This window comes from Burkholderia sp. Ap-955 (assembly GCF_011753045.1).
GTDB lineage: Bacteria > Pseudomonadota > Gammaproteobacteria > Burkholderiales > Burkholderiaceae > Burkholderia > Burkholderia lata_D.
The window spans coordinates 1-56,446 of sequence record NZ_VWWH01000031.1; the positions used below are offsets into that span (position 1 = coordinate 1).

The window sequence follows — 56,446 nt, forward strand, 5'->3', positions numbered from 1 at the left end:
CGTGTACTCGTTCAACGAGTCGAAGCTGGTGACGGTGTGGTCGGGCTTCTCGCTGAAGTGGTACTCGGCGCTGCTGGACGACGACGAGCTGCTGACCGCCGCGTGGCTGTCGCTGAAGATCGGCCTGCTGACCGCGACCGCGTCGGTCGTGATCGGCACGTGGGCGGGCTTCGTGCTCGCGCGCTTCGGCCGCTTCAAGGGCTTCACGCTGTACACGGGGATGATCAATGCGCCGCTGGTGATCCCGGAAGTGATCCAGGGCATCTCGCTGCTGTTGCTGTTCGTTGCGCTGGAGCAGATGTTCGGCTGGCCGAAGGGGCGCGGGATGGTGACGATCTGGATCGGCCACGTGATGCTGTGCGTGTCGTACGTGGCGATCATCGTGCAGTCGCGCGTGAAGGAGATGAACAAGTCGCTGGAAGAGGCGGCGCTCGATCTCGGTGCGACGCCGCTGAAGGTGTTCTTCGTGGTGACGCTGCCGCTGATCTCGCAGGCGCTGCTGTCGGGGTGGCTGCTGTCGTTCACGCTGTCGATCGACGACCTGGTGCTGTCGGCGTTCCTGTCCGGGCCGGGCTCGACGACGCTGCCGCTGGTGGTGTTCTCGCGCGTGCGGCTGGGGCTGAACCCGGAGATGAACGCCCTGGCGACGCTGTTCATCACGGCGGTGACGATCGGCGTGATCGTCGTGAACCGAATGATGATCGCGCGCGAGCGGCGCCGCATCGCCGACATGAAGGCGGCGTTCGCGGTAGCGTGAGGGCGGGCATCGGGCACGGGCATGAACGCGGCCGGCCACGTGGTGCGTGACGACGGGTGACGAAGGTGGCGGGTGAGCCAGCACGGCATGCCCGCCGGCGCGCTATAGTCGTACGATTCCCGCTCCGGGGTGTTACATGCCCGGCGGTATCTCTCTTCGTCCGAACCCGCCCCATGACCACGCAACCCGACGTTTCCATCCGCCTCACGGACACCGAGCAGCCGGCCGCACACGATCTCATCAGCCGCAAACTCGGCGAATTCAATCACGCGATGACCGGGCGCGCCGACGCGGCCACGCTCGACGTGTACGTCACCGATCCCGCGACCGGCGAGATCCTGGGCGGCCTCACGGGGCGCACGTCGCTCGGCCTCTTCTTCATCGATCTGTTCTACCTGCCCGAATCGCTGCGTGGCGGCGGGTTCGGCAGCCGGCTGCTGCGCGAGGCCGAGGCGGAAGCGAAACGGCGCGGCTGTGCGCGTGCGGTGCTCTACACGATCTCGTTCCAGGCACCGGATTTCTACCGGAAACAGGGCTACGAAGCGTTCGGCGAAGTGCCGTGCGAGCCGGAAGGGGCGTCGCGCGTGTTCATGGTGAAGGTGCTTTGAACCGCGGCGGGCGGCTCGCGTCGCGCCGCAAGCACGCTGGCGTAGCGCGAATGCCGGCAACCGGGCGCGGGCGACGTCGCTGAATACCTGCCCCGCGCCCGCCGGCTTCGCCCCGTGCGAACCGCCACGGGGCGCATGCCACGCGGGTCAGCAATGCTCCAGCGCGTACGACAGGTCGGCGATCAGGTCGTCCGGATGCTCGAGCCCGACCGACACGCGAATCAATCCTTCCGACACCCCCGCCGCCGCGCGCGCGTCGGCCGGCACGCCCGAATGCGTGGTTGACGCCGGATGGCAGATCAGCGACTCCGTGCCGCCGAGGCTGACCGCGGACTTGAAGAGCGTCAGGTGGTTGATGAACCTGAACGCCTGCTCGCGGCCGCCGTCGAGGATGAACGCGAACGTCGAGCCGGGCCCGGTGCACTGGCGCTGATAGACGGCCTGATAGGCCGGATCGTCGATGAGCTCGGGGTGCAGCACGCGCACCGGCCGATGCGGATTGCCGGCGAGCCAGCGGGCGACGGCGCTGCCGCTGCGGGCCGCCTGCTGCATGCGCAGCACGAGCGTTTCCATCGAGCGCGTGATCATCCACGACGAATGCGGGTCGAGCTGCGAGCCGAGCGTGCTGCGGACCGAGCGGATCTTCGTGATCAGCGCGCGAGCGCCCGTGACGCCGCCGGCGACGAGGTCGCTATGCCCGCCGATGTATTTCGTCAACGAGTACACGCTCAGGTCGATGCCCTGCCGCGACGGCTTCTGGTACAGCGGCCCGAGCAGCGTGTTGTCGCAGACCGACAGCGGGCGATAGCCGTGGCGCGCTTCGAACGCGTCGATCTCGCTGCGCAGCCCGTCGAGGTCGAACAGCGCGTTGGTCGGGTTGGCGGGCGTCTCGATGTAGCACATCCGCACGTTGCCCTTTTGCGCGGCCGCTTCGAGCGCGGCGCGGATCGCGTGGGTGGACAGCCCGTCGGCGATCACTTCGGAGCGAATGCCCCACTCGGGCAGGAACTTCGAGATCAGCGTTTCGGTGCCGCCGTAAAGCGGCACGGACTGGACGACGCAGTCGCCCGGCCGCAGGAAGGTCAGCAGGATCGCGGCGATCGCCGACATGCCGCTCGACGTCACGACGGCGGCTTCGGAATCGTCGAGCAGTGCGAGGCGATCCTCGACGATTTCCAGGTTCGGGTGATTGAAGCGGCTGTAGACGAGGCCCGCGCCTTCGCCTTCGGGTGAAGGCTTGCGCCCGGCCACGACGTCGAAGAATTCGGCGCCGTCCTCGGCCGTGCGGAACGCGAACGTCGACGTGAGGAACACGGGCGGCTTCACCGATCCTTCCGACAGGAACGGATCGTAGCCGTACGACATCATCTGGGTTTCGGGATGGAGTTCCCGGTCTGCAATCTTGCGCTTGTGGTAGTTGCGATAGGCCATGCAGTGCTCCGTGCAGGGGTGGTGAGGAACGGCCGTTGCAGCGGTGGCATGACGTGCGCGGCGCCGGGTAGGCACCGGTCGTCGCGACCGCGTGTGGCGATACTACCCCGAAGGCGCTGCTTCGTGACGCACCCCTGACACTATCGTCAGGGTGTCGCCTGTTCGACGATCATGTCGTACAACGCACGGGCGGCCGGCGACAGTTGCGCGCGCTTGCGCGTGACGAGCACGAGCGTGCGCGACACCGCCGGCTCGACGAGCTCGATCGTGCGGATCATCGGATACGCGTTCTTCTGGATCGCGAGCCTCGGCACCACGGCCGCGCCGAGCCCTTCCGCGACGAGCCCGAGCGCCGTCGAGCTGCGCTGCACCTCGTAGAACGAATGCAGCGACACGCCGCTCGTCTTCAGCGCGCCGTCGAGCAGCCCGCGATTGCCGCTCACTTCACCGGCGAAGATCAGCGGATGCGGCTGCAGCGCCGCCCAGCGAATGCGCCGCCGCTTCGCGAGCGGATGATCGTCGCGGCACACCAGCACGTACGGATCGCTCGTCAGCGGCACGTTGACCAGCTCCGGATGCTGGTCGCCCGCGATGCCGATGCCGAACTCGGCCTCGCGATGCAGCACGGCCTGCAGCACGGACGCCGACGCATGATCGAGGATCTTCACGCGATCGTGCGGCCGGTGCGCGGAGAAGGCGCGCAGGATGCGCGGCAGGTATTGCACGCCGACCGTCGGCACGCACGCGATCGTGACGTCGCCGCGCTGGCTCAGGCCGGTTTCGCGGATTTCGGTGAGTGCATCGGACAGTTCGTTCAGCAGTCGGCGCGCTTGCGGCAGGAAACGCCGGCCGATTTCGGTGAGCGTGGTGCGGCGCGTGGTGCGCTCGACGAGCGCGACGCCGAGGAAGCTTTCGAGCTTGCGCAGCCGCTGCGTGATGGCCGTCTGCGTGACGTGCAGCGTGTCGGCTGCCTGCCGGAAGCTGCCGCCGTCGGCGATTGCGACGAAGGCCTGGACACCGAGCGTATCGATTTTCATCAGAGATTTGAATCAATCACGATATTAAATTCATTTTACTGAACTCCGTGACGATCGCAGAATGCGGTGCATCGACGGCCACCGGCATCCCACGCGCAGGGAAGGCCACGCCGTCCACGCCGACCAGGAGAAACGACATGACGACCCCACTCGATCGATACGCCGCCCAGTACGTGCAATTCGAGGACGAACGCACGCGGCCGATCCGCGATCTGCTGGCCGCCGTGCCGAACACGCCGATCCATACCGCGATCGACATCGGCTGCGGGCCCGGCAATTCGACCGAGGCGCTGATCGCACGGGCACCGGACGCGACAGTCCACGGGATCGATGCATCGGCGGACATGATCGACGCCGCGCGCACGCGCCTGCCGGACCTGCGTTTCGATGTCGTGGATATCTCCACCTGGGACGATCCGGGCGGCTATGACCTGATTCTCGCGAATGCGGTGCTGCAATGGGTGCCCGCGCACGACACGCTGTTTCCGTCGCTTGTCGGCCGGCTCGCGCCGGGCGGTCATCTTGCGGTGCAGATGCCGGACAACCTCGACGAACCCGCGCACCGGCTGATGCGCGAGGTCGCCGCGGCCGGGCCGTGGGCGGACAAGCTGAAGGGGGCAGCGCGCACCGAGCGGTTCGACGCGCGTTACTACCACGCGCTGCTGTCGCCGTTGTGCTCGCGAGTGGACGTGTGGCGCACGACTTACTACCACCCGCTGCGCGGCGGTGCCGACGCGGTCGTGGAGTGGTTCAAGGGCAGCGCGCTGCGGCCGTTCCTCGCGGCGCTCGACGACGGCGAGCGCGCGGCGTTTCTCGCGCAGTATCGCGATGCGGTCGCCGGCCCGGGCGGCTATCCGGCGCTCGCCGACGGCACCGTGCTGCTGCCGTTCCCGCGCCTGTTCATCGTGGCGACGCGGACGTAAAGCGACAACGATTCGGCCATGAAGCACGGGCGGCCGTGCGTCAGCGCACCGGCCGCACCGATTCCGGGTCGACCGTGCGGATTCGCGCGGTCTGCCCGTCACGCAGGTCCTTGTACCAGAACAGCGCGACTTCGCCGTCGTTCTCGTCGTCCGCGTACAGCAGATGATCGTGTCCGCCCAGCACGAAGCCCGAGCGCGCATACGTGCTGCACGCGGCGATGTTGTTCGACTGCGTTTCCAGCCGCATGAAGCCGAACCCGTGGCCGCGCGCCCACGATTCGGCGGTTGCCAGCAGCAACTGCCCGATGCCTTGCCGCCGGCACTGGCGGTCGACGGCCAGCTCCGCGATCTCCGCCATCCCGTTCCAGCTCTGGCCGATGGCCACGAACCCCGCGAGCCGGCCGCCGGCCGTCGCGCGAAAGAGCGCCGTCTTGCCGGACGCGTCGTCCGCCCAGCCGGCCGGATCGAAGCCGTAGTTCTTGCGCCGCGTCGGTAGCGCACGAAGATCGAGCAGGTCCTGATACGGCGCGTTCAATTCCCAGGCGATGTCGAACGAGAAGTCGCATCGGTCCAGCTCGTCGGCGGGCAGCCCGCTCGTCTGTTCGATGCTGATGTGCTCGGCTCGGTCCATGTGTCGGTGTCCTGTCTTCTGCGGGATGCGTGGTGGTGTCCGTGATGCAATTGCTGGCGCCATGATATGCGCCGCATGGAGTGTGTTCTCGCTTCGATTTCTTGCACCTGCACAATTCGCCGCGCGCGAGACCGGCACAGACCGGCTGCGTCCGTGGCGGTGGAACGCGGTCAGGCGCTGAACGGGACGGTCGCGCAAACGTGTGCGGGGTTCACGCGCCGGCTGAGGCGCTCGTTCAACCGTCCGATTATGCTGGATTTCGGCGCTGGCTCCCTGCTCGGATCGGTGCGGCAACGCCTGCCGAGTGTCGTGTCTTCGATCCGCGAGGCCGTCGGCCGCTTGTGGATGAAAGACGACAGGAACCCGAATAATTGTTTACGGTTGCGTGACAACTCGATATATTCCGAAAAATATATCGAAGGTCGTGGTGTCGTCAGGCGCCACGTCGTCCACGCGCTCCACGAAAGCCGGAAGAGATGCTGACCTGCATCGTCGGAGCAACGCGTCGTCGCGGCATGCGCAACCGGTGCGCACGCTGGTCGACGCTGCAACACGAGCGGCCGCTCCGCGGCATGCCGCTTCCGCAAGCCCACACTGGCATCGAAACGGAACATCGTGCACGCGCATGAGGTGTGGGTGTGTGCGGCGATCCGGTGGCTTGCGTTCGTTCATCAACCGGTTCTTCGCCAACACGCCGCGCGTCATGCTGCGACGCAGGCGCGCGCGTCAACAACAAAAAGGAAGTGAGCATGAAAAAGACCATCGTGGCCGCGGCCGCACTCGGGATGTTCGGCACCGCCGCGCACGCACAAAGCAGCGTCACGCTCTACGGGTTGATCGATGCGGGTATCACGTATTCGAACAAGGTCGCGACCTCAGGCGGCCACGGCAAGCTCGTCAAGTACGGGGACGGCGTCGCGTCGGGCAGCCGCTGGGGCATCCGCGGCACCGAGGATCTCGGCGGCGGGCTGAAGGCGCTGTTCGTGCTGGAGAACGGCTTCAGCAGCGGCGACGGTTCGATCGGCCAGGGCGGCGCGATCTTCGGTCGGCAGGCATTCGTCGGCCTGTCGAAGAACGGGATCGGTTCGCTGACGTTCGGCCGCCAGTACTCGTTCTCGACCGACTACATCGGCGCGAACTATTCGATGGGCAGCCAGACGCCCGCCGGCAACTACGCGTATCACATCAACGATCTCGATCAGCTGACGTCGAGCCGCATCAACAACGCGGTGAAGTTCCAGAGCGCGAATTTCGCGGGCCTCACGTTCGGTGCGATGTACGGCTTCTCGAACTCGACGCAGTTCGCGGGCACGCCGACCACGACCGGCGCGAACGGTTCGCAGGGTTCGTCGAGCGCGTACAGCTTCGGCGCGAACTACGCGCAAGGGCCGTTCGGCATCGGCGCCGCGTACACGAACATCCGCTTCCCGAACGGTGCGCAGCCCGCGTTCGGCGTGAGCATCGCGAACATCAACACGCAAGGGTTGCGCGACCTCGAGACGGTCGGCGTCGGCGCGCGCTATGCGATCGCGGCGGCCCTCGTGTGGGCGAACTGGACGCATACGAAGTTCGTGCCGCTGTCGGGCGAAACGTCGAAGCTGAACAACTACGAAATCGGCGGCCGCTATGCGTTCACGCCGGCCCTGAGCGGCGGTCTCGGCTATACGTTCTCGAAGCTCGACGGCCGCTTTGACGGCAAGTGGCACCAGGTCAACGCCGCGGTCGACTATGCGCTGTCGAAGCGCACGGACGTCTATGTGAGCGCGGCCTACCAGAAGGCGTCGGGCAGCAACACGATCAACGGCCGCGTGGTGCCGGTGCAGGCCGAGATCGGCTCGTCGGGGTCGTTCATCGGCAACGCGGGCGCGAACACGCAGTTCGTCACGCGGATCGGCCTGCGTCACAAGTTCTGACATCCGACGCGGCCGTTCGGCGCGTTCCACGAGGATCTGCTCGTCTAGCGCGTGCCGCGTGGCTGGAAAAGCATCCGGGCGCGACGGGGTAAGTCGCGCCCGAATGCCTGTCGGCCCCGTGCGGGCGGCCGACACCGGCTGGTCATACCGTCAGATGCTGATCGTGACGGGGCCCGCGAGCGGCGTGTAGCCGTCGTCGAACAGGTACCACGCATCGTACTGCCCCGACGCCAGCGAGCTGTTGGCCGTGGACGAGAACAGCAGCGAGCCGCAGTTCTTCGGCAGGTACGCCCACGACTTGTAGCTGCCCTTGGTCGGCTGCGCGCCATGCGCGAAGATGCCCACCCAGTTCTTCGGGCTGTGGCTCCACGGCGGCGCGACGTAGTCGAACCGCAGCGTGCCGAACGTCGAGCCCTGCGACGCGAGCGACGCGACGAACTTCTTGCTGGTATTGCCGATCGCCGAATCCGTGAGCAGCGTGCCGGATTGCGTCTGCACGCAGCCGGCCACCCGGCGCAGGAAGCTCGGATCGTTCGCGTCGCGGATACTGGCGTCGTACCAGCCGCCGTCGCCGTACCACGTGACGGCTTGCGTCGCACCGGCGGCGACGGTGTACGACTGCCTCGTGTTCATCCCGTACGCGTTGTCCGTGAGCTGGAACGTCGTCGCGCTGGACCCCGCCGAGTTGTCGAGCGTGATCTGCACGTTGCCGTTCGCCACGTCGTAGCACAGGCTGATCTCGGCGGTCGATCCCGTGTTGCCGGACGAACCGATGCTGCCGCGGAACGTCTGCAGGAAACCGTTCGGCCCGTAGACCGAATAGTCGTAGCCGCCGCCGCTGTTCAGCGCGAGCGAATCGGACAGGGTCGCGCACGAGCTCGCGCCGGCCGCGATCGTGTAATGGCGGGGGATCGTGCTCGTGCCGTCGACCCACGCCTGCAGGTGCACGCCCGCGGTGCCGGTGTTGGTCATCGTCAGCGCGAGCGCACGGCCGGCGCGGTTGACCTTGCCTTGCACGAAGAACTCGTAGGGCAGGCGGCAGGCCGTGCTGCGGCCGGCCGCCTGTGCCGGCACCGCGGTGGTGGTCGGATAGGGGATCAGGACGGCCGGGCCGTTCGGGTTCATGTTGCTCACCGGCGGCTGGATCGCGGGCACCGCCTGGTCGGCGTTCGAGAAATCGAAAGCCGACGTCAGGTCGCCGCACACCGTGCGCCGCCACGGCGTGATGTTGGTTTCCTGCAGCCCGAAGCGCGCTTCCAGAAAGCGGGCCACCGAGGTGTGATCGAACACCTGCGAGTTGACCTTGCCGCCTTTCGACCACGGCGAGATCACGAACATCGGCACGCGCGGGCCGAGCCCGATCGGCACGTCGCCGCTGGCCGAGCCGTCCGACGCGGCGCCGCTGCTGGAGACGAATTCGGCGGCCGTCGAGACCGTCGACTGACCGGTGCCGGCAGCGGCGCTGGCCGGGACGGCCGGCGGCATGTGATCGAACAGGCCATCGTTCTCGTCGTACATGACGAGCAGCACCGTGCTGGCCCACACCGCCGGATTCGACGTCAGCGCATTGAGGACGTTGCTCACGTACCATTCGCCGCCGCTCGCGGCCCACGACGGATGTTCGCTGTAGGCGTAGGGCGCGGCGATCCACGATACCTGCGGCAGCGTGCCGTTGGCGACATCGGCCCGCAACTGGCTGAAGAGGTTCGTGTCGTATTCCTTGCCGCCGCCCGACGGGTCGATCTGCGTGCCGTTGAGCGCCGGCGCGAGCGGATCGCTTGCGCCGAGGTTCTGGTACTGCTTGAAGTTCAGGATGACGTTGTCGCCGTAATTGCCGTTCCACCAGAGATCGCTTTTCGAGCCGTTGTATTCGCCGTAGCCATGGCCGGCATCCAGGCCGTTGCCCTTGTCCTGGTAGAACTTCCACGTGACGCCGGCCGTGTTCAGGCGCTCCGGCATCGTGGTCCAGCCGGTGCCCGTCATCGTGTTGGTCGTGTACGGCGAATAGCCGGTGACGTTGCCGCAGCACCCGGTCCACAGATACAGGCGATTCGGGTCCGTCGGGCCGAGCATTGAGCAGTGGTATGCGTCGCACACCGTGAATGCGCTCGCCAGCGCGTAGTAGAACGGAATGTCGTTCTGCGTGAAGTAGTACATCGTGCCGCTGGTCTTCGCGGCGGTCCAGTTGTCATAGCGGCCGTTGTTCCAGGCGCTGTGCGTGGTGCCCCAGTCGTGAGGGAGGTCGCCGTAGTAGGTGTCGCCGTTCGCCGTACCGGAGGGCGAGGACGGGTTGAACGGGAACACGTAGGACAGCATCCAGGGCTGGCGCCACACCGGATACCCGCTCGAAATCACGACCGGCCGCGGATCGCCGAAGCCTCGCGCACCGCCCAGCGTGCCGAGGTAATGGTCGAACGAGCGGTTTTCCTGCATCAGGATCACGACGTGCTTCACGTCCTGGATCGTGCCGGTCACGGTGGCGGCCGGAATGGCCTGCGCGCGTGCGATGCTTTCGGGCAGCATGCCCGTGATCGCGGTGGCGCCGGCGAGCTTCAGCGCATCGGCGATGAATTGACGTCGTGTTGTGGGTTTGTTTTGCATGATCGCTCTCTGTCTTGGATGGCTGGCCCGGGGGCCGGCGTCGGTCAGTGGCACGCGCTCGCGCAGTGCAGGACGGGCGTGGACGCCGAGCCCGGTGCGGCCGCGCGCGCGGCCGCCATGCTGGCCGCCGTACCCGAGTCGCCGTCGCCGCAAGCGGCCAGCGTGCACAGGAGTGCGATCATGAAAACGCCGCGCCAGTGCGGAAAACGGCTTTCCGACTGACGCGAGTTGACGACAGGCTTTCGATCCGATTCGAGTCGGATTCCTGAATGATCGAGACTGTTGCTGCATGCTCCGTATTTCATTACCCCTCCAGACATGAAAAATGGACAGCAGAGAATAGCGCCCGAATCAGAACAACTTCATGACAGGCCACCCGCGCGTGCCTGCCACGTGCAACAGCTTCGAGTCGGGATTGGTGGCGACCGGATGCGTGACGTAGTCCAGCAGCGGCACGTCGTTAATCGAATCGCTGTAGAAGTAGGTGCGCTCGAAATCGGACGGCGCGTAGCCGAGTGATGCCAGCCACGCGGTGGTGCGCACGATCTTTCCTTCGCGGAAGCTCGGCACGCCCGTGCTGCGCCCCGTGAACGCGCCATCCGGTGTGCCGTCGTCGGTATCGAGCTCGATGCCGAGCAGGTGCTCTATACCGAATTCCGCCGCGATCGGCCGCGTGACGAACACGTTGGTCGCCGTCACGATGCAGCAGAGATCGCCGTTCTCGCGATGGCGGTCGACCAGCTCGCGCGCCTGCGGCGTGATCGCCGGACGGATCACTTCGTCCATGAACCGTGCATGCCAGCGCTCGAGCACCTTGCGCGGATAGCGGGTGAGCGGCGCGAGCGTCACGGCGAGATACGCGTCCATGTCGAGCGTGCCGGCCGCATAGTGACCGTAGTGCTCGTCGATCAGCGCCACGTGCGCGTCGTCTTCCCGCCAGCCGACCCGCGTGATGAAGCGGCTCCAGGCCTGGTCGCTGTCGAGCGGCAGCAGCGTGTGGTCGAGGTCGAACAGCGCGAGATGCTTGTGCATGGGTGGTTCCTTGTGTTGCGTGCTCATGTGCCGATGCGCTTCTCGATCGCGTCCTTCGCGTTCTTGCCGTCGATGGTCGTGACACCATCGAGCCACTTTGACAGCACACCGGGGTTCTTCTTCGCCCATTCCTTTGCCACGGCGACCGGATCGGCGTGATTCATGATCGGCACCATCAGCTGGTTCTCTTCGTCGGTCGTGAATTTCAGGTTGGTCAGCAGCCGGCCGACGTTCGGGCAGCGTTCGAGATAGCCGGGCGTGACGAGCGTATAGACCTTCGCCGAGCCGTAGTTCGGGCCGAACACGCTGTCGCCGCCGTCGAGATAGGCGATCTTGTAGGTGATGTTCATCGGATGCGGCTCCCACGCCAGGAACACGATCATCCGGTGCTCCTGCACCGCGCGCGTCACTTGCACGAGCATCCCGGCCTCGCTCGATTCGACCAGCTTGAAGCCGCTGAGCCCGAACTCGTTCTTGTCGATCATCCGCTGGATCAGCGCGTTGCCGTTGTTGCCGGCGCCGATCCCGTAGATCTTGCCGTCGAGCTGGTCGCGGAACTTGGCAATGTCGGCAAAACTCTTGAGGCCCTTGTCCGACGCGTATTGCGGCACGGCCAGCGTGTAGCGCGCGCCGATCAGGTTCGGCTGAGGCAGCTGGTGGACGGCGCCGGCATCGACGAACGGCTTGACCGTCGGGGTCATGCTCGGATCCCAGTAGCCGAGGAACGCGTCGATCTGTGCCTTCTTCACGCCTGCCAGCACGATCGGCGGCGACGCGATCGTCTTGGTCGCCTCATAGCCGAGCCCGTCGAGCAGCATCATCGCGACGCCGGTGGTGGCGGCGATGTCGCTCCAGCCGACATCGCCGAGCGTCACCTTCTTGCAGACGTCGCCTTCCGACGCGTGACCGGGGGCCGTCGCCAGCGCCGCCAGCAGTGTTGCGGCCAGCATCCATGCCTTCTTCATCATGTGGGTCTCCTAAGCAAGTGTTCCGGATCGTGTTGCCTGAATGGTCTGACGATTGATCGTGCTGATCGGATGAAACAAACGAACTTGGGTCTGGCTTTGTAGTTTTGCGTACCGTATATTAGAACGCACAAAATCGCAAGAACGCACAAAAATACAACCATCCGGTTGCCGAGGTTGGCAACGGGCGGGCGAGGGCAGGAAGAATCGGGCGACGGCCCCGGTGGGCCGTGCTTCATCAGGTAGACCAGGCAAAGCAAGGAGACTTCGCATGATCAGTCAGCTGGAAATCGTGTCCCGCCTGTTGCTGGCGGCATTGCTCGGCAGCATCGTCGGCATCGAGCGCGAGCGCCTGTCGTGGGCGGCGGGATTGCGCACGCACATGCTGGTGGCCGTGGGCGCCGCGCTCGTGATGGTCGTGTCGGCGTTCGGCTTCGCGGATATCCAGAACGCGAAGAACGTGTCGCTGGACCCGTCGCGCGTCGCCGCGCAGGTGGTGTCGGGCATCGGCTTCCTCGGCGCCGGTTCGATCATGCTGCGCGGCGAGATCATCCGCGGCCTGACGACCGCGGCGAGCCTGTGGGTCGTGGCGGCGGTCGGGCTGGCCGTGGGCGGCGGCATGTATGTCGCCGCGATCGCCGCGACGGCGATCGTGCTCGCGATCCTGGCCGGCCTGAAGCCGATCGAGAAGCGCTTCTTCGCCGCACGGCAGCGCTGGGGCGTGCGCATCCTCGCGCGCCGCGGCGCGGTGAAGCTGACGTCGCTGCAGGCGATGCCCGGCATCGACCAGGCGCGCATCGTCCAGTTCATCATCGAGCAGGACGACGCCGCGCCGGACGACGACCGCATCCACGTGGTGTTTTCGAAGATGACGAGCCGCGAGTTCCAGGCGGTCCGTCAATCCCTGCAGACCCTCGTCGGCATCAAAAAGATGGAGGAGAGCGCTGCGTAGTCCGCCGTTCGAATAACATTGGCGTTCATTCCGAGGACATTCCATGTGGCAAGAAGAGCGATACCAGAGGATCCGGCTTCTGTTATCGAAGATGCAGCGCGTTTCCACCGACCGGATCATGGCCGACCTGAACGTGTCGCGGGAAACCGTGCGGCGCGATCTCGTCGACCTCGAGGCGCTCGGTGAACTGAAGCGCGTACACGGCGGTGCGGTGCAGGTGGGCGACGAAGCGCCGATCGCCGAACGCGCGCAGACGCACGTGAAGGCGAAGCTGGCGATCGCCCGCGCGGCGGCCAGGCTGGTCACGGGCTCGCAGACGCTGTTCATCGACGCGGGCACGACCACGACGCTGCTGGCCGAGGAACTGGCGAAGCTGTCGGGCCTCACGATCGTCACGAATTCGATCGACGTCGCGCTGAAGATGCGGTCGAGCGACCCGGCGCAGGCGAACAACGAAACGATCCTGCTCGGCGGGATGATCGGCAGTCGCGCGGCCGCGACCGTCGGCGACGGCACGGTTGCCGAAATCTTCCGCTACCGCGCCGATCTCGCGCTGCTGTCGCCGGTGGGCGTCGATGCCGTGCGTGGCGCGACCAACTACGACCGGATGGAAACCGAAGTGGCGCGCGCGATGGTCAGCAATGCGGCGGACGTCGCGATCCTCGCCGATTTCAGCAAGCTCGGCACGAACAGCCGGATCAGCTTCTGCGAGCCGGCGCGGATCGGCACACTGGTGACGGACCCGAAGGCGGAATCGGTCGACAGCTTCAAGAGCCTCAAGAAGGCCATCAAGCACATCGTGCTGGCGTAGCGCCACGCAGAGCCGGGCACGATCGGCCGCCGTTATGCCGCTCATGTGGCGCACATTCTGTCGTCCGGCTTTTTAGCGGCGTAATATATCCGCCGATACAACGCAGGCCTGTCCACCGACGGGCCGTCATGGAGGCGGGCGATGGAGATGGCAGGGACGGCGGCGCCTTCGGCGCATCAGGCGGCGGCGGGCTCGATCGCGCTGACGGGCGCATTCGAGCGGCCGATGACGGTGACGCTCGACGACCTGCGCCGGCACGCGAGCGCGACGGTTGAGCCGTTCGACCTGCGCTGCTTCACGACGAACCGCTTCATCCGTTCGGTCGCGCCCTATCGCGGTGCGCGGCTGAAAGACCTGCTCGACGCGGCCGGGCTACGCAACGACGCGCCGGGCGACTTCAAGCGCATGGTGTTCATCGCGCATGCGCACGACGGCTACGCGGTCACGTTCTCCTGGCACGAACTGTTCAACACGCCCGTCGGTGAACACGTGATCGTCGCGTTCGAATGCGGCGATGCGCCGCTGTCGATCGACGACGGCGCGCCGCTGCTGTTCTCGGGCGCCGACCTGCTGCCCGCGCCGCGCCACGTGAAGCGGCTGGCCGGCGTCGTCGCGCGCGTGCTCGAGGTCTGAACCGGCGCGCGCCGCACCGGCCATCGTGTATGCTTGCCCGCATCGTTCAAAGGGCGGGACAACATGAAGACACCGGCACACCCCAAGCCTGAGGTGCGGTTCAGGATGCGTATCCAGCAAGCCGACACGATCGCGCTCGGGCCGGGCAAGGTCGCGCTGCTCGAAGCCGTGCGCGAGCACGGTTCCATTTCGGCGGCGGCACGCAGCCTGAAGATGTCGTACCGGCGTGCGTGGTTGCTGATGGACGAACTGAACCGCTCGCTGAAATCGCCGGCGACGGTGTCCGAACATGGCGGGCAGAGCGGCGGCGGCAGCGTGCTCACGCCGGTCGGCGAGGAGATCATCCGGCTCTATCGCGGGATCGAGGAGCGCGCTTACGCGGCTTGCGCCGACGACATCGCCGCGCTCACGAAAATGGTCCGGCGCTGAAGGTGCGCTTACGCTGACAACGGGCTTTCATCGGCCCGCTGAAGGGCCGCGTGCAACGTATGCGGCGAAACGAATCAGGGCGCTAGCCGTGCCGCAGGCAGAAGCGCGACGCGTCGCCCGTGGCGGTATCCGGTGCCATCACATCGCGCGACTGCGCATCGAGCCGCCCGATCAGCTCGACGAAACTGGCAACGCTCGCCGTCCGCAGCGGGTAGTACGCGATGTGGTGGCGTTCGCAGATGCGCTTGAGCAGGTTCATCGAATCGTGGTCGATACAGTCGACCGGGAACACGACCATCCGCGCGCCCGGTAGCGCCGCGGCCAGCAGGCCCTTGCGATCCTCGATGCCGCCGTCGTGCAGCGTCACCTCGCCACCCGCCGTTTCGACGATCCGCTTGATCGCGCGGTTCGAGCCCGGACGCCCGCCGACATACACCAGACGCGTACCCCGAAGGATCGACAGCGGATCGGCTGCGCATTCGGCCGGATCGTTCGCGGACGCCTGCACCGCCTGTTCGATCGCGCTCGCTTCGGCGCGCAGCGTCTTCACCATCGCCATCAGGTCGTCGAGCCGCGCGCGCATCGCGCGGGCGCTCGCCTGTTCCGCGGCGATCCGCTGCTCGGCCGCCTCGCGGCGGCTCGTGTGCAGCGCGAGCCGTTCGTCACGCGCGGCCAGCGCTTCGCGCAGTTCGTGCACTTCGTCGCGCAGGACGCTTTCCGCCGCCAGCGGCTGCGCGTTCTGGCGCGCGGCGAGGGCATCGCGTTCCTGCAGCGCCGCGTCGCGCTGCGCGCTCATTTCGTGCAGGCGCACCTGCTGCCGCTCGACCTTCGCGTGCAGCGCCGCATTCTCTTCCTCCAGCGCGACCAGCCGCCGGATATCGGCGCGATTGGCCGCGCCGACCAGGTGCGACAGCATGTGCAGGTCGCCGAACGCGGCCTGGCGTACGCCCATCGTCGTGCGCGGATGCGTCATCAGCGCCCAGTACGCGGGCGGAACGTCGCCGCTCTTCAGCGCTTCCTTCCAGCGCGCGAGGAGTTCATCCGCATCCTTCGCGCTGTCGAACGCGCGAATCGCACCGGCGTAGCGCTCGTCGAGCGCCTTGTGCAAGGCCTTGGCGCCGGCCGTGCCGTCGATGGCGAGTTCGACGGCCGCGTGATGGATCTCGAGGTCGGTCGCGCGCTGGCGGTCGAGGTCGGTGAACTTCGGCACGAGCCTGCGCAGTTCGTGCGTTGTCAGGCAGGTGCCGATGATCGAGCAGTGCAGGTTCGCATCGAGCTCGGACAGGCGCGCGCGGCGCTTCAGCTCGGTCAGTTGCGCGCGCGACGGCGCGCAGCAAGCGTCGATCCGCGTGCCGGTTGCCGCGGGCAGGTTACCGCCGGGCGACGAAAGATCCGCCGTGCGGGCAAGGCGAAAGGGCGGAGCGTGCATGTTGACCTCTGTCCGGCATGGTCGGGCCGGAGACGGATGCGCGAAAGATTCGCGAAATATACCACGGAATATAACGCTATCAATTCCGGGGAAATCACGGAGCAACGCGGTGTGGCACGGTCAGCAGAGCGCAGTTGAATGGTCGGCGAGCGATCGATCGGACGGGGCCTCGGGCGAAACGGGGAGCGATGCCGGCGCATGACGCGCCATCACGTACTCGACGCACAGCCCGACGAACAGCAGGTCGACGCGCTCCAGCGCGGCGACCGCGTCGCGCATCGCGGCCGGGTCGTTGCTGAATGAATCGGAGAACACGTCGTCGCGTGTGCGTTCGAGGCGGCGCGCGTGGCCGATCGCCCGTTCGAGTTCGGGCAGGCGCGTGAAGCGGGCGGCGCGGGCGTCGTCTTCGAGCGTCGACAGCAGTTCACGAAAGCCCATCGCGGACAGCGCATCGTCCGGCGTGTCGTCGGCATGCGCGGCCGAGAACATCCGGATGAAGCGCACGACGCTGCCGCGTAGACGCCGGAACGCGTCGACGACATCCGTGACCTGCTGCGCGCGTGCATCGCTCGACAGCGGCCTGAGCGCGCGGATCTTGCGCGCGAGCGGCTGTTCCCGTGCGGCGCGCTGCGAGACGCGATCCGTCGGCGTGCGGGGCATGGCGAGTCTCCGGAAGTGCAGGTATCGATATATTCTACGGAATATATCGAATGCGCAGAAAAAGGCGGAACGTGGAGGAGACACGGTGCCGTCAGCGGCCGGGGCAGCCGACCGGTCAGTCGATGTCGCTCACGGCCGTTCCGAACGCGGCCATGAAGCGGAGGTGCGCGGTGGCCGCGCACATCCGGCCCGCGTGTGTGAACGCGCGTGCGCCTGATGCTGCCGCGTGACCGCCGCCGGCAGCACGGTGGTCCGGGCGCCGGCCGTTTCGTCCATCGTCGGCCGACCGGCTGGATCCGTGCGCCGGCAGGGTTTTCATCAGGACCTCCGGAGCGCTGCACGATTCATCATGACGAAACCACCGTCGCAGCCAACCGCAGGAGGGCGCACCGTGACGTCCGATTCCATTCCCTCGACCGCCTTCGTGTTCGCCGGCGGCGGCAGTCTGGGTGCGATCGAGGTCGGCATGCTCCGCGAGCTGGTCACGAGCGGCGAACGGCCCGATTGCGTGATCGGCGCGTCGGCGGGCGCGATCAACGCCGCCTATTTCGCCGGCCGGCCGGATATGGACGGCGTCGCGATGCTTGAAGCGCTGTGGTGCAGAATCCGCCGCCAGGACGTGATGCCGTTCTCGATGCGCAGCCTCTTCGCGATGCTGCTGCGCAACCGGCCGCATCTGGTCGAGGCCGACGCGCTGCGCCTGCTGCTGCAAAAGAACCTGCCGTACAGCCGGATCGAGCAGGCCGCGTTGCCGCTCCACATCGTCGCGACCGACGTGCTGAGCGGCCGCGAAGTCGTGCTGTCGGCCGGCCCGGTCGTGGATGCGGTGCAGGCCAGCGCGGCGATTCCCGGCGTGTTTCCGTCGGTCAGCATCGACGGCGTGGAGCTCGTCGACGGCGGCGTCGCGAACAATACGCCGATCTCGGTCGCGATCGCGCTCGGCGCCAAGCGGATCGTCGTGCTGCCGGCCGGGTTCGCCTGCGCGTTGCGCGTCCCGCCGCGCAGCCCGATCGCGCATGCGACGCACGCGCTGACGCTCGTGATCGCACGGCAACTGGTGCGCGATCTGGAGCTATACGGGGCCCGCGCGCAAATTCATGTCGTGCCGCCGCTCTGTCCGCTCGAGGTGTCGTCCTATGACTATTCGCAGTGCGCACAACTGATCGACAAGGCCGCGGAACGCACACGCGTGTGGATCGAGGCGGGCGGGCTCGCGGCGTGTGCGATTCCTGGCCAGTTGCGCGAGCACGATCATGCTGCGGCGCATTCGCATTGATCGTTGCTCACGCACCGTGCAAGCGCATGACCGACGAGCGCCGGTTGCCGTGCCGCCCGGGCCTCTTTCCGGAAATCGGTAAAAAAAACGGCACCGTGCCACGAGACACGGTGCCGCCAACGGCCTGGAAGGCCCCACTGATCAGTCGATCGCGCGCATCGCGTGGCGCAGTTCCTGATAGCTGCGCAGCCCCGCCACGCCGAGTTCGCGCCCGATCCCGCTGAGCCCGAACCCGCCCCAGCACACGTGCGGGTAGATGAGCTGCGGCGCGTTGATCCACACGAGCCCCGCACGCACGCGCTGCTGGAATTGCTTGGCGATGGCCGCATCGCGCGTCACGACGGTCGCGACGAGCCCGTAGCGCGTGTCGTTCGCGAGCGCGATCGCTTCGTCGTCGGTGCGGAACGATTTCACGCACGCGACGGGGCCGAACACTTCGTCGGTCCACAGCGGGTTGTCGGCGGCCGGCTCGGCGATCACGACGGGCGCCATGAAGAAGCCGTCGCCGCCGGCATCCGCCACCCGGCCGCTGAAGGCGACGCGTGCGCCCGCATCGATGCCTTGCTGGAGCATCGCTTCGACGCGCGTGCGCTGTGCGGCCGAGATCAGCGGCCCCATCGCGACCTGTTCCGCGGCCGGCGGCGCGACGACGAGCGCGCGCACGGCGGTCTCGAACGCGGCCATGAAGCTGCGGTACACGCTGTCGTGCACGAGGATGCGCGCGGTGGCCGAGCACATCTGGCCCGCGTTCGTGAAGGCGCCCGCGACCGCGAGCGACACGGCGACGTCGAGGTCGGCGTCGTCGCGCACGATCAGCGACGACTTGCCGCCGAGTTCGAGCGTCACGCGCTTCATGTCGACGGCCGCGGCCTGCATGACCTTGCGGCCGGCCGCGGTGCTGCCGGTAAACGAGATCTTGTCGATCAGCGGATGCGCGGTCAGCGCCGCGCCGACCTCGGCGCCGCCGTTCACGACGTTGACGACGCCGGCCGGCACACCGGCTTCGGCGACGATGTCGAGCAGCGCGTGCTCGGTGGGCGAGGTGAGTTCGGACGGCTTCAGCACGACCGCGCAGCCGGCCGCGAGCGCGGGCGCGAGCTTCCATGCGGTCGTGACCATCGGGAAGTTCCACGGCATGACGAGCGCCGCGACGCCGACGGAGTCGTAGAAGCGCTCGGCCGTGACGGCGTCGCTCGGCAGTGCGACCGGTTCGGCGGCGAACAGCGCTGGGTCCTCGCACAGCTTCGCGTAGTACGCGAACGTCGCGGCGACGTCGCCGACATCGGCGTCGGCTTCGAACGGCGGCTTGCCGCTCACCTGCATCTGCAGCGCCGCCAGGCGATCGCGCGATGCTTCGACGCGCTCGGCGATCCTGACGAGCATCCGGCCGCGCTCGGCGGGCGGCGTATCGCGCCAGCCGGCGAACGCGTCGCGCGCGGCGCGCACCGCGGCGTCGACGTGCGCGGCCGTCGCGAATTCCTGCCAGCCGATCGCGGCACCGGTCGACGCGTCGAAGATCGGCGCGCCGGGCGCGTCGGCAGGCGTGCGCACGGGCTGGCCGGCAATGTGCGCCGCGGGCAGCACGAACGTGGCGGTGGAACGGGAAAGCTCGGCGGTGGACATGAGGGGCATCCTGTCGGTCGGGTTAGCGGTAGGCGACGCCCGGCATCACGCAGAGCATCTCGAACGCGAGGTTCGCGCCGGTGAGCGCGGTGGTGCCGGTCGGATCGTACGGCGGCGCGACTTCGACGAGGTCCGCGCCGACGATGTTCAGGCCCTTCATTCCGCGCACGATCTCGAGGCCCTGCTGCACGGTGAGGCCGCCGATTTCGGGCGTGCCGGTGCCGGGTGCGAACGACGGATCGAGGCCGTCGATGTCGAAGCTCAGGTAGACCGGCGTGTCGCCGACGCGTTCGCGCACCTGCGCCATCAGCGGCGCGAGCGACTGGTTCCAGCATTCCTCGGCCTGCACGACGGTGAAGCCCTGCTGGCGGCACCAGTCGAAATCGTCCGCGTGGTAGCCGGTGCCGCGCAGGCCGATCTGCGTGACCTTGTCGCATTGCAGCAGGCCGTCTTCCACCGCGCGGCGGAATGGCGTGCCGTGCGCGATCTTCTCGCCGAACATCGTGTCGTTCACGTCCGCGTGCGCGTCGACGTGCACGACCGCGACCTTGCCGTACTTTTTATGCAGCGCGCGCAGGATCGGCCACGCGATCGTGTGGTCGCCGCCGAGCGTGATCGGCCGGCAGCCGTTCGCGACGATCTCGTCGTACGCCTCCTCGATGCGGCGCACCGAGTCCTTCAGGTCGTACGGGTTGGTCGCGACGTCGCCGATGTCGGCCACCTGCAGCGAATCGAACGGCGCCGCGCGCGTGGCCATGTTGTACGGGCGCAGCAGCACGGATTCGGTGCGGATCTGGCGCGGGCCGAAGCGCGAGCCCGAGCGGTTCGACGTGCCGAGGTCGAGCGGCACGCCGACGAAGCACACGTCGAGGCCGTCGGTCGTGGCGGCTTGCGGCAGCCGCATCATCGTGGCGATGCCGCCAAAACGCGGCATGTCGTTGCCGCCCATCGGTTGATTCAGTTCGCGGGACATGGGCCGTCTCCTTTTTTTGAGGTCAAGCGATCGGCCGATGGTAGAGGAGAACGCCCGCGCGAAGATTTTGAAGTCGCAACGTTTACATCGACGGGCTTCGATGCAAGTGGCGCCGCCGCATCGACGCGGCGCAACCGAACGGGGCCGCACAGTGCGGCCGGGTGTGTCAGCGTGGGATGTCCGGCGGCGCGGTGCTGTCGTGCGATCCGGCGGGCGGGAACGCGGTGGTGGCCGAACCCCACGCGGCGAGCTCGCGCTTCGTGCGCACGCCGAGCTTCGCGAACGCGCGCTTCACGTACGACTCGGCCGACGCGACGCGCACGCCGAGGATCCCGGCCGTCTCCGGCACGGTCTTGCCGGAGAGCAGGTGCTTGCAGGTTTCGTATTCGCGCTTCGACAGCTTCACGCCGTCGGCCGCGATCCGCACATCGAATTGCGCGAGCGGATGGACGTCGGGCGTCGGGTGCGCGACGCGCCGCGCGGCCGTGGTCGACGCATGCAGTTCGAGCAGCGGGAACAGCACGTCGCTGATGCTGCGAAAGCGGTTCATCTCGGCGAGCGTGAACGGCGGCCGGTCGCGGCCGCGCTCCAGCGCGATCGAATGCTGCGAATAGCGTGTGCCGCGGGCGAGCACGCATTCGTGCCCGATATGCACGTCGTCGAAGAGCCGCTGGCGGAATTCGCCGGGCGGGATCGCCGCGATGTCGCGCACCACGAGCATCGTGCCCGTCTTGCCGCGCAGCCCCGCGAACAGCGGGTCGCTGTCGAGAAAGCGCTCGTAGTAGAGCGTCATCACGTCGGAGATTTCGGTGGATTCGGTATCGATGCCGCTGCTGCCGATCCATTCGCATCGATAGCCTGTGGGCATCGAGCCGTCGACGCGCGAACGTTCGACGTGCGCGACGTCGAGCGGCACGACTTCGTTGAGCAGTTGCGTGAGGCGCGGCACGAAGTGCGGCGTGCCGACCGTTTCGATCAGCTCGCCCAGCGCCTTGAACGACACGTTGAAGCGGTCGTTGTCGCGGTGGAAGGGGTTCACGTTGAGCAGCATGCGGTTCCCCGGGTGAAAAGCGGCGCGATTGTAGCGGTCACAACGAAAAACGTCTTTAGGGGGAAACACCGTCGGTTGTCCTGCCGACCCGTTCGCCCCGGAAAACACCGCTTGTCCCCCCCGGAGGGGGGCATACCGGGGCAGTGTAAATGAGTAACTTTGTCTCTGCTTTTTTCAATCAAGAGACGAAAGATTCACATGACCAAACTGATCAAGGACATCCTGCCGCTCGGCGCAGGCATCGGCGAATTCACGAAGCTCGACTTCGGCATGGATGAAAGCGACTGGCGCGCGGCGGAAGGCAAGAGCGGCAACTACATCATCGGCTGGTGGGAAGGGAAAGCCGGCTCGGTGGAGTTTCCGGAAACCGCGGCTGACGAAGCCGTGTGGCTCGTCGAGGGCCGGATCGCGCTGACCGACGTCGAAGGCAACCGCAAGGAATTCACGCCGGGCCAGGGCTACCTCCTGCCGGCCGGCTTCGCGGGCCGCTGGGAGACGATCGAGGACGCGAAGAAGTTCTACGTGCTGCTCGAGAAGTCGTGATGTCCGAAGCCGCCGCCGGGCGCGTCGTCCGTGTGACGCGCGCCCGGCGGCGGTTTCGCTTTTCGCGTGTGATGGCTGGGATCATGGAAATGGAAGTCAAGACAAGAGAGACTGCACCGGAGCAGGCGCACGCAATGCGTGGCGCGCCGGTCGCACTGGGCGTCGAGGCGGCGCTCGCGAATACGAAGCTGTTCCCGTACTGGCTCGACAACCCGGCGGCGCCGGCGACCGAGCCGGAACTCGTCGGCGACGTGACGGCCGACCTGCTGATCGTCGGCGGCGGCTTCACGGGGCTGTGGGCGGCCGTGCAGGCGAAGGAACAGATGCCGCACCTGAACGTGGTGCTGATCGAGGCCGGCAAAGTGGCGCACGGCGCATCGGGCCGCGCGGGCGGGATCATCTCGACGTCGGTGATGCACGGGCTGCCGAACGCGGTGCGCGTGTTCCCGAACGACATCGCGCAGCTCGAGGCATTCGGCCATCACAACCTCGACGGCTTCGAGGACACGCTGAAGCGCTACGACATCGACGCCGATATCGAGTGGAACGGCGAGATGACGGTCGCGGTCGATCCCGAGCACATCGCGCACCTGAAGGGCGACTACGACCTGCATCGCGAATACGGCCACAACGTCGTGCTGCTGAACCGCGAGGAAACGCTCGAACAACTGAATTCGCCGCTGTTCGCGGGCGCATTGTGGTCGCGCAACCGCAGCGGCATCGTGCATCCGGCGAAGCTCGCGTGGGGGCTGAAGCGCGCGGCGCTGAAGCTCGGTGTGAAGCTGTACGAGCACACGCCGCTCGTGACGGTGACCGACGAAGGCAGCACCGTATTCGTGAAGACACCGAAGGGCAGCGTGCGCGCACCGCGCGTGGTGTTCGGCAGCGGCACCGCGAAGGTCGGGATTCCCGACATTAATCGTCGCGTGATGCAGGTGCGCGACCACGTGCTCGCGACCGAGCCGCTCACCGACGAACAGCTCGCGCGGATCGGCTGGAAGAACCGCCAGGGCGTGTACGACACGCGCACGCAGCTCAACTATTTCCGGCTGACGAAGCACAACAACATCATCTTCGGCGGGCTGGTGAGCTATCACTTCGACGGCGACCCGGAACCGCACCAGGACGGCCAGCGCGAAACGTATTACCGGCTAGCGGAAGCGTTCTACCGCACGTTCCCGCAACTGTGCGACGTGCGCTTCTCGCATGCGTGGGGCGGCCCGATCGACTACTGCTCGCGCGGCTCGGTGTTCGCGAAGCGCTACCTCGGCGACAAGGCCGTGTTCGTCGCCGGCTATACGGGCTTCGGCGTCGCGGCGAGCCGGTTCGGCGCGTTCATGGGGCTGAACATCCTGTTCGATCGAGACAGCCCCGAGCGCAAGCTCGACATCGCGAACCAGAGCCCGAGCTACATCCCGCCCGAGCCGATGCGCTGGGTCGCCGCGAAGATCACGTTCCATGCGTTCGACGGCGCGGATGCGGAAGGCGGCTGGAAGCGCGCATGGATCAGCGGCATCAAGGCGATGGGCTTCCCGATGTAAGCGACGCGAGGGCGGCCCCGCGCCGGGCCGCCCCGTCATGGCGACACAACAAAAGACGATCCCCAGAGGAGACAGTCCGCACCGCGGACACGGAGAGAGACACCAGATGAATGTAGTCAACCTGCAGGATGAAGCGCGACAGGAAAGCGCGCTGTTCGTCGTCGTGATGCTGCTGCTCGGCATGCTCGGGCCGACGGTCTTCCTCGGCCTGCCCGCAATCGTCGGGCAGGTCGAACGTCATTGGGGCTTCGGCGAAGCGGCGCTCGGGCTGTCGAGCTTCATCGAGGTGCTCGGCGAATCGACGGGCACGTTGCTCGTCGCGTTCGTGCTCGGCCGCCAGCCGGTGCGGTGGGTGCTCGCGGGCGCGGTGACGCTCGCGGCCGGCGCGAACCTCGGCACGCTCGCGACGCACGGGCTGGTGGCGTATTCGGCGTTGCAGTTCATCGCGGGCGTCGGCTCGGGCGGGCTGAACGGCATCGCGCTGCGCTACCTGTCGTATTCGCGCGCGCCGGAACGCAATCTCGGGATCATGCTGATGGGGCAGGTGACGTGGAGCATGGTGCTGCTCGCCTATATCTTCCCGATGCTGAGCGACACCTGGGGCGCGCACGGCGTGTTCGGCTTCGTCGCGTGCGTGCTCGGCATGTTCGTGCTCGCGACGCCGCTGTTTCGCCGCGGCGAGACGATGGCCGCGCCGACGCCGGCCGGTGTCGCCGGCCGCATCGACCGCACGGGCGCGATGCTCGTGCTGTGCGCGCAGCTCGCGCTGTACGGCGGCGTCGGCGTCGTGTGGACCTTCCTCGAGAAGATCGGCACCGCGGCGGGCCTGAGCGACAAGTCGGTGTCGCTCGTGCTCGGCGCCGCGAACATCGCGAGCCTCGTGATCTGCGCGGCGATGCCGAAGCTCGGCGCGGGCGCGGGCCTGCGCCGCTGGGCGCTCGTGAACCTCGGCGGCTGCGCGGTCGCGGCCGTGCTGCTCGCGCTGCCGGCCTCGGCCGCGACGTTCACGCTCGGTGCGATCGTCTTCATCGGCTGCTGGACCGGCGGCGCGTTGCTGATCTACGCGACGATTCCGCAGTACGACCTGGTCGGCAAGTCGGCCGCGTTGTCGCCGGGTTGCGTCGCGCTCGGCTACGGCGTCGGCTCGGTCGCGGGCGGGTCGCTGATCGAGCGCGCAGGCACGCAGTCGGCGCTGATCGCGGCGATCGTGCTGTGCGCGGTGGCGTTCCTCTGCTACCGGCGGCTGCGGCCGGCCGTGTTCGACATGGAACGCGCGCTCGCGGTGGCATCTGAATGACGGTGGCGACGCGCACCGCTGCCGATGGCGGCGCGCGTCCGGTTCGGTTCATCGGCGCAGGCGGCGAGCGTGGCGTGCGAGGCGCGTCGGGCTGGCCGGCAGGGTAACGCGCACACGCGCAGCGACTTGAAGCATGTTCTCGAATACCTCCGATCTCGATCTCCGGCTCATCCGGGTCTTTCTGGCCGTCGTCGACGCACGCGGCATCACGGCCGCCGAGGCGTCGCTCGGCGTGCGGCAGTCGACCATCAGCACGCAGCTGTCGGCGCTCGAAGCGCGCGTCGGCTTCAAGCTGTGCGATCGCGGGCGCGGCGGCTTTCGCCTGACGTCGAAGGGCGAACGCTTCGCGGCCACCGCGCGCACGCTCGTCGCGGCAACCTCCGAATTCGTCGCGCGGGTGCGCGACATCGACCGCAAGCTGGTCGGCACGCTGTCGATCGGCCTGATCGGCCAGGCGCCGCTCGTCGAGAACGCGCGCGTGGCCGATGCGATCGGCGCATTCCGCAAGCGCGACCAGGCCGTCACGTTCGCGATGAAGGTCGCGTCGCCGCAGGAGCTCGAGGAAAGCCTCGTCAACAACCAGCTCGATCTCGCGATCGGCTATTTCTGGCATCGCGTGCCCGGGCTGCTCTACACGCCGCTCTTCACCGAGCAGCAGGTGATCTACTGCGGGCGCGGGCATCCGCTGTTCCATGCGTCGCGGCCCGTGACGGCGGACGATTTGCAGCTTCACGACTGGGTCTGGCGCACCTATCCGGTGCCGGAGGAGCAGTATCCGCTGCCCGAGCGGCGCGTGACCGCGAGCGCGGACAGCATCGAGGCCGCGACGATCCTGATCCTGTCGGGCGGCCATCTCGGCTACCTGCCCGCGCATTACGCGGAGCCGTTCGAGCAGCGCGGGCTCGTGAAGGCCGTCGGCCGCGCGACGTTCAGCTTCGACGTGCCGCTGCATCTCGCGATGAAGCGCAGCGCGAGCGACAAGCCGATCGTCGACGCGTTCTGCGAGGACCTGCTGCGCGCTTTCAACATCAAGGCGGCCGCGCTGGCCGCGTAAGCCGGCGGCGCGCGTTCAGCAGTCCACCAGCACCCAGTCGAACAGCTCGCGGCGCGTGCGCACGCCGAGCTTCGCGAACGCGCGCTTCACGTACGACTCGGCCGTCGACAGCTTCACGTCGAGCTGCTGCGCGGCCTCGGGCACCGAGCGCCCGCACAGCATCAGCCTGCAGATCTCGTGCTCGCGGCGCGACAGCTGCACGTGCTGCCGTTCGAGGCGCGCGTCGAAGCCCGCCTGCGACGCGGCATTCACCGATACCGACGCCACGCGCCGCGCCGCGCAGGTGCGCGCATGCAGCTCGAACATCGGGAACAGCAGGTCGACCATCTGCCGGAAGTGGAACAGCTCGTCCATCGTGAACGCGGCACGCCCGACGGTGCGTGCGAGCCCGAGCGCGTATTGCAGGTGCGCGTTGCCGTGCACGAGCAGGCATTCCTGCTCGATGCCGGGTTCGTCGAAGATCCGGCGGCGGAATTCGCCGTGCGCGATGCCGTCGACATGGCGCTGCACGAGCAGCGTGCCGGCCTTGCCGCGCAGCGGCGCGACCAGCGGATCGGCCTGGCAGTAGTCCTGGTAATAGACATCCATCACGCGCAGCGTATCGGCCGCGAAGCGCAGGCTGCCGCTGCCGAGCCACTCGACGACGAAGCCCGACGTGCTGCCCGTATCCGCGCGCCAGCGTTCGAGGTGCACGGCGTCGGCGTCGATGCTGTCGTTGACGAACTCCGTGACCGCGCCGACGAAATCCGGCGTGCCGACCGCGCGCAACGTCGCGCCGAGCGTGTCGGGGCGCACACCGATCAGGTAGTGGCCGCGGGCGGCCGGGTCGGGCTGGAGAAGTCGCATGGTCGGGCGTGGGCAGTCAGGGGACAGCGCGACGTTACGCGAACGCCGCACACGCGTCAGCCGGGAATTCACCGGATCAACCCGACGAATTTCACGCGTTGTCCCCAAAACGATGACAAGACCGTGCCCGAGGCGGCCGGAATTCGTCAAAGCCCCGGCAGCGGGGGGGCATACCGCCACGAATCGTCTGCCTATAGTGAAAGCACTTCGAAAACCTGATCAACAGAAAGGACAGGCCATGCAGATGCAACCGACGCCCGCCGCGAAGGATTCGACACCGGCGGATTTCGTTCTCACCAACGCGAAGGTCTATACCGTCGATCCGCACAAGCCGTGGGCACAGGCGGTCGCCGTGCGCGACGGCCGGATCGTCCACGTCGGCGACACGGCGGCCGTGCAGGCGTACGTCGGCGCGGATACGAAGGTCGTCGACGCGGCCGGCCGGCTCGTGCTGCCGGGCTTCGTCGAATCGCACTGGCACTTCGAGACGACCGCGTTCGCGTTCCAGGCGTTCGTGAACTACGAGGATCCGCAGCAGGTGCTCGCCGCGCTGCGCGCGTACGTCGAGTCGCATCCGGACGAGCCGGCGATCACCGGGATGGGCTGGGTGCAGGCGACCATTCCGCCGGCGCTGCTGCGCAAGGAGACGCTCGATGCGATCTGCGCGGATCGCCCCGTGTGCCTGCTGTCGACCGATTTCCATTCGATGTGGGTGAACTCGAAGGCGCTGGAGATCGCCGGCATCGACGCATCGACGCCGCCCGTGCAGGAAGGCGCGAGCTGGTTCGAGAAGGACGCGGTGACCGGCGAGCCGACCGGCCTGATCGTCGACGGCGCCGCGTATTCGATGCTGATGCAGCGGATCAGCGCGGCCGGCCTGCTGCCGACCGGCATCGACCTGTACCTGAAATCGATCCCGCCATGGCAGAAGAAGCTGTGCGCGGCCGGCGTGACGACCGTGTTCGACGCGGGCTTCTTCGATCCGAGCGGCGACCAGTCGCTGCTGTACGAGACGCTGCAGACGATGGAGCGCGCGGGCGACCTGAAGCTGCGCGTGGTGGGCAGCGTCGCCGTGATCGGCGAGATCGACGATCCGGTCGGCACGCTCGTCAAATACCGCGAGCAGTACGATTCGCCGCTCGTGAAGGCGCGCGCGCTGAAGCTGTTCCTCGACGGCACCGAAGCGAACCACACCGCGTACCTGCTCGAACCGTACGCGGATCGCCCCGATACCTGCGGCGCGCCGACGATGCCGACCGACACGTTCAACCACTACCTGGTCGAAGCCGATCGCGTGAACGCGAACGTGATGGTCCATTGCGTCGGCGATGCGGCCGTGCGGATGGCGCTCGACGGCTTCGACAAGGTCAACCGCACGAACCCGCCGCGCGACCGCCGCCACGTGATCACGCACGCGTTCCTCACGCATCCGGACGACATCCCGCGTTTCCGCCGCGCGGGCGTGATGGCGAACACGCAGCTTCAATGGGGCGTGGTCGACGCGTACACCGAGCAGCTGCGCGACCACTACGGCCATGAGCGCTGGAGCAACATGTACAAGTTCCGCACGTTCCTCGACGAAGGCGTGACGGTGTCGATCGGCATGGACGGCCTCGCGTGCCAGTGCCGCTGCCAGCACAAGCCGCTCGAGCACATCGAGTCGGGCCACACGCGCCAGCTCGCGGGCGAGCCCAATGCGCCGGTGTTTCCGGACATTGCCGAGCGCCTGAGCCTTCCGCAGCTGATCGCTGCGTACACGATCCACGGCGCGTACCAGCTCGGGATGGAGCATGAGGTCGGGTCGCTCACGCCCGGCAAGCGCGCGGATCTCGTCGTGCTGGAAAACGACCTGTTCGAGGTCGGCCAGTACGACATCGGCCGCATCGACGTCGCGCTGACGATGATGGACGGCCGCATCACGCACGTGGGCGAGGACTTCGGCGTGCGCACGGGCGTGCAGGCATCCTGAGCGGTTTTCGGTTGGCATGACGAAGTGGCGAAGGAAGCTTTCGATTCGCCTACGTGCCGTGCCGATCGGGGTATCCGCGCGGAACCGGATGCCCCGATTGTGCCGCGTGTCCCCCTAACGGCAGGGCAGACCGGCCAATTTCCTCTGGCTACATTTTTCCGGACCGAAGCACACACCGTTCATCGCGAGCGGATCATGATATCGACGGAGGAAACCATGGCAGGGGATTGGAGCAAGCATCTGGGAACGGCATGCGCGGCGCTCGCGCTGGGCGGCGTCCTGTGGGCCGGCGCGCCGGCGGCGCACGCGGCGGACGTCGTCAACGTGTACAACTGGGGCAACTCGATCGGCAAGGCGACGATCGCGAACTTCGAGAAGGCGACCGGCATCAAGGTGGTCTACCAGGAGTTCGATTCGAACGAGACGCTGCAGGCGAAGCTGCTGTCGGGCACATCGGGCTACGACGTCGTCGTGCCGTCCGACATCTTCTGGGCGCGGCAGCTGCAGGCCGGCATCTACCGCAAGATCGACAAGAGCCAGGTGCCGAACTACGGGCTGCTCGATCCGGAAATCATGAAGGTGCTCGCGAAGGACGATCCCGGCAACCAGTTCGGCATTCCATGGACGTGGGGCACCGACGGGCTCGGGATGAACGTCGAGAAGGTCAAGGCCGCGCTCGGCAACGACGCGCCGCTCGACAGCTGGGCGCTGCTGTTCGACCCGAAGTACGCGCAGAAGCTGAAGCACTGCGGCATCTCGGTGCTCGATTCGCCGGTCGATGCGTTCGGGATGGCGTTCGTGTACCTGAAGAAGGACCCGAACACGACGAACCCGGCCGACTACCAGGCCGCGTACGAGCTGCTGAAGACGGTGCGGCCGTACATCACGCAGTTCAATTCGAGCAGCTACATCAACGACCTCGCGGGCGGCGACATCTGCCTCGCGCTCGGCTGGTCGGGCGACGTGAACTCCGCGCGGATTGCGGCCGCTTCCGCGAAGAAGCCATATCACATCAAGTACGTGATCCCGACGGAGGGCAGCGCGATGTGGTTCGACATGATGGCGGTGCCGAAGGATGCGCCGCATCCGGACGCCGCGCTGAAGTTCGTCAATTTCGTGCTGTCGGAGAAGGAGAGCGCGAACCTGACCAACGACACGTCGTACCCGTCGGCCGTGTCGTCGTCGAAGCATCTGGTGCGCGCCGACGTGACGAGCGATCCGGCCGTGTTCCCGCCCGCCGACGTGATCCGCAAGCTGAGCCTCAGCAAGCCGGTTCCGCCTGAGCTGATGCGTCTGCAAAACCGTCTCTGGACGAAGCTGAAGACCGAGTAAGCCGGCCTCAGCTCTCCCCACTCCCGCACACCTTTCGCGCGCCCCGCCGCTCATCGCGGCGGGCGGGGGCGCGCGCGTCCCGACGACCACCCAAAACATGAAAATCACACACATGACGGCGCTGTGCCTGCTGGCGTTCGAAGCCGCCTCGGCATTTGCGCACACGCCGCAGGCGACCGACGCGAGCAGGATGAAGGCGCTGCAGGCGCAGGTCACCGCGCTGCAGCAGCAGGTGAACGAGCTGCGCGCGAGCATGCTGGCGGCGAAGCCGGCCGGCGCGGCAACGACCGCTACTGCCGCCTCGGGCGGCGCGAAGATCGGCTCGATCAACACGGCGGCGGCCGCTGCACCGGCCACGGATGCGGCGCCGGCGTTCACGAACGACGACCTGCAGCAGATGCGCGAGCAGATCGCGAACGCGTCGCTGAAAGTCGACTCGCTGCAGGAAGCGGCGACCACCGGCCCGCTCGCGGGCCTGAGCATCACCGGTTACGTCGATCCCGTGTACCTGTTCAACCGCGCGCAGCACACGTCCGGCTTCCAGTTCCTGAACCACGACCCGGGCGCGTACGACTACTTCAACAGCACGATCGGCGACGTCTACCTCGACATCAAGAAGACCTTCGGCGTCGGCCCGATGGCGCCGGCGGCGGAGGTCGTGATCCAGCCGAACCGTGGCTTCGGCAACGTGTTCAGCAATTCGCACGGCGGCATCGGCAACAACATCGTCACGCAGGCGGTGGTCACCGTGCCGCTCAGCACGACCCGCACCTTCGAGATCGGGATGATGCCGAGCCTCGCCGGCTACGAGGTGCAGCCGTCGAACCAGATGCTGACGCTCACGCACGGGCTGCTGTACGACTTCAGCGAGCCGGGCAACCTGATCGGCGTCGGGCTGAAGGGCTCCAACGCGGCGATGACGCGCTTCTGGCAGGTCGTGATCGGCAACGAGGTGCTGCGCACCGCCGGCGCGATCGCGAACGCGGCGAACAACACGACGAAGACCAACTGGACGCCGACGATCACCGCGCGCTTCGACAATGCGACGTCGACGGCCTTCGACTTCGGCCTCTCCGGGATGCTCGGCCGGCAGTCGCTGTTCTCGCCGTGCGCGCAGGCGGGCGGCTATGGCTACCAGTGCAACGGTTCGTCGCCGACGGGCCTCTACAAGTACGTGGAAGCCGACGTGACCTATACGCACGACAAGACGCAGGTCAACGCGCAGGTGGACTACGGCGAGCTGCAGAAGGGCGCGTGGAACGGCGGCACCGCGCGCTGGTACGGGATGTCGCTGCTCGGCCACACGAAGTGGACGACGTCGTGGGTCGGCCGCATGGGCGCGACGCTGCGCTTCGATTACCTGAACAACACGTCGAACGGCGGCGGCGGCACGAACATCCAGTACGGGCTCGCGGGCGGCAATCCGTCGGTGAACGGGTCGAGCGGCTTCGGCATCGATCCGGCGTGCTTCCAGGATTCGTCGACGAACGGCACCGAGTGCAAGGGCGCGCAGCGTTATGCGATCACGGCCGACCTGTTGTTCTATCCGACGCAGCAGATCACCGTGAAGCTCGAATACCGCCACGACGCGGCGAACCATCCGGTGTTCCTGAAGAGCAACGGCACGTATGCGCGCAGCAACGACCTGGCCGGGATGCAGTTCATCTACTCGTTCTGATTGTTCTCGCCGTTCCGACCGGCGCGCGTGCCGGTCGAGCGGCTGCACGATGCATCACGCTCCGGGCCGCGCGGGCCCGGAACGCATTCAACCCAGGAGATTTGATCTTGAAGCTGCACACCTTCGTGACCGACGTCACCGATCCGCGCGAGCGCGGCCGCCTGATCGGCGAGCGCTTCGCGCCGGCGATCCGCGAGACGGTCGCGCTGTATCTCGCGTTCTTCCCGAAGCTCGGCATCGCGCCGCAGCGCGCACGGGAGATCGGCGAAGGGAGTCTCGCCACGCTCGGCGCGTGGTGCCCGCGCCTCGCCGTCGAAGTCGAGGCGATCGCCGACGGCGTCGACCTGCCGCGCTGGCAACTCGCCTGCCTGAATGCGCGCACCGAGATTCTCGCCACTGCGCCCGCGTCGGCCGAAGGCGAGTGTTCGACGACCGTCTACGCGCCGGCCGGCCCGCACGCGCCGCGCACGCTGCAGACGTGGGACTGGCACGACAGCCTCGCGCCGCAGGGGCTGCTGATGCAGTTCGCGACACCGCACGGCCGTACCGTCAAGCTGTTCTCCGAATTCGGGATGCTGGCGAAGCTCGGCGTGAACAGCGCGGGGCTCGGGCTGCACTTCAACATCCTGCATCACGCGAGCGACAACGACAGCGCCGGCGTGCCCGTGCACGCGATCGCACGGCGCCTGCTCGAAGACGCGACGACGGTGCAGGAAGCGATCGACATCGCGCGCACCGCACGCGTGAGCGCGTCGACGGTGCTGACCGTGTTCACGCGGCACGACGCGAACCCGCGTGCGGCGAGCATCGAGCTGAGCCCGTCAGGTGTGGGCGTGGTGGTGCCGCGTCCGGACGGCTGGCTGCTGCATACGAACCACTTCCTCGATCGCGCGTTGAGCGGCGGCGAGTGCATGCCCGACAGCTCGACCACGCGCGAGCGCTTCGCGCACCTGAATGAAGTCGTGAACGGGATGACGAGTACCGATGTGCGCGAACGCGCGGCGGCGATGTGTGGGGCGGCCGGCGACCAGGCCGTCGTGTGCTTCCATCCGGACCTGTCGATGCCCGACACCGAGCGCTGGGAAACGCTGCTGACCGTCGGCATCGATACCGATGCGTGCGCGCTCGATTATGTGGCGGGCAATCCGCACGACCTCGCGCGCGACGGGTTTCAGCGGTTCTGACGCGACGCGCGTTCAGCGGTAGCAGTAGCAGGGCGGCGTGCGCGGGCCGCCCGTGCGTTGCCGACGCTTACGCGTCGATGCGCTCGACCTTGCCGACGAGCAACCCGTACGACAGGCTGCCTGCAAGCGCCATCGCGGCAATGTAGGTGATCGCGCGCGAGAAGTCGGCCCCGTCCACCAGCAGCCCGATCACGATCGGCGTCGCGATCGCGGACAGGTTGCCGATCAGGTTGAACACGCCGCCCGTGAGGCCGATCAGCCGCGCGGGCGCGAGCCCCGACACCAGCGACCACGTGATCGACGCGAAGCCGTTGCCGAAGAACGCGATCGTCATGAACGCGATCACCCAGCCCGTCGACGTCACGTAGTTCGCGCCGATGATGCAGGTCGAGATCAGCAGCCCCGAGATGATCGGCAGCTTGCGCGCGAAACCCTGCGATGCGCCTCGGCGCATCAGCCAGTCCGACAGCACGCCCGAGCACAGCACGCCGACGAATGCGGCGAGGAACGGCAGCGACGCGAGAAAACCGGACTTGATGAAATCCATCCCGCGATACTTCACGAGGTAGGTCGGGAACCACGTGAGGAAGAACCACAGCGTCGAGTTCAGCGCGAACTGGCCAAGATAGATGCCCCACAGCTTGCGCCGGCCGAGCACGACGCCGAGGTCGCGCCACGTCGACGGCGCGCGTTCGGTGCGTGCCGCGACGCGGTCCTCGAGATCGACGAGCCCGCCGCCGTCGCGGATCAGCGCGATCTCGGCCGCGTTGACACCACGAAACGCGCGCGGCTCGCGATACACCGCATACCAGATCGCGGCCCACACGATGCCGGCGAGGCCGGTCGCGACGAACACCATGTGCCAGCCGAGATGCACCTGCAGCCACGCGAGCACCGGCGTGAGGAACGCGAGGCCGACGAACTGGCCCGACGTGTAGCCGCCGATCGCGCTTGCGCGTTCGCGGGTCGGGAACCAGGTCGTCGCCACGCGGTTGTTGATCGGGTAGGCCGGCGCTTCGAGCGCACCGACCGCGAGGCGCAGCACGATCAGCCCGACGAACGAGCCCGCGAAGCCGAGCAGCAGCGTCGCGGCCGACCACAGCGCGAGCGCACCGGCATACAGTACGCGCGGCGACACCTTGTCGACGAGCCAGCCGCCCGGGATCTGCATCAGCGCGTAGGTCCAGCCGAACGCGGAGAACACGAGGCCCGCGCGTACCGGGTCGATGTTGAGTTCCTTGAACAGCGCGGGCGCGGCGATCGACAGGTTGCTGCGGTCGAGATAGTTGATCACCACTGTGACGAACAGCAACGCGAGGATCAGCAGCCGCTTGCGGCTGGGCGCTGTTGTCTGCGCGGCGGCTGCACGGGCGGCAGGATCGGATGCGATGCCGGCATGTGCGGGCAACTGTTCCGGCGGGTTGGCGTGGGTGCGCGACGCGGAATGAGCCACGGTTGTCTCCTGTGTTCTGTGCCAGGCCGTCACCCGCGAGCGGGGCGGCCGAATCGAATGGCGTTGGGACGAACGTTAGAGCCGTGGCGGGAAGCACGTCAACATTTGGACAAGCATCCCTATTAATGGGACGCGATCGCTCAATATGTGGGAAATGCGCTGGCAATCTTGTGCCAGCGCGTGGGTGCCTCGTGTGTGTCTGCTATTTCCTGCAATAGTCGTCCGAGTCGAAGCAGAAGAGGACACCTGCCCGGTCGTTGCACGGGTGTTTCAGTGCGTCGCTGGCAAACGCATCGTACGCGGCGGCGGTCTTTAGCAACGGAGAAGCGGAGCGACAATACCCGGCTTCGTAGAGCGCACGTGCCTTGGTGGCCGTGAGTTGGCCGGTCAGCGCGGCGAGCTTAGGTTTATCGATTGGGGAGCTTGCTTGAATGCTGTGGCTGGCGTCGATCGCCAGTTTCAGCGAATTGGCAGCCGCAAGCCAATCTTGTTGTTCGGCAAGAGCCATTCCTTTTTGTCCTTGGGCGAACACGAAATCGGGATTGGTCTTGTCAATTGTGCGAGCTACTCCGTCGAAATTAATTACGGCCGCAAGCGTCTTGTATTGCGGTGGCTTAGCCTTGATGTTCGCAAGCGCGCCATCAAGGGTGTTATCGCATGACCGCGCCGCACAGACGAGGGCGTTGAAGCGATTTGCGCTGTCGATGGCGAGCTGTGTCGATGCGTCAGGCTTCGTTGAAGAATCCGAAAGAACGCTGTCGGGCGACAGCGCTGTCTGAACCGCTAACGTGTCGATTCGGGGGCCGCCCGCGGTGACATAGGCCGAAAGCCATTGCGGGTGCGATGTGCTTTCCTTCGCAATTGTCGTGGCGACGATCGTGTCGAGAATGTTCGGAAGATGCTTGTTGAAGAAGTCGCTCTGGAATCCCGGATCGACGGGCAAGTCGCCATGGGGACTCAACAGACCATGGGAGTAGGAAAACATCTCCTGAGGCGCGAGCGCGAGGCTTGCGCTGGTGCTCGGCACGCGACCATCGCCCTGCACGGTCTCCCATCCGTCCTTGCTGCGATCGGATTGCGCGAGGATCGCTGAGCCTTGCGGGTCGATTAGCGTTTCACGCTGATTAGGAACCTCATAGAAAATCGAGTAGTAGAGCCATACCGGCACGTCAAGCCGATCGGCCACGAAGCCACTGCGAAAATCGCGTGCTTTGGCCAGGACGTCCTTGTATTGCGTGGGCAGCGTGTAGCTTCCGAGCAGACTGTGCCCGACGGGGAGTGACCAGAAGGCAGGATCGTAGTAGCTGACATTCTTCGTGTCCGCCATGTCCCGACCAGGACGAGGGACATGGAGGCAAATGAAATCCGCGGCGCGATCCGATGGACGAGGAGTGAGTTCGATTGCACCTGGCCAAGTCAGGATCAGTGGGCGAACGCCCTGCGTGAGTTCGGAGGTCACGTGATTGCCAACATCGCCCTTGATCGTCTCGAAGAGTGTCGCAAAACCTTCGACCGGATTCGGCAGCGGCTGGTTGCTGGCTGCAACCTTGTCGCCGATAGTCGGCTGCACGTAACCGCGCTCGATCATGCGGATGATTTCGCAACTTCCGACCAGTGGCGAACCGAGCGTAACCAACTGCATCAGCCGATGTTTCGGTGTCGCGTCGTTCGCGTGCTGCATGGCCCATTGCCATGACACGAGTCCGCCCATGCTGTGCGCGACGATGATGATGCGGCTTCCGCGCGGCAAGCTGTCGATACATCGATCCAGTTCCCGTGCGCCTGCCCGGATGTCGCGTCGCCAGTCGTAGCCGCAAGCCAGAAACTGAACATGCAGGTCGCTCGTGGCCTGTTTCATTTGCCGGAGCGCCTTGCCGTAGAAATCCATACCGGCCATGCCTTCGAGGACGGTTGACCGGATGGTGCTGCTGGCGTTCTCGTCAATGAGCGCCGCCGGCAGGGCGAGATGATCGATGAAGTCGCCGTAGTTCGTTGCGAGATACGGCAGACTCATGTTGCCCCAGATCTTCTTGTTGTCGGCAGTATCTTCGAGCGCGGAACCGAGTATTCCTGGAACGAATACGACGGCAAGCGACGAAGCGACGCTGTCGAGTTCGGTCGCGAGAGCGGCATCGTTCCTTGCTGCCTGCTTGAATGCAATGACTGCGGAAGTCGCATCCAGCGGGTTCGTGATCGTTGTTCGCGTGAATGGGATGTAACTCAGATCCGCTGCCGGGGAGATTGTGGAAAGAATGCAAAGAACCGCTGCGATCAGTGCCGCTTCGATGCTGCGCATGGCATATCCCCTTGGTCTCACGCTGTTTGTGTGATTCTTTTCAGTCTTGGTCAAGCGGCTATCGATTCTGGATCGTCAGTCCGCTTATGCCGATATCCGTGATGTGTCGATTCGCCGGATAGGTCATCGCTGGAATTTCGCAGGATCCGGGTATTCACCGGGCTGCGTAATCGGGGCGGATATTCATTGATATAGAAGAACATCGCATCAGGCGCAACCCTTTATTTGCTGAAGGGCGCGAACGCGCCATGATGAATCGGCCGGCAGGAGATCGATGCGACCGAGCGCGTTTTGTAAATAATGTTTCTTTACGCACTTTCTTAACGCGGAGCGTCGACGGAAGATTACCGTCCGACATCACGAATCAGTTGTCCATCGCTTCCTTCGCGCTGACCCAGCCCTGCACCGCGCCCGCTTGCGGGTTGCGATACCGCACCTTCAGCCACTGGAAATCGGCGCTCGTGTCGATCAGCTCGACCGTGTCGCCCGCGACGACGTAGCGGCGCGTGGGTGCGTCGTTCATCGCGTCGTGCAGCGGCAGTCGCGCCGGGCGCACCTTGAACGTGACGGTGCCGCCGCCGTACGCGTCGGGGCGGCGCGACACGCGCTTGCCTTGCGCGTCGTAGGTCAGCAGCATCGACGACGGGCCGGAATCGGTGTCGAGCAGGTCGCGCAGGTCGTCGGGGATCGCTTCGCTGGACTGATACAGATACAGCTTGCCGCCGGCATCGTAGCGGTACGCATCGGTGTACCAGATCGGGCCGCCGCGGCACGAGCTGTACAGCGTGCGCTCTTTCGGCTTCGCGACCACGTTGACCAGGTCGTCGCAGTTGCCATGCGGCATGTTGCCCGCCGGCATGTGCATCGGCTCGAACTGTTGGCGTGCCGGGTCGTACAGGTAGATGCCGTAGTTGTCGTTGACCATGCCGAGTGTCGCGTGCATGGCGAGATCGCGGTGGCCGTCGAAGTTGTAGTCGTTCGACGAGAGGTGATAGTGGCCTTCCTCGTCGCTGGCGGTGACGTCGAGCGTTTGCGTCTTGCCGCTCGGCAGGAAGCGCACGGTGATGTGCGCGCTGTCCGCGCGTTCGACGCGGGCCGTGACGGTGTCGTCGACCTTGAATGCGAGCAGCGGCTTGGCGGCGTGCGCGGCGGGAGCGATCGATGCGCAGGCGGCGAGCAGCAGCATGGAGCGTTGGAGCAGCGAATGGAGTCGCGAAGGGCGCGTCATGGTCGGATCGGGCAAGAAAGGCGTGGATGAGGACGGAAGCGCTGGCCGGGCCGGGGTTCCGCTTGCCGGAAATGTACCGGCATCCGGCAGTTTCCGCGAGCGGGGCAGACGTCGCAGGACGCTGCCGGGTAGCCGCGATACCAGTACCGTTGCTCGCCTTGTTCGGGATCGGCGCGGTTGCAAGAATGGCCGTTCCATTCCTGCTCGCTGGTGAGGTTGACGATGAAGACATTCAAGCCCGGTTTCGCCCTGTGTGCCGTCATGATGGCTGCCGGTACGGCGCAGGCAGGCGATTTCTCGATCGAAAGCGCGGAGCTCGCCGGTGGCGGGTTCGGGCATGCACAGGTATCGGACAGCTTCGGCTGCCACGGCGAGAACGTTTCGCCATCCATACGATGGAGCGGTGTTCCGGAGGGCACGCAAAGCTACTTGCTGACGATGTTCGATGCCGACGCGCCGACGGGCTCCGGATTCTGGCACTGGGTCGTCGCCGACATACCGGCGTCGGCCCGTGGCATCGCGTCTGGTTCGGGCAACGACGTTGCGAGGCTGCCGGCAGGTGCCGTGCCGATGAAGAACGACACCGGTCACGCCGGCTATCTTGGCCCGTGCCCGCCGCAAGGCGAGACACATCGCTACGTCATCACGCTGACCGCGCTCAAGGTGGCGAAGCTGCCGGTCGAGCGTGACGCGACGCCGGCGGTCGTCGGCTTCACCGCGCACTACCAGGCCATCGCGCAGGCAGCGATGACCGTGCGTTTGAGCCGTTAGCCGCGCGTGCTGTCGTCCTGAAAACCGTTCTTGCCGACGAAGATCTCCTTCAGCGCGGCGCGCAGCGTGACCGGATCGTATTGACCGGGCGCGAGATGGATCACGTAGCGCGTCTGGCCGTCGAGACGCGCGGCGAGGGCGGGTTCGATCTCGACGTCGATCGTGTCGTCCGTCAGGCGCACCGACAGATCCTTGACGCGCACGTTGACCTGGTCGCGCACCATCACTTCGATCAGCGCGTCGTCCGGAAAGCGCGACAGCGCGAAGCAATAGTCCTGCTCGGCGTCGTGGCAGTAGATGTTGGCGAAGCTTTCGTCGTCGTCGAGATCGGACGTTGCCGCGCCGATGGTGGCGTGAAGTTCCATGAACGGGGTTCCTGCGTAAAAGAGTGGGGGTTATCGGGGCGAATGGAGGGCCGTGTCGATCGCGGCTGCCGCGCCGGGCGTCACGTCGATGTCGCACGACGCATCGGCATCGCGCGCTTTCAACCACAGCCCGAATTCGCGCATGACTTCGACCACGGGCCGCAGCCGGTCGCCGTCGGCGGTCAGATCGTACTCGACCCGCACCGGCACTTCCGGATAGACGGTGCGCCGCACGAGGCCGGCGTCTTCGAGCGCGCGCAGGTCGAGCGTCAGCATCCGTTGCGAGATGCCGGGCATGTCGCGCCGCAGGTCGCTGAAGCGCCGCGGCCCGTCGAGCAGATACGACACCAGCAGCAGCCGCCAGCGGCCGCCGAGCAGGCGCATCGCTTCTTCAACGGAACATCCTGTCGCACTCGTTTTCATCGTGCCGAATCCTGGTCGGTAAATTTTTTGTGACTACGGCACAAACGACTGCCGTCTTCTCAGCCCTGCGCCGATGCGAGATATTAGCGCCCGCGTCGCGGCGAATCGATACATGAACAACCCACGAAGGACACGCATGAAGCTCTATCACGCTCCCGGAAGCTGTTCCCAGGCCATCTGCATCGTGTTGCGCGAAGGCGGCATCGACGCGGAGGTCATCAAGGTCGACGCGCGCAAGCATGTCATTGAAGACGGGCGCAATTACTACGATGTGACCGAACTCGGCTACGTGCCGCTGCTCGAACTCGACGACGGCACGCTGCTGCGCGAAGGGCCGGTGATCGCGCAGTATCTCGCGGATGTGCGTCCGGAGGCGGGGCTCGCGCCTGCCTACGGCACGCTCGCGCGCTATCGGCTGATGGAGTGGCTCAACTTCCTCAGCACCGAGATCCACAAGGGTTTCATCCCGCTTTTGTACGCGGTGCAGGCGGGGAAATACGTCGACCCGGCGAGAACGAAGCTCGACAGTCGCTTCGCCTGGATCGATCGCCAGCTCGACGGCAAGACGTATTTGACGGGCGATACGTTCACGGTCGCCGATGCATACCTGTTCGCGCTGACCGGTTGGGGCAAGGCCGACTGGATGCGGTCGGTGTACCACGCGGATATCGACCTGACCCGGTATGCGCATCTGCGTGCGTGGTACGAGCGGGTGCGGGCGCGGCCGGCGGTGCAGGCGGTGCTGGAGGCGGAGGGGCTGGCGCGGTAGCAGGCGACGGTGGTCGTGGAATGGGCGCGTCTTTACGCTTCATCGACGCGCCGCCACACGGCTAAACCCCGCGCTATAATCCCCGCCATGAAATTCCTCCGGACGATCATCCTGCTGCTGCTCTGCGCGGTGCTGCCCATCAGCGGGCTGGCAGCCAGCGGCCTGGCCGGGGAATGTCCGATGATGCAGCAGGGCATGTCGATGGACATGGACGCCGGCATGTCCGCCGACATGCCGGGCTGCGATTCGATGAAGTCGTCGTCCGCCGACAAGGCCCACGCGAAGGCGAAGGGCATGGCCTGCAAGCTGACGGCGCAATGCCAGTTCGGCAGTCTCTATCATCCGGCCGCTCGCGCCGAAGTCAGTCGTCCCGCTGCATTCGCCAGCACCGTCGCGTTCCACTACGCGCAAATCCTCCCGGTCCGCGATCCGAACGGATTGTGGCGCCCTCCACGCATCAGCTGATCCCGATCCGATAGGTTCGCCGCATTCGCGGTGAGGTTCGTCCTGTATCAGGACGTGGAATCCCTATGGGGTTCCGCCGTTGGGGTTCAACCATGTCATTCCATCCCGGCACGCCGCATGCGCGGCGTGCACGTCGGCGCGCGCCCGTGCTTTGGGCGGCGCTGCTGGTGGCGGGCGCCGTTCACGCGCAGCCATCGCCTTTCACGCTGGACGCCGCGCTGCAGTCCGCAACCGATCATTCCGCTTCGATGCAGGCCGCCCAGGCGTCGGTGCGCGCGAGCGCGGAGGCGGCCGTGAAGGCCGGCCAGCTGCCCGACCCGATGCTCAAGGCCGGCATCGACAACCTGCCGGTCAATGGCGGCCAGCGCTTCACCGTCGGCCAGGACTTCATGACGATGCGCCGCATCGGCATCGAACAGGAGTGGGTATCCGGCGACAAGCGGCGCCTGCGCTCGGCGCTCGCCAACGGGCAGGTCGGACGCGAGCGCGCCGGCTATCTCGCGCAGCTCGCGAGCGTGCGCCAGCAAACCGCGACGGCGTGGCTCAACGCCGTCTACGCGAAGCAGGCGCTCGCGCTGCAGCAGGCGCTGCTCGATCACATGAACCACGAGCTTGAAGCGACGAAGGCGTCGTATCGCGGCGCGAAGGCGAGTGCGGCCGACGTGGTCCAGGCGCGGGCCATGCTCGCGCAGACGCAGGATCAATTGCTGAAAGCGCAGCAGGTCTACCAGACCGCGCTCATCGCACTGTCGCGCTGGACCGCCGTGCCGGTCGACGACGTCACGGGCACGCCGCCCGCGCCGGAATCGTTCGTGTCGTCGCTGCCGCCGGACGAACTGCGCCTGTCGCAACCGGCGCTGATCACCGCCGCCGACGATATCGCGGTTGCCGAAGCCGATACCGCCGTCGCGAACAGCGAACGCAGCCCGAACTGGACGTGGGAAGTCGCTTACCAGCAGCGTGGCGGCGCGTATTCGAACATGGTGTCCGTCGGCGTCACGATCCCGCTGCCGCTCAATCGCAAGAACCGCCAGAACCGCGACGTCGCCGAAAAGGCCGCGCTCGCGACGAAGGCGCGCCTGATGTACGAGGACACGCTGCGCCAGGTGCAGGCCGATATCCGCACGCAGTCCGCGACGCTGGCGAGCGGTCGTGCACGCATCGCGAATCTCGGCGACGCATTGCTGCCCGCCGCCGACCAGCGCGTGCAACTGGCGAACGCGGCCTACCGCGCGGGCACAGGCTCGCTCGCCGATACGTTCGCCGCGCGCCGTGCACAACTGGATGCGCAATTGCAGGTGCTCGATCTCCGGCGCGAGGTCTCGCAGACCTGGGCGCAGCTCGAATACCAGGTCGTGCCGTCGACGCTGGCCGCCGCGCAATAAGGGAGAACGACATGACGAAGCAAACATTGGCCCGCGCGGCCGTGCTGGCGTTCGCGGGTGCCGCGCTGCTCGGCACGGGTTATTTCGTGGGCGCACGCCATGCGGCGACGGCCGCAACGACAACGGACACCACCGCGTCGGCATCGCCTTCGCCCGGTAGCGCCGACCCGAAGACCGGCCGCCAGGTGCTGTACTGGCACGACCCGATGGTGCCGAACCAGCACTTCGACAAACCGGGCAAGTCGCCGTTCATGGACATGCAGCTGCAGCCCGTCTACGCGGACGAAGGCGGCGGCGCGTCCGGCATCAGGATCGATGCGGGCCTGCAGCAGAACCTCGGCATCCGCTATGCGACCGTGCGTCGGCAGCAGACGGCGGCCGGATTCGATGCGGTGGGCACCACGCAATTCGACGAATCGCGCGCGGACGTCGTCCAGTCGCGCGTGACCGGCTACATCGACCATCTCTATGCACGCGCGCCGATGCAGCGCATCGCGAAAGGCGCGCCGGTCGCGTCGTTGTTCGTGCCGGACTGGCTCGCGCCGCAGGAGGAATACCTCGCGCTCAAGCGCGGAGGGATGGATGCCAGCCTGCTCGATGCCTCGCGCGCGCGGATGCGGGCGCTGTCGATCCCCGACGGCATGATCGCGAACCTCGATCGCACCGGCCGCGCACAGACGCATGTCGTGCTGACCGCACCGGAAACCGGCGTCGTCAGCGAGCTGAACTTGCGGGACGGCGCGATGGTCGCGCCCGGTCAGACGCTCGCGAAGATCGCGGAGCTGTCGACGCTGTGGCTCATCGTCGAAGTGCCGGAAGCGCTCGCGCTGACCGTGCAGCCGGGGATGGCGGCCGATGCGACGTTCGCGGGCGACCCGGCGCAGCATTTCACGGGACGCATCCGCGAAGTGCTGCCCGGCATCAGCACGAGCAGCCGCACGCTGCAGGCACGCGTGGAGATCGACAACGCGGCGCTGAAGCTCACGCCCGGCATGCTGATGCGCGTGCGGGTCGCCGCGCGGCAGAGCGTGTCGCGCCTGCTCGTGCCGTCCGAAGCGGTGATCGCGACCGGCAAGCGCACGATCGTCATCGTGAAGAATCGCGACGGCCGGCTTCAGCCCGTGACGGTGACGACGGGCAACGACGTCGGCAGCGACACCGAAGTGCTCGGCGGGCTGAACGAAGGCGACACGGTCGTCGCATCGGGGCAGTTCCTGATCGATTCCGAGGCGAGCCTGAAAAGCGTGCTGCCGCGGCTGGAAAGCGGCACCGGCGCGAGCGGGGCCGCGGCGACGCCCGCGTCGGTACCGACCGCGGCGGCACCGGTCTATGAAACCACCGGCAAGGTCGAACAGGTCACGGCCGACGACATCACGTTCTCGCATCAGCCCGTTCCGGCGCTCGGCTGGGGCGCGATGACGATGGCGTTCGGCAAGCCGTCGGCCACCGCGTTCCCGCACGTGAAGCCCGGCCAGACCGTGCGCTTCGCGTTCACGCAGGGCGACGACGGCTACCGGCTGACGAAGGTCGAACCGCAGGGAGGCGAACGATGATCGCGCGCGTCATTCGCTGGTCGGTCCACAACCGGTTTCTCGTGCTGCTCGCCACCGTGCTGATCGCCGCATGGGGCGTTCATTCGCTGCGGCAGACGCCGCTCGATGCATTGCCCGACCTGTCGGACACGCAGGTGATCGTGAAGGCGTCGTATCCGGGCAAGGCGCCGCAGATCGTCGAGGATCAGGTGACCTATCCGTTGACGACCACGCTGCTCGGCGTGCCCGGTGCGAAAACCGTCCGCGCATATTCGTCGTTCGGCGACGCGTTCGTCTACGTGCTGTTCGACGACCGCACCGATCCGTACTGGGCGCGTTCGCGTGTGCTCGAATACCTGAGCCAGGTGCAGAGCCGGCTGCCTGCCGGCGCGACGGTGTCGCTCGGGCCCGATGCGACCGGCGTCGGCTGGGTGTACGAGTACGCGCTCGTCGATCGCACCGGCCGTCACGATCTCGGGCAACTGCGCGCGCTCAACGACTGGTTCCTGAAGTTCGAGCTGAAGGCGGTGCCGGATGTGTCGGAAGTCGCGAGCCTCGGCGGCATGGTGCAGCAATACCAGGTCGTGCTCGATCCGGACAAGCTGCGCGCGTACGGCATCACGCAGGCGGAAGTCGCGAACGCGCTCGGCAACGCGAACCAGGCGTCCGGCGGTTCGGTCGTCGAGCTGGCCGAGTCGGAGTACATGGTGCGTTCGACCGGCTACCTGCGCACGCTCGACGATTTCCGGCACGTGGTGCTGCGTACGAACGACGCCGGCACGCCGGTGCTGCTCGGCGACGTCGCGCGCATCCAGGTCGGCCCCGCGATGCGGCGCGGGATCGCGGAGCTGAACGGGCAGGGCGAGGTGACGGGCGGCGTCGTCGTGATGCGCTCGGGCAAGAACGCGCTGACCACGATCGATGCGGTGAAGGCGAAGCTGGCCGACCTGAAGCGTTCGCTGCCGCCCGGCGTCGAGATCGTCACGACCTACGATCGCTCGCAGTTGATCGAGCGCACGGTGGGCAACCTGAAGGACAAGCTGATCGAGGAGTTCGTGATCGTCGGGATCGTCTGCGCGGTGTTCCTGTTTCATCTGCGCAGTGCGTTCGTCGCGATCCTGTCGCTGCCGCTCGGCGTGCTGGCCGCGTTCATCGTGATGCGCTACCAGGGCGTGAACGCGAACCTGATGTCGCTCGGCGGGATCGCGATCGCGATCGGCGCGATGATCGACGCGGCGATCGTGATGATCGAGAACGCGCACAAACATCTCGAAGCGTACGACCACGCGCATCCCGGCGAGCCGATCACGGCCGCGCGACGCTGGGCGCTCGTCGCGACGTCCGCCGCGGAAGTCGGGCCCGCGCTGTTCTTCTCGCTGCTGATCATCACGCTGTCGTTCATCCCGGTGTTTTCGCTGGAAGGTCAGGAAGGCAAGCTGTTCGCGCCACTGGCGTTCACGAAGACCTACACGATCGCCGCCGCCGCCGGGCTGTCGGTGACGCTGGTGCCGGTGCTGATGGGTTATCTCGTGCGTGGTCGCGTTCCGCACGAGCAGGCGAACCCGATCAACCGCGTGCTGATCCGCGTGTACCGGCCGCTGCTCGAAGCGACGCTCAGGCGCCCGTGGCTCGCGATCGGTGTCGCGGTCGTCGCGCTGGTGCTGACGGCCGTGCCGCTGTCGCGGCTCGGCGGCGAATTCATGCCGCCGCTCGACGAAGGCGACCTGCTGTACATGCCGACCGCGCTGCCGGGCATCTCGGCCGACAAGGCGAGCGAATTGCTGCAGCAGACCGACCGGCTGATCAAGACCGTGCCGGAGGTCGACACGGTATTCGGCAAATCGGGCCGCGCCGATACCGCGACCGATCCCGCGCCGCTCGAGATGTTCGAGACGACGATCCGCTTCAAGCCACGCAGCGCATGGCGGCCCGGCATGACGCCGGAGAAGCTCGTCGACGAACTCGATCGCACGGTGAAGGTGCCGGGCTTGTCGAACGTATGGGTGCCGCCGATCCGCAACCGGCTCGACATGCTGTCCACCGGGATCAAGACGCCGGTCGGCGTGAAGATTTCCGGGCCGGACCTGGCCGGGATCGACGCGATCGCGAAGCAGGTCGAGGCCGCGGTGAAGCCCGTGCCGGGCGTGACGTCCGCGCTCGCGGAGCGGCTGAACGGCGGCCGCTACATCGACGTCGACATCGACCGGCTCACCGCCGCGCGCTACGGGCTGTCGGTGGCCGACGTCCAGTCGGTCGTGTCGACGGCGGTCGGCGGCGACGACGTCGGCGAAGTGATCGCGGGGCGCGAGCGCTTTCCGATCAACCTCCGCTACCCGCGCGAGGTGCGCGATTCGGTCGAGAACCTGCGGCAACTGCCGATCGTCACCGCGCGCGGTGCGCAGATCCGCCTGGGCGACGTCGCGCGCATCGCGATCGCCGACGGCCCGCCGATGATCCGCAGCGAGAACGCGCGACTGTCCGGCTACGTGTACGTCGATCTCCGCGGCGTCGACCTGAGCACCGCCGTCCGCACGATGCAGCAGGCCGTCGCGCAGCAGGTCGCGTTGCCGCCCGGCTATTCGATCGCGTGGTCGGGGCAGTTCGAGTATCTCGAACGCGCGGCGGCCAAGCTGCGCACCGTCGTGCCGGTGACGCTCGTGGTGATCTTCGTGCTGCTGTTCCTTACGTTCGGCTCGGCGGCCGACGCGCTGCTGCTGATGTCGACGGTGCCGTTCGCACTGATCGGCGGCTTCTGGCTCGTGTGGGCGCTCGGCCACGCGGTGTCCGTCGCGACGTCGGTGGGCTTCATCGCGCTCGCGGGCGTGGCCGCCGAATTCGGCGTCGTGATGCTGCTGTACCTGAAGGGCGCGCTGCAGCGCCGGCTCGACGCCGGCGAACCGCTGACCGATGCGTTGCTGCTCGACGCGATCCGCGAAGGCGCGGTGCTGCGCGTGCGGCCCAAGGCGATGACGGTCGCGGTCGTGCTCGCCGGCCTCGTGCCGATCATGGTCGGGCACGGCGCCGGTTCCGAAGTCATGCAGCGCATCGCTGCGCCGATGGTCGGCGGCATGGTCACCGCGCCGCTGCTGTCGATGTTCGTCATTCCCGCCGCATGGCTCCTGCTGCAGCGCCGTCGTGCGCGAAGCATGGGCCGCGCGGGGCATTCCGAAGCAGTTCCTCACGGCACGAACGTGCCATCCATCCCAACCGGAGAATCCCGATGAAGAAGTTGATTACCGTCACCGTTGCTGCTGCCGCCGTGCTTGCTGTCGGCACGGTCGTTACCCCCGCCTTTGCTGCCGGCGACATGGCCGGCATGGACATGTCCGCTATGAAGATGTCGTCGGGCGGGGCAACCGAATCGAATGCCGCGCTGACCGACGCCGAAGTGAAGAAGGTCGATGCCGCGACCGGCAAGATCACGCTGAAGCACGGCGCGCTCGAGAACGTCGGGATGCCGCCGATGACGATGGCGTTCAAGGCGAAGGACGCGACGATGCTCGAGCACGCGCATGCGGGCGACAAGGTCAAGGTGCGGATCGAGAAGGTCGACGGCACGCTGACGATCGTCAAGCTGGTGAAGGCGTCCTGACCTGAGCGCATGCCGGTGCGTTGCCCGTCCGTGAGGCGGGCGGCTGCACCGGCGCCATGCGTGTCGGGCCGGAAGCCGCGCGAGCGGCTCCGGTTGACGGTGCGCGAAGGGCTGGAGTGCGGCCACGCACGGGATCGGCGGCTTAATTTCAACAATGCTTGAAATGTTGAAATGAAGCCGCTATCCTTCGCGCCATGGACTCCAATCTCGTCGTGCGCGCCCTGGGCGCGCTTGCTCATGAAGCGCGCCTGGCCATCTTTCGCGCGCTGGTCGTGGCCGGGCCCGAAGGGCTGCCGGCTGGTGCGATCGCCCAGCAAATCGGGCTATCGCCTTCGAGCCTGTCGTTTCATCTGAAGGATCTGTCGCATGCCGACCTGGTCACCGCGCGCCAGGACGGTCGGTTCATCTATTACGCGGCGAATTTCGAGTCGATGAGCGGGCTCATCGGGTTCCTCACCGAGAACTGCTGCGCCGGCGCGGCCTGCGGCGTACCGGCTGCCCCCGACTGTTGCGGAGGCGGCGCATGACCGGCTCGAACGTTGCACGGCCGCCAGCCGTGGCGGCCCCGCCCGCCATCGGTTTCTTCGAGCGCTACCTGAGCGTGTGGGTGGCGCTGTGCATCGTGCTCGGCATCGCGCTGGGCCAGGCGCTGCCCGGGCTCTTCCAGCACATCGGCCGCATGGAATACGCCCAGGTCAACCTGCCCGTCGGGCTGTTGATCTGGGTGATGATCGTGCCGATGCTGGTCAAGGTCGATTTCGGTGCGCTGCATGAGGTTCGGCAGCACGTACGGGGGATCGGCGTGACGCTCGTCGTGAACTGGCTCGTCAAGCCGTTTTCGATGGCGTTGCTCGGCTGGCTGTTCATCCGGCAGCTATTCGCGCCGATGCTGCCCGCCGACCAGATCGACAGCTATATCGCCGGCCTGATCCTGCTGGCCGCCGCGCCGTGCACGGCGATGGTGTTCGTGTGGAGCCGGCTGACGGGCGGCGATCCGCTGTTCACGCTGTCGCAGGTCGCGCTGAACGACAGCATCATGGTGATCGCGTTTGCGCCGCTGGTCGGCCTGTTGCTGGGGATGTCCGCCATCACGGTGCCGTGGGCGACGCTGCTCACGTCGGTCGTGCTCTACATCGTCATCCCGGTGATCCTCGCGCAAGTGTGGCGCAGGCTATTGCTCGCGAAGGGGCCGGCGGCGTTCGACCGCGCGATGGCGAAGATCGGCCCGTGGTCCATTGCCGCGCTGCTGGCCACGCTGGTGCTGCTGTTCGCGTTCCAGGGCGAGGCGATCCTGAAGCAGCCGCTGGTGATCGCGCTGCTCGCCGTGCCGATCCTGATCCAGGTGTTCTTCAACGCAGCGCTCGCCTACGGGCTCAATCGTCTCGTCGGCGAGAAGCACAGCATCGCGTGTCCGTCGGCGTTGATCGGTGCGTCCAATTTCTTCGAGCTGGCCGTGGCCGCCGCGATCAGCCTGTTCGGCTTCCACTCCGGCGCAGCGCTCGCGACCGTCGTCGGCGTGCTCATCGAAGTGCCGGTGATGCTGCTCGTCGTGCGCGTCGTCAACCGTTCGAAGCGCTGGTACGAGTGCGCGTGAAACCATTCAGGAATCCAGAAATGACCGACATCACGATCTATCACAACCCCGATTGCGGCACGTCGCGCAACACGCTGGCGATGATTCGCAACTCGGGCGTCGAGCCGCGCGTCGTGCTTTATCTGGAAACGCCGCCGGGACAGGAAGAACTGCGCGCGCTGATCGCGGCGATGGGCATCCCCGTGCGCGACGTGCTGCGGCGCAAGGGGACACCGTATGAAGCGCTCGATCTCGACAATCCGAAATGGAGCGACGACGACCTGATCGGCTTCATGGTCGCTCACCCGATCCTGATCAATCGCCCGATCGTCGTGACGCCGCTCGGCACGCGACTGTGCCGTCCGTCCGAGCAGGTGCTCGACATCCTGCCCGGTCCGCAGAAGGGGCCGTTCGCGAAGGAAGACGGCGAAATCGTGATCGATGCGGAGGGCAAGCGTGTCTGACCGATTGAACGATCTGCCGCAACTCGATGCAACGCTCTTTCGCGTGCCGGACGCGAGCCGGCTGCAGCCTGTGCAGCCGTCGACGCATCCGCCTCGAATCGTGTTGCTCTATGGGTCATTGCGTACGCGCTCGTTCAGCCGGTTGCTGGTCGAGGAGGCGGCGCGGTTGCTGGCGGCGATGGGCGCCGAAGCAAGGATCTTCAATCCGGCCGGCTTGCCGCTGCCTGACGATGCGCCCGACGACCACCCGAAGGTGGCCGAGCTGCGCGAGCTCGTGCAATGGTCGGAGGGCATGGTGTGGTGTTCCCCCGAGCGGCACGGCGCGATGACCGGCGTGATGAAATCGCAGATCGACTGGATTCCGCTGTCGGTCGGCGCGGTGCGGCCGACGCAAGGCAAGACGCTGGCGGTCATGCAGGTCAGCGGCGGATCGCAGTCGTTCAACGCGGTCAACCAGATGCGCGTGCTCGGACGCTGGATGCGCATGCTGACCATCCCGAACCAGTCGTCCGTCGCGAAGGCGTTCATGGAATTCGGCGACGACGACCGGATGAAGCCGTCCGCGTATTTCGACCGGGTCGTCGACGTCATGGAGGAACTGGTCAAATTCACGCTGCTGACGCGCGACGTCGGCGCGTACCTGACGGACCGGTACAGCGAACGCAAGGAAAGCGCCGAGCAACTGTCGCAGCGTGTGAACCAGACGCGCATCTGAATCGCTTGCGGGCCGGCGGCGCGACGATGCTTCGTTCGCGCCGGGCAGCGGGATCGTTCCCGGCGCGTCCGTTGAGTCCGTCGAGCAAGATCAGCGCGCCAGCGTCAGGAACAGATACCCCGCATACCCCGCGCCGTTCGCGAGCAACGCCCAGATCGCGAGCCCGCGCGTGCGCGCATTGACGCGCAGCCACGCCGCCGCCGCGAGCGTGATGATCACGCCGGTCAGCACTTCGGGGCGCGGCTCCCACGGCGTCAGCATGATGCCGATCGCCGGCAGCAGCGTGCCCTGGAACACCATTGCACCGGTGATGTTGCCGAACGCGAGCGTGTCCTTCCTGCGGCGGATCCACAGCACGCTGTTGACCTTCTCCGGCAGTTCCGTCGCGATCGGCACGATGATCAGCGACAGCAGCAGCGCCGACACGCCGAGCGCGTGCGATACACCTTCCACGCCGTGAATGAAGCCCTTCGCCCCGCCGACCAGCAGCGCGACGCCGAGGAGCAGTTGCAGCGCGATCGTCGCGAGGTTGGTCGGCACACCCAGGCGCGCCAGGAACATCGTGTGCGGCGCCTCGGTGCCGTGCCCGGCGTCGACGAGCTGGTTCGACGCCCGGAACGTCATCACGACATACATCACGTAGATGCCCACCAGCATCGCGGCGAGCAGCGCGCGCACGGCCCCGTTGTGATGCGGGACGAACATCGCGGCGGTGGCCAGCGAAAACGCGGCGAGAAAGTAGTTCATGTCGCGCACGAAGCCCGTGCGTTCGGGCGCGATCGTGCCGCGCAGCCCGCGCGAGCGGATCACGGCGAGCGTCATCAGGAAGGTGGTGAGCGTCGCGAGCATCAGCGGCGCGCCGAGAATCGCGCCGACGCCGATCTCCTCGTTCACGGCCTGGTTCGCCGTGCCGCCCGCGAGCGCGAGTAGCGGCACCATCGTTTCGGGCAGCGCGGTGCCGACGGCGGCGAACAGCGAACCGGTGACGCCTTCGGAAATCTTCAGACGTTCGCCGAGGTGTTCGAGCGCATTGGTGAAGACCTCGGCGGCGATGAGGATGACGACGAGCATGAACGCCAGTTCGACAAACATGAAAGTCATGCGGCACCTCCGCAGGCATGCGCGCGGACGGCGGCGAAACGCGGGGAGAAGGCGGTGGGGAACATGGGGACTCCGTGGTCGGACGCTGACAAACCATGGCGCATCCGCCGACGTCCGACCAGGAACGACGCGATGCGCCCATGGTCTCGCCAGGCCAATCAGGCTGATCGTGCCACGGCCGCAGGCCGAGTGTGTTGACACGATCGCTTTCCGGGGACGGAAAGCAGGCTACTCCCCAAAGACGAAGGGCAGTCTAGTCGAGCGGATGGCTTTCGGCAAGCTTGCCGATGCATATCCACGCATCGGGTTAGGAAAGGCGCGCGCGTGGCGGGCGCTCATGCCGCATCGGAGGGCATTCGGCACGCGTTGGCGTGGGTATGGCGTACGTGTCGTGAATGAGAATCGCTAACCGACTTGCGCTGCCGTGCCGCGCGGAAAATAAAGCGCGAACGTCGTGCGCCCGTCGCCGCTCGCGACCTCGACCTTGCCGCGATGCAACTCCATGATCGACTTCACGATCGCGAGCCCGAGCCCCGCGTTGCGCGCCGCGCCGTGCCGCGACGAATCGATGCGGTAGAAGCGTTCGAAGATCTTGTCGACCTGCTCGGGCGGAATCGCGGCGCCGCGATTCGTGACTTCGACGACCGCGTAGCGGCCTTGTGCGGAAACCGCCAGCTCGATCGTCGACGCGGCTTCCGCATGTTCGAGCGCATTCGACACGAGGTTGCTGACGGCGCGCCGGAACAGCGTCGCATCGGCGACGACCGGCGCTTCGCCGTGTACGTCGATCCGCACGCCGGCTTCGTCGGCCAGCGCCTGGAAATACGATGCGAGCCGGCGCAGCTCGCTGCCCGCATCGAGCTCGGTGGTCTTCAGGTGCTGCCGTGCGTTATCGGTGCGCGCGAGAAACAGCATGTTCTCGATCATCCGCTGCAACCGTTCGCATTCCTCGATGTTCGAATCGATCAACGCTTCGTATTCCTCGGTCGTGCGCGCGCGCGACAGCGTGACCTGCGACGCGCTGATCACGTTGGCGAGCGGTGTGCGCATGTCGTGCGCGAGATCGGACGAGAACTGCGACAGCCGCACGAATGCGCGTTCGAGGCGGTCGAGCATCCGGTTGACCGAGGTCGCGAGTTCATGCAACTCGACCGGGCCGCCGCGCGCGTCGAGCCGTGCGTTCAGGTTGTGTGCCTCGATGCGCGACGTCTGCCGGCCGAGACTCTCGACCGGGCGCAGGCCGCGCGACGCAACCGCATAGCCGAGCGCGCCGACCAGCAGCGCACCCACGGCGGCCGCGAGCCAGATGTCGACGCGATAGCTTTCGAGCAGCGACTGGCGATCGGTCGCCGTGCGGGCAAGCGCGACCTGGATTGCATCGCCGGACGGCAGCGTTTCGCGTGCGTAGACGCAGCGCGACGTGCCGATTCCCGGCGGCGCGCACGTGAACGGGGTGCCGGTTGCGCCGGCCGGATGCGGTGCCGCGATCATCGACGCCAGCGTATTGCCGGCTTCATCGGAATGCTCGACGATCGCGCGGTTCTGCGCATCGTAGATGCCGAGATACACGCCCGGGTGCGACAGCAGCACCTCGTGAAACACGGCCGGATCGGCGCGCAGCGCGGCGATCGAGCCGCTCGCGTGCGCAAGCTGCAGGAACTGGTTGAGCTTGCCGGAAATCTCGATGTCGTCGCGCCGCGTCAGCTCGGCGGACAGTGAGCGATACAGGTACGCGCCGGTCAGCGCGAACACGAGCGCGGCGACGACGGCGAACGCGAGCGTCAGCCGCCGCAGCAGCGAATACGCGCCAGGGCGGCGCGTCACGAACGATCCTCGAGCACGTAGCCCATGCCACGAATCGTGTGGATCAGCTTCTTCTCGTAGGCGTTGTCGATCTTCGCGCGCAGGCGCTTGATCGCCGCATCGACGACGTTCGTGTCGCTGTCGAAATTCATGTCCCAGATCTGCGACGTGATGAAGGTGCGCGTCAGCACTTCCCCCTCGCGTTCGGCGAGCAACTGCAGCAGCGCGAATTCCTGCGCGGTCAGGTCGATGCGGGTGTCGGCGCGCCGCACGCGGCGGCGGATCAGGTCGACTTCGAGATCGGCAACCTGCAGGATGTCGCGCACGTTGCGCGGCGCGCGCCGCAGCAGCGAGCGGATGCGCGCGAGGAACTCGGCATACGCGAACGGCTTGAGCAGGTAGTCGTCGGCGCCCAGTTCGAGCCCGGCGACCTTGTCCTCGATCGCCTCGCGCGCCGTGAGCAGCAGCACGGGCGTCTGCTTCTGCGCGCGCAGCCGCTTGAGCACCTCGAAGCCATCCATTTCCGGCAGCATCACGTCGAGCACGACGAGATCGAAATCCTCGTGCAGCGCGAGGAACAGCCCGTCCTTGCCGTTTTCCGCGACGTCGACCGTGTAGCTCGCCTCCATCAGCCCTTTCCGGAGGTACGACGCCATCTTGGGTTCGTCTTCGACTATCAGTATCCGCATGGTGAGGCAGGCTGTCCGTGATTCATCCGTGATTCCAGCCGATCAGTGTAACGCGTGAGCTTACGGCGCCGCGCGTGCGCGAAGGATGACCGCCGGATGACGGAATTGTCATGAAACGCCGGTCATGTTTCGGCCATGTCGTCGTCACGGCGACGGCGATAAGCTGCGGCCGTCGTGTCCCCGGAGCGCGCCGTCGCGGCGCTGCGCCGGCCCATCCGGTCGTTGCCTGCGTGATTCCGCATCCATGTCGTACTGGCGCAAATTCCTCGTCGTCGTGCTGCTGGCGCTGAGCCTGCCGATCCAGTCGTTCGCGGCTGTGTCGATGGTATGCGCGGGTGCGGTTGTGGCAATGCCGCACGCGGAAGACGGAGCACGCGCTGATGACGCGGTCGCGCCGCGTGCGATGCCGAGCGCGCATGGTGGCCAGCATAAGGACGAGCACGCGCACGACGATCATGCGCGACATGCACAGCCATGTTCCGCATGCGGTTCCTGCTGCCTCGGCGCCGGCATGGCGGATCTTCCCGCGATGTCCGTTGCGCCGGATATCGGTATCGCGATCGTCGCTTTCGCTCCAACGCCGGTCGTCGTGTCGTTCCTGACCGGCGGTATCGACCGGCCGCCGCGCCGGCTTCTCGTCTAGACCCTGCCCGCGGCCCCGACCGGCCGCGCTCTGCAATCCGCTCCGGCGGCGGCATCACGCCCGCCGGACGACTCAAGACGAGATCCATTCATGCGATTGATCATTGCGGCGCTGTTGAGCGCGGCGGCCCTCGTGCCGTCGCTCGCGCCTGCGCAAACCCCGTTGCCCGATCCGGCGGACGCCGCCGCGGCGGTGCCGGATAACACCGTGACGTCCGCATTCGACGGCTACCGGCCGTATCGGGACGACGAAGGCCCGGGCTGGAAACAACTGAACCGCGACGTGATGGAACGGCCCGCGAAGGGCCGTGCGACGCGCGGCGCGGCCGGAAGCGGCGCCGCGCATTCGAAGCACGGAGGCGCCGCGCGATGACGATGCTTGCAATATCGCCGAGGATCGGTGCAGCGGCGGCCGTGCTGGCCTTCCTCGCGGGCTGCACGACGTTTTCGAAGGACGGTGGCTTCGACGCGGTGTCGTCCGCTGCGTCCGCGCGCATCGGGAAAGACGCGGTCGTGGTCAGGACCGACGCCGATCGCGAAGCCGTCGACAAGCGCACGAAGGAACTGCTTGCGAAGCCGCTGTCGATGGACGACGCGGTGCAGGTCGCGCTGCTGAACAACCGCGGGCTGCAGGCTTCGTATGCGGAGCTCGGGCTGTCGGAAGCCGATCTCGTCCAGGCCGGCCGGCTGCCGAACCCGCGCTTCGCGTTCAGCCGCACCCGTGCCGGCGACGGCGAGCTGACGCTCGGGCGCACGTTCTCGGCGAACGTGTTCGCGCTGCTGACGATGCCGCTCGCGACGAACATCGAACGCCGCCGCTTCGAGCAAACCAAGCTCGAAACGGCCGACGCGATGCTGAAGGTCGCAGCCGACGCACGTCGCGCGTACGTCGAGGCCGTCGCTGCCGAGCAGGCCGCGAACTATGCGCAGCAGGTGCGCGATGCCGGGAGCGCAGCTGCCGAACTCGCGCTGCGGATGCGGCAGGCCGGCAACTTCAGCCGCCTCGATTACGCGCGCGAGCAGGCGTTCCATGCCGATGCGGTTGCGCAGCACGCGAAGGCGCGCCAGCAGGCCGTGGCCGCGCGCGAGAAGCTCACGCGTGCGATGGGCCTGTGGGGCGAACGCACGCGATACGCGCTGCCCGAGCGCTTGCCCGACCTGCCGAACGCGCGACCGAACCTGCCCGATCTCGAGCGGTTCGCGATGAGCAACCGCTTCGACATCCAGGCCGCGAAGCTGCAGACGCAGGGCGTCGCGTCGTCGCTCGGCCTGAGCAAGGCGACGCGCTTCGTCAATGCGGTCGACCTCGGTTACGTGAACAACTACGAGACCGGCAAGGGTCACGAGCACGGCTACGAGATCAGCGTCGAGATCCCGCTGTTCGACTGGGGCGGCGCGAAGGTCGCGCGGGCCGAGGCCGTCTACATGCAGTCGGCGAACCGGCTCGCGAAGACGGCCATCGATGCGCGTTCCGAAGTGCGCGAGTCGTATGCGGCGTACGTGACGAGCTACGACGTCGCGACCCACTATCGCGACGAAGTCGTGCCGCTGCGCAAGACGATCTCCGATGAGCTGCTGCTCCGCTACAACGGGATGCTCGCGAGCGTGTTCGAGCTGCTCGCCGATGCGCGCGAACAAGTCGGCGCGGTCAACGGCTACATCGATGCACTGAAGGACTACTGGCTCGCCGAAACCGATCTGCAGATGGCCGTCGGAGGGCGGCTGCCGTCCGACGGTGCCACGCCGCGCGCGACGCCATCCACCCAACCCGAAGCCACTTCAAACGCCGACGCTGCGCCGCAGCCGGCATCCACCCCCGCGGCGCAACCGGCGCCCGCGACGCAACCGCATCCGGAAGGTCATTGACATGGTGTCCCGTCGACAATTTCTCAGCGGCTCGGGTGCCGCGCTGCTAGGCGCCGCGATGGTCAGCAAGGCCGGCGCCGCGTCGCTGCCCGAAGCGCCCACGATGGCGAAAACGGCTACGCAACCGCCGCTCGT

General features: G+C 66.8%; 54 protein-coding genes and 1 riboswitch (1 of these 55 cut by a window edge). Of the genes, 32 read left to right on the forward strand and 22 right to left on the reverse strand.

From position 1 onward, the window contains the following. Together F3J15_RS18090 and F3J15_RS18095 are read left to right on the forward strand one after the other, a co-directional pair. The coding region (locus F3J15_RS18090) for an ABC transporter permease subunit (RefSeq protein ID WP_166893141.1) at positions 1-757 on the forward strand (757 nt) is incomplete at its 5' end. 173 nt (positions 758-930) lie between these two features. Then, positions 931-1,365: a GNAT family N-acetyltransferase gene (locus tag F3J15_RS18095; RefSeq protein ID WP_166893143.1), complete on the forward strand. Its 435-nt coding sequence runs from the start codon at positions 931-933 to the stop codon at positions 1,363-1,365. Between the two features lie 147 nt (positions 1,366-1,512). Here the strand turns inward: F3J15_RS18095 and F3J15_RS18100 are convergent, their stop codons facing one another. From F3J15_RS18100 to F3J15_RS38120, 3 genes are all read right to left on the reverse strand, one after another. Next, positions 1,513-2,796 (reverse strand): cystathionine gamma-synthase family protein, encoded by a 1,284-nt coding sequence (locus tag F3J15_RS18100; protein WP_069250633.1) that lies wholly within the window; start codon positions 2,794-2,796, stop codon positions 1,513-1,515. Positions 2,797-2,942: 146 nt separating this feature from the next. Next, positions 2,943-3,833: a LysR family transcriptional regulator gene (locus F3J15_RS18105; protein ID WP_166893145.1), complete on the reverse strand. Its 891-nt coding sequence runs from the start codon at positions 3,831-3,833 to the stop codon at positions 2,943-2,945. Positions 3,834-3,849: 16 nt separating this feature from the next. Then, positions 3,850-3,972, reverse strand: a complete 123-nt coding sequence (locus F3J15_RS38120) for a hypothetical protein (protein WP_275691221.1) — start codon at positions 3,970-3,972, stop codon at positions 3,850-3,852. On the opposite strand from F3J15_RS38120, the gene tam reads away from it, so the two are divergent. Then, complete coding sequence (gene tam / locus F3J15_RS18110) at positions 3,971-4,756, forward strand: trans-aconitate 2-methyltransferase (RefSeq protein WP_166893147.1); 786 nt, start codon at positions 3,971-3,973, stop codon at positions 4,754-4,756. The genes F3J15_RS38120 and tam overlap by 2 nt on opposite strands. Positions 4,757-4,796: 40 nt before the next feature. On the opposite strand, the gene F3J15_RS18115 is transcribed toward tam, so the two are convergent. Further along, positions 4,797-5,387, reverse strand: coding sequence for a GNAT family N-acetyltransferase (locus F3J15_RS18115; protein ID WP_166893149.1), 591 nt, complete (start codon positions 5,385-5,387; stop codon positions 4,797-4,799). Positions 5,388-6,136: 749 nt separating this feature from the next. Here F3J15_RS18115 and F3J15_RS18120 point away from each other — a divergent pair. After that, a complete protein-coding gene (locus F3J15_RS18120; protein WP_166893151.1) occupies positions 6,137-7,300 on the forward strand; it encodes a porin in 1,164 nt (387 codons plus the stop codon). A 150-nt stretch (positions 7,301-7,450) separates the two neighbouring features. Here F3J15_RS18120 and F3J15_RS18125 read toward each other — a convergent pair whose 3' ends face one another. The 4 genes from F3J15_RS18125 to F3J15_RS18140 all read right to left on the reverse strand — a co-directional run bounded on the left by F3J15_RS18125 (position 7,451) and on the right by F3J15_RS18140 (position 11,898). Continuing rightward, a complete protein-coding gene (locus F3J15_RS18125) occupies positions 7,451-9,901 on the reverse strand; it encodes a phospholipase C, phosphocholine-specific (protein WP_166893153.1) in 2,451 nt (816 codons plus the stop codon). A 44-nt stretch (positions 9,902-9,945) separates the two neighbouring features. Beyond that, positions 9,946-10,083: a hypothetical protein gene (locus F3J15_RS37790; RefSeq protein WP_223274263.1), complete on the reverse strand. Its 138-nt coding sequence runs from the start codon at positions 10,081-10,083 to the stop codon at positions 9,946-9,948. Between the two features lie 169 nt (positions 10,084-10,252). Beyond that, a complete protein-coding gene (locus tag F3J15_RS18135; RefSeq protein WP_166893155.1) occupies positions 10,253-10,933 on the reverse strand; it encodes an HAD family hydrolase in 681 nt (226 codons plus the stop codon). Positions 10,934-10,956: 23 nt separating this feature from the next. After that, positions 10,957-11,898 carry a choline ABC transporter substrate-binding protein gene (locus F3J15_RS18140; RefSeq protein WP_240159245.1) on the reverse strand — a complete coding sequence of 314 codons (942 nt, stop codon included), beginning with the start codon at positions 11,896-11,898 and terminating at the stop codon, positions 10,957-10,959. A gap of 271 nt (positions 11,899-12,169) precedes the next feature. On the opposite strand from F3J15_RS18140, the gene F3J15_RS18145 reads away from it, so the two are divergent. From F3J15_RS18145 to F3J15_RS18160, 4 genes are all read left to right on the forward strand, one after another. Then, on the forward strand, positions 12,170-12,850 hold the full coding sequence (locus F3J15_RS18145; protein ID WP_069250642.1) for an MgtC/SapB family protein: 681 nt from the start codon (positions 12,170-12,172) through the stop codon (positions 12,848-12,850). A 43-nt stretch (positions 12,851-12,893) separates the two neighbouring features. Beyond that, complete coding sequence (locus F3J15_RS18150; protein ID WP_166893159.1) at positions 12,894-13,661, forward strand: DeoR/GlpR family DNA-binding transcription regulator; 768 nt, start codon at positions 12,894-12,896, stop codon at positions 13,659-13,661. A gap of 141 nt (positions 13,662-13,802) precedes the next feature. Then, positions 13,803-14,294 (forward strand): molybdopterin-dependent oxidoreductase, encoded by a 492-nt coding sequence (locus tag F3J15_RS18155; protein ID WP_166893161.1) that lies wholly within the window; start codon positions 13,803-13,805, stop codon positions 14,292-14,294. Between the two features lie 105 nt (positions 14,295-14,399). Next, positions 14,400-14,723 (forward strand): LysR family transcriptional regulator, encoded by a 324-nt coding sequence (locus tag F3J15_RS18160; protein WP_011356385.1) that lies wholly within the window; start codon positions 14,400-14,402, stop codon positions 14,721-14,723. 82 nt (positions 14,724-14,805) lie between these two features. Here the strand turns inward: F3J15_RS18160 and F3J15_RS18165 are convergent, their stop codons facing one another. Both F3J15_RS18165 and F3J15_RS18170 read right to left on the reverse strand, forming a co-directional pair. Then, positions 14,806-16,152, reverse strand: coding sequence for a DUF2325 domain-containing protein (locus F3J15_RS18165; protein ID WP_166893163.1), 1,347 nt, complete (start codon positions 16,150-16,152; stop codon positions 14,806-14,808). A 120-nt stretch (positions 16,153-16,272) separates the two neighbouring features. Further along, positions 16,273-16,812 (reverse strand): hypothetical protein, encoded by a 540-nt coding sequence (locus F3J15_RS18170; protein WP_166893165.1) that lies wholly within the window; start codon positions 16,810-16,812, stop codon positions 16,273-16,275. Between the two features lie 391 nt (positions 16,813-17,203). Here F3J15_RS18170 and F3J15_RS18175 point away from each other — a divergent pair, with 391 nt between their 5' ends. Next, positions 17,204-18,088, forward strand: coding sequence for a patatin-like phospholipase family protein (locus F3J15_RS18175; RefSeq protein ID WP_166893167.1), 885 nt, complete (start codon positions 17,204-17,206; stop codon positions 18,086-18,088). 141 nt (positions 18,089-18,229) lie between these two features. Here F3J15_RS18175 and F3J15_RS18180 read toward each other — a convergent pair whose 3' ends face one another. The 3 genes from F3J15_RS18180 to F3J15_RS18190 form a co-directional block, all read right to left on the reverse strand. Further along, positions 18,230-19,711, reverse strand: coding sequence for an aldehyde dehydrogenase family protein (locus F3J15_RS18180; RefSeq protein WP_166893169.1), 1,482 nt, complete (start codon positions 19,709-19,711; stop codon positions 18,230-18,232). 22 nt (positions 19,712-19,733) lie between these two features. Next, positions 19,734-20,684 carry an agmatinase gene (gene speB / locus F3J15_RS18185; protein WP_166893171.1) on the reverse strand — a complete coding sequence of 317 codons (951 nt, stop codon included), beginning with the start codon at positions 20,682-20,684 and terminating at the stop codon, positions 19,734-19,736. A gap of 166 nt (positions 20,685-20,850) precedes the next feature. After that, complete coding sequence (locus tag F3J15_RS18190; protein WP_166893173.1) at positions 20,851-21,735, reverse strand: helix-turn-helix transcriptional regulator; 885 nt, start codon at positions 21,733-21,735, stop codon at positions 20,851-20,853. A 198-nt stretch (positions 21,736-21,933) separates the two neighbouring features. Here F3J15_RS18190 and F3J15_RS18195 point away from each other — a divergent pair, with 198 nt between their 5' ends. The 4 genes from F3J15_RS18195 (at position 21,934) to F3J15_RS18210 (ending at position 26,170) form a co-directional block, all read left to right on the forward strand. Further along, positions 21,934-22,278, forward strand: a complete 345-nt coding sequence (locus F3J15_RS18195; protein WP_089428440.1) for a cupin domain-containing protein — start codon at positions 21,934-21,936, stop codon at positions 22,276-22,278. An 83-nt stretch (positions 22,279-22,361) separates the two neighbouring features. Further along, positions 22,362-23,819, forward strand: a complete 1,458-nt coding sequence (locus tag F3J15_RS18200) for an FAD-dependent oxidoreductase (RefSeq protein WP_166893175.1) — start codon at positions 22,362-22,364, stop codon at positions 23,817-23,819. A 106-nt stretch (positions 23,820-23,925) separates the two neighbouring features. After that, positions 23,926-25,116: an MFS transporter gene (locus F3J15_RS18205; RefSeq protein WP_166893177.1), complete on the forward strand. Its 1,191-nt coding sequence runs from the start codon at positions 23,926-23,928 to the stop codon at positions 25,114-25,116. A gap of 133 nt (positions 25,117-25,249) precedes the next feature. After that, complete coding sequence (locus F3J15_RS18210) at positions 25,250-26,170, forward strand: LysR family transcriptional regulator (RefSeq protein ID WP_069250655.1); 921 nt, start codon at positions 25,250-25,252, stop codon at positions 26,168-26,170. A 15-nt stretch (positions 26,171-26,185) separates the two neighbouring features. Here the strand turns inward: F3J15_RS18210 and F3J15_RS18215 are convergent, their stop codons facing one another. Continuing rightward, positions 26,186-27,016 (reverse strand): helix-turn-helix transcriptional regulator, encoded by an 831-nt coding sequence (locus F3J15_RS18215; protein ID WP_166893180.1) that lies wholly within the window; start codon positions 27,014-27,016, stop codon positions 26,186-26,188. Positions 27,017-27,254: 238 nt separating this feature from the next. Here F3J15_RS18215 and F3J15_RS18220 point away from each other — a divergent pair, with 238 nt between their 5' ends. From F3J15_RS18220 to F3J15_RS18235, 4 genes are all read left to right on the forward strand, one after another. Beyond that, positions 27,255-28,985: an amidohydrolase gene (locus F3J15_RS18220; protein ID WP_166893182.1), complete on the forward strand. Its 1,731-nt coding sequence runs from the start codon at positions 27,255-27,257 to the stop codon at positions 28,983-28,985. A 216-nt stretch (positions 28,986-29,201) separates the two neighbouring features. Beyond that, a complete protein-coding gene (locus F3J15_RS18225; RefSeq protein WP_166893184.1) occupies positions 29,202-30,317 on the forward strand; it encodes a polyamine ABC transporter substrate-binding protein in 1,116 nt (371 codons plus the stop codon). Between the two features lie 112 nt (positions 30,318-30,429). Next, a complete protein-coding gene (locus F3J15_RS18230; RefSeq protein ID WP_240159019.1) occupies positions 30,430-31,995 on the forward strand; it encodes a DUF3138 family protein in 1,566 nt (521 codons plus the stop codon). A gap of 107 nt (positions 31,996-32,102) precedes the next feature. After that, on the forward strand, positions 32,103-33,179 hold the full coding sequence (locus tag F3J15_RS18235) for a C45 family peptidase (RefSeq protein WP_166893188.1): 1,077 nt from the start codon (positions 32,103-32,105) through the stop codon (positions 33,177-33,179). Between the two features lie 67 nt (positions 33,180-33,246). On the opposite strand, the gene F3J15_RS18240 is transcribed toward F3J15_RS18235, so the two are convergent. From F3J15_RS18240 to F3J15_RS18250, 3 genes are all read right to left on the reverse strand, one after another. Next, positions 33,247-34,632, reverse strand: coding sequence for an MFS transporter (locus F3J15_RS18240; protein WP_166893190.1), 1,386 nt, complete (start codon positions 34,630-34,632; stop codon positions 33,247-33,249). Between the two features lie 202 nt (positions 34,633-34,834). Continuing rightward, a complete protein-coding gene (locus tag F3J15_RS18245; RefSeq protein ID WP_166893192.1) occupies positions 34,835-36,928 on the reverse strand; it encodes a hypothetical protein in 2,094 nt (697 codons plus the stop codon). A 364-nt stretch (positions 36,929-37,292) separates the two neighbouring features. Then, on the reverse strand, positions 37,293-38,156 hold the full coding sequence (locus F3J15_RS18250) for a hypothetical protein (RefSeq protein WP_166893194.1): 864 nt from the start codon (positions 38,154-38,156) through the stop codon (positions 37,293-37,295). A gap of 222 nt (positions 38,157-38,378) precedes the next feature. Between F3J15_RS18250 and F3J15_RS18255 the strand changes: the two genes are divergently transcribed. Next, a complete protein-coding gene (locus tag F3J15_RS18255) occupies positions 38,379-38,927 on the forward strand; it encodes a YbhB/YbcL family Raf kinase inhibitor-like protein (protein WP_235986639.1) in 549 nt (182 codons plus the stop codon). Here the strand turns inward: F3J15_RS18255 and F3J15_RS18260 are convergent. Both F3J15_RS18260 and F3J15_RS18265 read right to left on the reverse strand, forming a co-directional pair. Next, positions 38,924-39,292 (reverse strand): hypothetical protein, encoded by a 369-nt coding sequence (locus F3J15_RS18260; RefSeq protein ID WP_166893196.1) that lies wholly within the window; start codon positions 39,290-39,292, stop codon positions 38,924-38,926. The genes F3J15_RS18255 and F3J15_RS18260 overlap by 4 nt on opposite strands. A gap of 30 nt (positions 39,293-39,322) precedes the next feature. After that, positions 39,323-39,715 (reverse strand): helix-turn-helix domain-containing protein, encoded by a 393-nt coding sequence (locus F3J15_RS18265; RefSeq protein WP_166893198.1) that lies wholly within the window; start codon positions 39,713-39,715, stop codon positions 39,323-39,325. Positions 39,716-39,851: 136 nt separating this feature from the next. Here F3J15_RS18265 and gstA point away from each other — a divergent pair, with 136 nt between their 5' ends. The 10 genes from gstA (at position 39,852) to arsH (ending at position 50,210) form a co-directional block, all read left to right on the forward strand. Further along, positions 39,852-40,484 (forward strand): glutathione transferase GstA, encoded by a 633-nt coding sequence (gene gstA / locus F3J15_RS18270; protein ID WP_166893200.1) that lies wholly within the window; start codon positions 39,852-39,854, stop codon positions 40,482-40,484. Positions 40,485-40,571: 87 nt separating this feature from the next. Further along, positions 40,572-40,949 carry a hypothetical protein gene (locus F3J15_RS18275; RefSeq protein WP_166893244.1) on the forward strand — a complete coding sequence of 126 codons (378 nt, stop codon included), beginning with the start codon at positions 40,572-40,574 and terminating at the stop codon, positions 40,947-40,949. A gap of 92 nt (positions 40,950-41,041) precedes the next feature. Further along, positions 41,042-42,334 (forward strand): TolC family protein, encoded by a 1,293-nt coding sequence (locus F3J15_RS18280; protein ID WP_166893202.1) that lies wholly within the window; start codon positions 41,042-41,044, stop codon positions 42,332-42,334. Between the two features lie 11 nt (positions 42,335-42,345). Next, positions 42,346-43,887 (forward strand): efflux RND transporter periplasmic adaptor subunit, encoded by a 1,542-nt coding sequence (locus F3J15_RS18285; RefSeq protein WP_166893204.1) that lies wholly within the window; start codon positions 42,346-42,348, stop codon positions 43,885-43,887. Continuing rightward, positions 43,884-47,090 (forward strand): efflux RND transporter permease subunit, encoded by a 3,207-nt coding sequence (locus F3J15_RS18290; protein ID WP_166893206.1) that lies wholly within the window; start codon positions 43,884-43,886, stop codon positions 47,088-47,090. The genes F3J15_RS18285 and F3J15_RS18290 overlap by 4 nt, the downstream gene beginning before the upstream one ends. Then, the gene (locus F3J15_RS18295) at positions 47,087-47,458 is read left to right on the forward strand and encodes a copper-binding protein (protein WP_166893209.1); all 372 of its coding nucleotides are present in this window, start codon (positions 47,087-47,089) and stop codon (positions 47,456-47,458) included. The genes F3J15_RS18290 and F3J15_RS18295 overlap by 4 nt, the downstream gene beginning before the upstream one ends. A gap of 194 nt (positions 47,459-47,652) precedes the next feature. Beyond that, positions 47,653-47,985 (forward strand): metalloregulator ArsR/SmtB family transcription factor, encoded by a 333-nt coding sequence (locus F3J15_RS18300; protein ID WP_071333263.1) that lies wholly within the window; start codon positions 47,653-47,655, stop codon positions 47,983-47,985. Then, complete coding sequence (gene arsB, locus F3J15_RS18305; protein WP_166893211.1) at positions 47,982-49,052, forward strand: ACR3 family arsenite efflux transporter; 1,071 nt, start codon at positions 47,982-47,984, stop codon at positions 49,050-49,052. Before F3J15_RS18300 ends, arsB begins: the two co-directional genes overlap by 4 nt. Before the next feature lie 20 nt (positions 49,053-49,072). Then, positions 49,073-49,495, forward strand: a complete 423-nt coding sequence (gene arsC / locus F3J15_RS18310; protein ID WP_166893213.1) for an arsenate reductase (glutaredoxin) — start codon at positions 49,073-49,075, stop codon at positions 49,493-49,495. After that, positions 49,488-50,210 carry an arsenical resistance protein ArsH gene (gene arsH, locus F3J15_RS18315; RefSeq protein ID WP_345891564.1) on the forward strand — a complete coding sequence of 241 codons (723 nt, stop codon included), beginning with the start codon at positions 49,488-49,490 and terminating at the stop codon, positions 50,208-50,210. The genes arsC and arsH overlap by 8 nt, the downstream gene beginning before the upstream one ends. Positions 50,211-50,300: 90 nt before the next feature. On the opposite strand, the gene F3J15_RS18320 is transcribed toward arsH, so the two are convergent. From F3J15_RS18320 to F3J15_RS18330, 3 genes are all read right to left on the reverse strand, one after another. After that, positions 50,301-51,311: a sodium:calcium antiporter gene (locus tag F3J15_RS18320; protein WP_089447007.1), complete on the reverse strand. Its 1,011-nt coding sequence runs from the start codon at positions 51,309-51,311 to the stop codon at positions 50,301-50,303. 74 nt (positions 51,312-51,385) lie between these two features. Beyond that, positions 51,386-51,560: riboswitch (yybP-ykoY riboswitch) on the reverse strand. 156 nt (positions 51,561-51,716) lie between these two features. Then, positions 51,717-53,135 carry a heavy metal sensor histidine kinase gene (locus F3J15_RS18325; protein ID WP_166893217.1) on the reverse strand — a complete coding sequence of 473 codons (1,419 nt, stop codon included), beginning with the start codon at positions 53,133-53,135 and terminating at the stop codon, positions 51,717-51,719. After that, on the reverse strand, positions 53,132-53,803 hold the full coding sequence (locus F3J15_RS18330) for a heavy metal response regulator transcription factor (RefSeq protein WP_069250678.1): 672 nt from the start codon (positions 53,801-53,803) through the stop codon (positions 53,132-53,134). Before F3J15_RS18330 ends, F3J15_RS18325 begins: the two co-directional genes overlap by 4 nt. A gap of 244 nt (positions 53,804-54,047) precedes the next feature. Between F3J15_RS18330 and F3J15_RS18335 the strand changes: the two genes are divergently transcribed. The 4 genes from F3J15_RS18335 to F3J15_RS18350 form a co-directional block, all read left to right on the forward strand. After that, complete coding sequence (locus tag F3J15_RS18335; protein WP_166893220.1) at positions 54,048-54,446, forward strand: hypothetical protein; 399 nt, start codon at positions 54,048-54,050, stop codon at positions 54,444-54,446. A 90-nt stretch (positions 54,447-54,536) separates the two neighbouring features. After that, positions 54,537-54,818, forward strand: a complete 282-nt coding sequence (locus F3J15_RS18340; protein WP_166893222.1) for a hypothetical protein — start codon at positions 54,537-54,539, stop codon at positions 54,816-54,818. Next, positions 54,815-56,311, forward strand: coding sequence for a TolC family protein (locus tag F3J15_RS18345; RefSeq protein WP_166893224.1), 1,497 nt, complete (start codon positions 54,815-54,817; stop codon positions 56,309-56,311). Before F3J15_RS18340 ends, F3J15_RS18345 begins: the two co-directional genes overlap by 4 nt. A gap of 1 nt (position 56,312) precedes the next feature. After that, positions 56,313-56,446: the beginning of a copper oxidase gene (locus F3J15_RS18350; RefSeq protein WP_166893226.1), read on the forward strand. It continues 1,162 nt past the right edge of the window; 134 of the gene's 1,296 nt are visible here — the first part of the coding sequence; its start codon is at positions 56,313-56,315; its stop codon lies beyond the right edge, outside the window.

Coding starts and splice junctions, on each gene's coding strand:
- F3J15_RS18095 (WP_166893143.1), top strand. CDS start 931: ATGACCACGCAACCCGACGTTTCCATCCGCCTCACGGACACCGAGCAG.
- F3J15_RS18100 (WP_069250633.1), bottom strand. CDS start 2,796: ATGGCCTATCGCAACTACCACAAGCGCAAGATTGCAGACCGGGAACTC.
- F3J15_RS18105 (WP_166893145.1), bottom strand. CDS start 3,833: ATGAAAATCGATACGCTCGGTGTCCAGGCCTTCGTCGCAATCGCCGAC.
- tam (WP_166893147.1), top strand. CDS start 3,971: ATGACGACCCCACTCGATCGATACGCCGCCCAGTACGTGCAATTCGAG.
- F3J15_RS38120 (WP_275691221.1), bottom strand. CDS start 3,972: ATGTCGTTTCTCCTGGTCGGCGTGGACGGCGTGGCCTTCCCTGCGCGT.
- F3J15_RS18115 (WP_166893149.1), bottom strand. CDS start 5,387: ATGGACCGAGCCGAGCACATCAGCATCGAACAGACGAGCGGGCTGCCC.
- F3J15_RS18120 (WP_166893151.1), top strand. CDS start 6,137: ATGAAAAAGACCATCGTGGCCGCGGCCGCACTCGGGATGTTCGGCACC.
- F3J15_RS18125 (WP_166893153.1), bottom strand. CDS start 9,901: ATGCAAAACAAACCCACAACACGACGTCAATTCATCGCCGATGCGCTG.
- F3J15_RS37790 (WP_223274263.1), bottom strand. CDS start 10,083: ATGATCGCACTCCTGTGCACGCTGGCCGCTTGCGGCGACGGCGACTCG.
- F3J15_RS18135 (WP_166893155.1), bottom strand. CDS start 10,933: ATGCACAAGCATCTCGCGCTGTTCGACCTCGACCACACGCTGCTGCCG.
- F3J15_RS18140 (WP_240159245.1), bottom strand. CDS start 11,898: ATGAAGAAGGCATGGATGCTGGCCGCAACACTGCTGGCGGCGCTGGCG.
- F3J15_RS18145 (WP_069250642.1), top strand. CDS start 12,170: ATGATCAGTCAGCTGGAAATCGTGTCCCGCCTGTTGCTGGCGGCATTG.
- F3J15_RS18150 (WP_166893159.1), top strand. CDS start 12,894: ATGTGGCAAGAAGAGCGATACCAGAGGATCCGGCTTCTGTTATCGAAG.
- F3J15_RS18155 (WP_166893161.1), top strand. CDS start 13,803: ATGGAGATGGCAGGGACGGCGGCGCCTTCGGCGCATCAGGCGGCGGCG.
- F3J15_RS18160 (WP_011356385.1), top strand. CDS start 14,400: ATGCGTATCCAGCAAGCCGACACGATCGCGCTCGGGCCGGGCAAGGTC.
- F3J15_RS18165 (WP_166893163.1), bottom strand. CDS start 16,152: ATGCACGCTCCGCCCTTTCGCCTTGCCCGCACGGCGGATCTTTCGTCG.
- F3J15_RS18170 (WP_166893165.1), bottom strand. CDS start 16,812: ATGCCCCGCACGCCGACGGATCGCGTCTCGCAGCGCGCCGCACGGGAA.
- F3J15_RS18180 (WP_166893169.1), bottom strand. CDS start 19,711: ATGTCCACCGCCGAGCTTTCCCGTTCCACCGCCACGTTCGTGCTGCCC.
- speB (WP_166893171.1), bottom strand. CDS start 20,684: ATGTCCCGCGAACTGAATCAACCGATGGGCGGCAACGACATGCCGCGT.
- F3J15_RS18190 (WP_166893173.1), bottom strand. CDS start 21,735: ATGCTGCTCAACGTGAACCCCTTCCACCGCGACAACGACCGCTTCAAC.
- F3J15_RS18195 (WP_089428440.1), top strand. CDS start 21,934: ATGACCAAACTGATCAAGGACATCCTGCCGCTCGGCGCAGGCATCGGC.
- F3J15_RS18200 (WP_166893175.1), top strand. CDS start 22,362: ATGGAAATGGAAGTCAAGACAAGAGAGACTGCACCGGAGCAGGCGCAC.
- F3J15_RS18205 (WP_166893177.1), top strand. CDS start 23,926: ATGAATGTAGTCAACCTGCAGGATGAAGCGCGACAGGAAAGCGCGCTG.
- F3J15_RS18210 (WP_069250655.1), top strand. CDS start 25,250: ATGTTCTCGAATACCTCCGATCTCGATCTCCGGCTCATCCGGGTCTTT.
- F3J15_RS18215 (WP_166893180.1), bottom strand. CDS start 27,016: ATGCGACTTCTCCAGCCCGACCCGGCCGCCCGCGGCCACTACCTGATC.
- F3J15_RS18220 (WP_166893182.1), top strand. CDS start 27,255: ATGCAGATGCAACCGACGCCCGCCGCGAAGGATTCGACACCGGCGGAT.
- F3J15_RS18225 (WP_166893184.1), top strand. CDS start 29,202: ATGGCAGGGGATTGGAGCAAGCATCTGGGAACGGCATGCGCGGCGCTC.
- F3J15_RS18230 (WP_240159019.1), top strand. CDS start 30,430: ATGACGGCGCTGTGCCTGCTGGCGTTCGAAGCCGCCTCGGCATTTGCG.
- F3J15_RS18245 (WP_166893192.1), bottom strand. CDS start 36,928: ATGCGCAGCATCGAAGCGGCACTGATCGCAGCGGTTCTTTGCATTCTT.
- F3J15_RS18250 (WP_166893194.1), bottom strand. CDS start 38,156: ATGACGCGCCCTTCGCGACTCCATTCGCTGCTCCAACGCTCCATGCTG.
- F3J15_RS18255 (WP_235986639.1), top strand. CDS start 38,379: ATGAAGACATTCAAGCCCGGTTTCGCCCTGTGTGCCGTCATGATGGCT.
- F3J15_RS18260 (WP_166893196.1), bottom strand. CDS start 39,292: ATGGAACTTCACGCCACCATCGGCGCGGCAACGTCCGATCTCGACGAC.
- F3J15_RS18265 (WP_166893198.1), bottom strand. CDS start 39,715: ATGAAAACGAGTGCGACAGGATGTTCCGTTGAAGAAGCGATGCGCCTG.
- gstA (WP_166893200.1), top strand. CDS start 39,852: ATGAAGCTCTATCACGCTCCCGGAAGCTGTTCCCAGGCCATCTGCATC.
- F3J15_RS18275 (WP_166893244.1), top strand. CDS start 40,572: ATGAAATTCCTCCGGACGATCATCCTGCTGCTGCTCTGCGCGGTGCTG.
- F3J15_RS18280 (WP_166893202.1), top strand. CDS start 41,042: ATGTCATTCCATCCCGGCACGCCGCATGCGCGGCGTGCACGTCGGCGC.
- F3J15_RS18285 (WP_166893204.1), top strand. CDS start 42,346: ATGACGAAGCAAACATTGGCCCGCGCGGCCGTGCTGGCGTTCGCGGGT.
- F3J15_RS18290 (WP_166893206.1), top strand. CDS start 43,884: ATGATCGCGCGCGTCATTCGCTGGTCGGTCCACAACCGGTTTCTCGTG.
- F3J15_RS18295 (WP_166893209.1), top strand. CDS start 47,087: ATGAAGAAGTTGATTACCGTCACCGTTGCTGCTGCCGCCGTGCTTGCT.
- F3J15_RS18300 (WP_071333263.1), top strand. CDS start 47,653: ATGGACTCCAATCTCGTCGTGCGCGCCCTGGGCGCGCTTGCTCATGAA.
- arsB (WP_166893211.1), top strand. CDS start 47,982: ATGACCGGCTCGAACGTTGCACGGCCGCCAGCCGTGGCGGCCCCGCCC.
- arsC (WP_166893213.1), top strand. CDS start 49,073: ATGACCGACATCACGATCTATCACAACCCCGATTGCGGCACGTCGCGC.
- F3J15_RS18320 (WP_089447007.1), bottom strand. CDS start 51,311: ATGACTTTCATGTTTGTCGAACTGGCGTTCATGCTCGTCGTCATCCTC.
- F3J15_RS18330 (WP_069250678.1), bottom strand. CDS start 53,803: ATGCGGATACTGATAGTCGAAGACGAACCCAAGATGGCGTCGTACCTC.
- F3J15_RS18335 (WP_166893220.1), top strand. CDS start 54,048: ATGTCGTACTGGCGCAAATTCCTCGTCGTCGTGCTGCTGGCGCTGAGC.
- F3J15_RS18340 (WP_166893222.1), top strand. CDS start 54,537: ATGCGATTGATCATTGCGGCGCTGTTGAGCGCGGCGGCCCTCGTGCCG.
- F3J15_RS18345 (WP_166893224.1), top strand. CDS start 54,815: ATGACGATGCTTGCAATATCGCCGAGGATCGGTGCAGCGGCGGCCGTG.